This window comes from Pseudochrobactrum kiredjianiae (assembly GCF_030362795.1).
In the GTDB taxonomy this organism is placed as follows: domain Bacteria; phylum Pseudomonadota; class Alphaproteobacteria; order Rhizobiales; family Rhizobiaceae; genus Pseudochrobactrum; species Pseudochrobactrum kiredjianiae.
Window position 1 is genome coordinate 1 of sequence record NZ_JAUCBM010000003.1, and the last position, 57,671, is coordinate 57,671.

General features: G+C 51.0%; 48 protein-coding genes, 1 tRNA gene and 1 pseudogene (1 of these 50 running past the window's edge). 30 read left to right on the top strand and 20 right to left on the bottom strand.

Annotated features, from left to right (window positions below):
- Window positions 1-18: 18 nt before the first annotated feature.
- The 3 genes from QUF18_RS07790 to QUF18_RS07795 all read right to left on the bottom strand — a co-directional run bounded on the left by QUF18_RS07790 (window position 19) and on the right by QUF18_RS07795 (window position 2,937).
- A protein-coding gene (locus tag QUF18_RS07790) for an IS3 family transposase (RefSeq protein WP_289386482.1) occupies window positions 19-1,208 on the bottom strand; the annotation gives its coding sequence in 2 pieces (ribosomal slippage) (window positions 19-956 and window positions 956-1,208; 1,191 coding nt in all).
- Between the two features lie 26 nt (window positions 1,209-1,234).
- A complete protein-coding gene (locus QUF18_RS20375) occupies window positions 1,235-1,528 on the bottom strand; it encodes a nucleotidyltransferase domain-containing protein (RefSeq protein ID WP_353074501.1) in 294 nt (97 codons plus the stop codon).
- Window positions 1,529-1,629: 101 nt separating this feature from the next.
- On the bottom strand, window positions 1,630-2,937 hold the full coding sequence (locus tag QUF18_RS07795; RefSeq protein ID WP_289386502.1) for an MFS transporter: 1,308 nt from the start codon (window positions 2,935-2,937) through the stop codon (window positions 1,630-1,632).
- Window positions 2,938-3,185: 248 nt separating this feature from the next.
- Between QUF18_RS07795 and QUF18_RS07800 the strand changes: the two genes are divergently transcribed.
- Window positions 3,186-4,745: a D-aminopeptidase gene (locus QUF18_RS07800; RefSeq protein WP_289386503.1), complete on the top strand. Its 1,560-nt coding sequence runs from the start codon at window positions 3,186-3,188 to the stop codon at window positions 4,743-4,745.
- 92 nt (window positions 4,746-4,837) lie between these two features.
- Here the strand turns inward: QUF18_RS07800 and QUF18_RS07805 are convergent, their stop codons facing one another.
- Window positions 4,838-6,883: a TonB-dependent receptor domain-containing protein gene (locus tag QUF18_RS07805; RefSeq protein WP_289386504.1), complete on the bottom strand. Its 2,046-nt coding sequence runs from the start codon at window positions 6,881-6,883 to the stop codon at window positions 4,838-4,840.
- A 900-nt stretch (window positions 6,884-7,783) separates the two neighbouring features.
- Here QUF18_RS07805 and QUF18_RS07810 point away from each other — a divergent pair.
- Both QUF18_RS07810 and QUF18_RS07815 read left to right on the top strand, forming a co-directional pair.
- The gene (locus QUF18_RS07810) at window positions 7,784-9,112 is read left to right on the top strand and encodes an MFS transporter (protein ID WP_289386505.1); all 1,329 of its coding nucleotides are present in this window, start codon (window positions 7,784-7,786) and stop codon (window positions 9,110-9,112) included.
- Window positions 9,113-9,248: 136 nt separating this feature from the next.
- The gene (locus QUF18_RS07815) at window positions 9,249-9,794 is read left to right on the top strand and encodes a DUF924 family protein (protein WP_289386506.1); all 546 of its coding nucleotides are present in this window, start codon (window positions 9,249-9,251) and stop codon (window positions 9,792-9,794) included.
- Between the two features lie 6 nt (window positions 9,795-9,800).
- On the opposite strand, the gene QUF18_RS07820 is transcribed toward QUF18_RS07815, so the two are convergent.
- Entirely contained in the window at window positions 9,801-10,865 is a 1,065-nt protein-coding gene (locus QUF18_RS07820) for a bifunctional transcriptional activator/DNA repair enzyme AdaA (protein ID WP_289386508.1), read from the bottom strand.
- 101 nt (window positions 10,866-10,966) lie between these two features.
- Entirely contained in the window at window positions 10,967-11,716 is a 750-nt protein-coding gene (locus tag QUF18_RS07825) for an extensin-like domain-containing protein (protein ID WP_289386509.1), read from the bottom strand.
- A 150-nt stretch (window positions 11,717-11,866) separates the two neighbouring features.
- On the opposite strand from QUF18_RS07825, the gene QUF18_RS07830 reads away from it, so the two are divergent.
- On the top strand, window positions 11,867-12,532 hold the full coding sequence (locus QUF18_RS07830; protein ID WP_289386511.1) for a pseudouridine synthase: 666 nt from the start codon (window positions 11,867-11,869) through the stop codon (window positions 12,530-12,532).
- Window positions 12,533-12,540: 8 nt separating this feature from the next.
- Window positions 12,541-13,155, top strand: a complete 615-nt coding sequence (locus QUF18_RS07835) for a class I SAM-dependent methyltransferase (RefSeq protein ID WP_289386512.1) — start codon at window positions 12,541-12,543, stop codon at window positions 13,153-13,155.
- Here QUF18_RS07835 and QUF18_RS07840 read toward each other — a convergent pair.
- Window positions 13,152-14,381: a TIGR03862 family flavoprotein gene (locus QUF18_RS07840; protein WP_289386513.1), complete on the bottom strand. Its 1,230-nt coding sequence runs from the start codon at window positions 14,379-14,381 to the stop codon at window positions 13,152-13,154. The genes QUF18_RS07835 and QUF18_RS07840 overlap by 4 nt on opposite strands.
- Before the next feature lie 76 nt (window positions 14,382-14,457).
- On the opposite strand from QUF18_RS07840, the gene QUF18_RS07845 reads away from it, so the two are divergent.
- Both QUF18_RS07845 and QUF18_RS07850 read left to right on the top strand, forming a co-directional pair.
- Complete coding sequence (locus QUF18_RS07845) at window positions 14,458-14,793, top strand: DUF4377 domain-containing protein (protein WP_289386514.1); 336 nt, start codon at window positions 14,458-14,460, stop codon at window positions 14,791-14,793.
- 379 nt (window positions 14,794-15,172) lie between these two features.
- Window positions 15,173-15,886 (top strand): autoinducer binding domain-containing protein, encoded by a 714-nt coding sequence (locus QUF18_RS07850; RefSeq protein WP_289386515.1) that lies wholly within the window; start codon window positions 15,173-15,175, stop codon window positions 15,884-15,886.
- Window positions 15,887-15,938: 52 nt separating this feature from the next.
- On the opposite strand, the gene QUF18_RS07855 is transcribed toward QUF18_RS07850, so the two are convergent.
- Window positions 15,939-17,195, bottom strand: coding sequence for a D-amino acid dehydrogenase (locus QUF18_RS07855; protein ID WP_289386516.1), 1,257 nt, complete (start codon window positions 17,193-17,195; stop codon window positions 15,939-15,941).
- A 57-nt stretch (window positions 17,196-17,252) separates the two neighbouring features.
- On the bottom strand, window positions 17,253-18,479 hold the full coding sequence (gene alr, locus QUF18_RS07860; RefSeq protein WP_289386517.1) for an alanine racemase: 1,227 nt from the start codon (window positions 18,477-18,479) through the stop codon (window positions 17,253-17,255).
- A gap of 303 nt (window positions 18,480-18,782) precedes the next feature.
- Between alr and QUF18_RS07865 the strand changes: the two genes are divergently transcribed.
- Window positions 18,783-19,244 carry an Lrp/AsnC family transcriptional regulator gene (locus QUF18_RS07865; RefSeq protein ID WP_151159768.1) on the top strand — a complete coding sequence of 154 codons (462 nt, stop codon included), beginning with the start codon at window positions 18,783-18,785 and terminating at the stop codon, window positions 19,242-19,244.
- Window positions 19,245-19,271: 27 nt separating this feature from the next.
- Here the strand turns inward: QUF18_RS07865 and QUF18_RS07870 are convergent, their stop codons facing one another.
- Window positions 19,272-20,411: an alpha-hydroxy acid oxidase gene (locus QUF18_RS07870; protein WP_289386518.1), complete on the bottom strand. Its 1,140-nt coding sequence runs from the start codon at window positions 20,409-20,411 to the stop codon at window positions 19,272-19,274.
- A gap of 139 nt (window positions 20,412-20,550) precedes the next feature.
- On the opposite strand from QUF18_RS07870, the gene QUF18_RS07875 reads away from it, so the two are divergent.
- The 9 genes from QUF18_RS07875 to QUF18_RS07915 all read left to right on the top strand — a co-directional run bounded on the left by QUF18_RS07875 (window position 20,551) and on the right by QUF18_RS07915 (window position 31,534).
- Window positions 20,551-21,714 carry an efflux RND transporter periplasmic adaptor subunit gene (locus QUF18_RS07875; protein ID WP_289386519.1) on the top strand — a complete coding sequence of 388 codons (1,164 nt, stop codon included), beginning with the start codon at window positions 20,551-20,553 and terminating at the stop codon, window positions 21,712-21,714.
- Complete coding sequence (locus tag QUF18_RS07880; protein WP_374806498.1) at window positions 21,711-22,823, top strand: efflux RND transporter periplasmic adaptor subunit; 1,113 nt, start codon at window positions 21,711-21,713, stop codon at window positions 22,821-22,823. The genes QUF18_RS07875 and QUF18_RS07880 overlap by 4 nt, the downstream gene beginning before the upstream one ends.
- Window positions 22,823-25,921, top strand: a complete 3,099-nt coding sequence (locus QUF18_RS07885) for an efflux RND transporter permease subunit (RefSeq protein WP_289386520.1) — start codon at window positions 22,823-22,825, stop codon at window positions 25,919-25,921. Before QUF18_RS07880 ends, QUF18_RS07885 begins: the two co-directional genes overlap by 1 nt.
- Before the next feature lie 105 nt (window positions 25,922-26,026).
- Window positions 26,027-26,848 (top strand): GntR family transcriptional regulator, encoded by an 822-nt coding sequence (locus tag QUF18_RS07890; RefSeq protein WP_289386521.1) that lies wholly within the window; start codon window positions 26,027-26,029, stop codon window positions 26,846-26,848.
- Window positions 26,845-27,876 (top strand): SIS domain-containing protein, encoded by a 1,032-nt coding sequence (locus QUF18_RS07895; RefSeq protein WP_289386522.1) that lies wholly within the window; start codon window positions 26,845-26,847, stop codon window positions 27,874-27,876. The genes QUF18_RS07890 and QUF18_RS07895 overlap by 4 nt, the downstream gene beginning before the upstream one ends.
- Window positions 27,876-29,048: an N-acetylglucosamine-6-phosphate deacetylase gene (gene nagA, locus QUF18_RS07900; RefSeq protein WP_289386523.1), complete on the top strand. Its 1,173-nt coding sequence runs from the start codon at window positions 27,876-27,878 to the stop codon at window positions 29,046-29,048. Before QUF18_RS07895 ends, nagA begins: the two co-directional genes overlap by 1 nt.
- The gene (locus QUF18_RS07905) at window positions 29,045-29,773 is read left to right on the top strand and encodes an SIS domain-containing protein (RefSeq protein ID WP_289386524.1); all 729 of its coding nucleotides are present in this window, start codon (window positions 29,045-29,047) and stop codon (window positions 29,771-29,773) included. The genes nagA and QUF18_RS07905 overlap by 4 nt, the downstream gene beginning before the upstream one ends.
- A 205-nt stretch (window positions 29,774-29,978) precedes the next feature.
- Window positions 29,979-30,863 (top strand): formyltetrahydrofolate deformylase, encoded by an 885-nt coding sequence (gene purU, locus QUF18_RS07910; RefSeq protein WP_289386525.1) that lies wholly within the window; start codon window positions 29,979-29,981, stop codon window positions 30,861-30,863.
- 269 nt (window positions 30,864-31,132) lie between these two features.
- Window positions 31,133-31,534 (top strand): GFA family protein, encoded by a 402-nt coding sequence (locus tag QUF18_RS07915; protein ID WP_289386526.1) that lies wholly within the window; start codon window positions 31,133-31,135, stop codon window positions 31,532-31,534.
- Window positions 31,535-31,593: 59 nt separating this feature from the next.
- Here QUF18_RS07915 and QUF18_RS07920 read toward each other — a convergent pair whose 3' ends face one another.
- The 3 genes from QUF18_RS07920 to hglS form a co-directional block, all read right to left on the bottom strand.
- Window positions 31,594-31,914 (bottom strand): hypothetical protein, encoded by a 321-nt coding sequence (locus QUF18_RS07920; protein WP_289386527.1) that lies wholly within the window; start codon window positions 31,912-31,914, stop codon window positions 31,594-31,596.
- Window positions 31,915-32,045: 131 nt separating this feature from the next.
- The gene (gene amaB, locus QUF18_RS07925; RefSeq protein WP_289386528.1) at window positions 32,046-33,581 is read right to left on the bottom strand and encodes an L-piperidine-6-carboxylate dehydrogenase; all 1,536 of its coding nucleotides are present in this window, start codon (window positions 33,579-33,581) and stop codon (window positions 32,046-32,048) included.
- 178 nt (window positions 33,582-33,759) lie between these two features.
- Window positions 33,760-35,151: a 2-oxoadipate dioxygenase/decarboxylase HglS gene (gene hglS, locus QUF18_RS07930; RefSeq protein WP_289386529.1), complete on the bottom strand. Its 1,392-nt coding sequence runs from the start codon at window positions 35,149-35,151 to the stop codon at window positions 33,760-33,762.
- 46 nt (window positions 35,152-35,197) lie between these two features.
- On the opposite strand from hglS, the gene QUF18_RS07935 reads away from it, so the two are divergent.
- From QUF18_RS07935 to QUF18_RS07970, 8 genes are all read left to right on the top strand, one after another.
- Window positions 35,198-35,395: a hypothetical protein gene (locus QUF18_RS07935; RefSeq protein WP_289386530.1), complete on the top strand. Its 198-nt coding sequence runs from the start codon at window positions 35,198-35,200 to the stop codon at window positions 35,393-35,395.
- A 147-nt stretch (window positions 35,396-35,542) separates the two neighbouring features.
- Entirely contained in the window at window positions 35,543-36,475 is a 933-nt protein-coding gene (locus tag QUF18_RS07940) for a LysR family transcriptional regulator (protein ID WP_113944611.1), read from the top strand.
- 332 nt (window positions 36,476-36,807) lie between these two features.
- Window positions 36,808-38,091, top strand: coding sequence for an NAD(P)/FAD-dependent oxidoreductase (locus tag QUF18_RS07945; RefSeq protein WP_289386531.1), 1,284 nt, complete (start codon window positions 36,808-36,810; stop codon window positions 38,089-38,091).
- 300 nt (window positions 38,092-38,391) lie between these two features.
- On the top strand, window positions 38,392-39,324 hold the full coding sequence (locus QUF18_RS07950) for an ABC transporter substrate-binding protein (protein WP_289386793.1): 933 nt from the start codon (window positions 38,392-38,394) through the stop codon (window positions 39,322-39,324).
- A gap of 11 nt (window positions 39,325-39,335) precedes the next feature.
- Complete coding sequence (locus tag QUF18_RS07955; protein WP_289386532.1) at window positions 39,336-41,036, top strand: ABC transporter permease; 1,701 nt, start codon at window positions 39,336-39,338, stop codon at window positions 41,034-41,036.
- Complete coding sequence (locus QUF18_RS07960; RefSeq protein WP_289386533.1) at window positions 41,024-42,097, top strand: ABC transporter ATP-binding protein; 1,074 nt, start codon at window positions 41,024-41,026, stop codon at window positions 42,095-42,097. Before QUF18_RS07955 ends, QUF18_RS07960 begins: the two co-directional genes overlap by 13 nt.
- The gene (locus tag QUF18_RS07965; protein WP_289386534.1) at window positions 42,094-43,254 is read left to right on the top strand and encodes an MBL fold metallo-hydrolase; all 1,161 of its coding nucleotides are present in this window, start codon (window positions 42,094-42,096) and stop codon (window positions 43,252-43,254) included. The genes QUF18_RS07960 and QUF18_RS07965 overlap by 4 nt, the downstream gene beginning before the upstream one ends.
- Window positions 43,254-43,997 (top strand): 5'/3'-nucleotidase SurE, encoded by a 744-nt coding sequence (locus tag QUF18_RS07970; RefSeq protein ID WP_289386535.1) that lies wholly within the window; start codon window positions 43,254-43,256, stop codon window positions 43,995-43,997. The genes QUF18_RS07965 and QUF18_RS07970 overlap by 1 nt, the downstream gene beginning before the upstream one ends.
- A gap of 59 nt (window positions 43,998-44,056) precedes the next feature.
- Here QUF18_RS07970 and QUF18_RS07975 read toward each other — a convergent pair whose 3' ends face one another.
- From QUF18_RS07975 to QUF18_RS07985, 3 genes are all read right to left on the bottom strand, one after another.
- Window positions 44,057-46,366 carry a Tex family protein gene (locus QUF18_RS07975; RefSeq protein WP_289386536.1) on the bottom strand — a complete coding sequence of 770 codons (2,310 nt, stop codon included), beginning with the start codon at window positions 46,364-46,366 and terminating at the stop codon, window positions 44,057-44,059.
- 230 nt (window positions 46,367-46,596) lie between these two features.
- Complete coding sequence (locus QUF18_RS07980) at window positions 46,597-47,775, bottom strand: S1 family peptidase (protein ID WP_289386537.1); 1,179 nt, start codon at window positions 47,773-47,775, stop codon at window positions 46,597-46,599.
- Window positions 47,776-48,125: 350 nt separating this feature from the next.
- A tRNA-Met gene (locus QUF18_RS07985) sits at window positions 48,126-48,202 on the bottom strand.
- A gap of 172 nt (window positions 48,203-48,374) precedes the next feature.
- Between QUF18_RS07985 and QUF18_RS07990 the strand changes: the two genes are divergently transcribed.
- From QUF18_RS07990 to QUF18_RS08000, 3 genes are all read left to right on the top strand, one after another.
- Complete coding sequence (locus QUF18_RS07990; protein WP_289386538.1) at window positions 48,375-49,334, top strand: Gfo/Idh/MocA family protein; 960 nt, start codon at window positions 48,375-48,377, stop codon at window positions 49,332-49,334.
- Window positions 49,335-49,695: 361 nt separating this feature from the next.
- Complete coding sequence (locus tag QUF18_RS07995; protein ID WP_289386539.1) at window positions 49,696-50,814, top strand: DegT/DnrJ/EryC1/StrS family aminotransferase; 1,119 nt, start codon at window positions 49,696-49,698, stop codon at window positions 50,812-50,814.
- Between the two features lie 297 nt (window positions 50,815-51,111).
- The gene (locus QUF18_RS08000; RefSeq protein WP_289386540.1) at window positions 51,112-52,197 is read left to right on the top strand and encodes a siderophore-interacting protein; all 1,086 of its coding nucleotides are present in this window, start codon (window positions 51,112-51,114) and stop codon (window positions 52,195-52,197) included.
- A gap of 95 nt (window positions 52,198-52,292) precedes the next feature.
- Here the strand turns inward: QUF18_RS08000 and QUF18_RS08005 are convergent, their stop codons facing one another.
- Both QUF18_RS08005 and QUF18_RS08010 read right to left on the bottom strand, forming a co-directional pair.
- Window positions 52,293-53,219, bottom strand: coding sequence for a hypothetical protein (locus QUF18_RS08005; RefSeq protein WP_289386541.1), 927 nt, complete (start codon window positions 53,217-53,219; stop codon window positions 52,293-52,295).
- Window positions 53,220-53,336: 117 nt separating this feature from the next.
- A complete protein-coding gene (locus QUF18_RS08010; RefSeq protein WP_289386542.1) occupies window positions 53,337-53,921 on the bottom strand; it encodes a DUF1134 domain-containing protein in 585 nt (194 codons plus the stop codon).
- 509 nt (window positions 53,922-54,430) lie between these two features.
- Between QUF18_RS08010 and chpT the strand changes: the two are divergent.
- Window positions 54,431-55,057: pseudogene (chpT, locus tag QUF18_RS08015) on the top strand (histidine phosphotransferase ChpT); the annotation flags it as partial.
- Window positions 55,058-55,384: 327 nt separating this feature from the next.
- Here chpT and ctrA read toward each other — a convergent pair.
- Entirely contained in the window at window positions 55,385-56,086 is a 702-nt protein-coding gene (gene ctrA, locus QUF18_RS08020; protein WP_113944626.1) for a response regulator transcription factor CtrA, read from the bottom strand.
- A 447-nt stretch (window positions 56,087-56,533) separates the two neighbouring features.
- Here ctrA and QUF18_RS08025 point away from each other — a divergent pair, with 447 nt between their 5' ends.
- Window positions 56,534-56,920 carry a flagellar export protein FliJ gene (locus QUF18_RS08025; RefSeq protein WP_289386543.1) on the top strand — a complete coding sequence of 129 codons (387 nt, stop codon included), beginning with the start codon at window positions 56,534-56,536 and terminating at the stop codon, window positions 56,918-56,920.
- Between the two features lie 540 nt (window positions 56,921-57,460).
- Here the strand turns inward: QUF18_RS08025 and sciP are convergent.
- Window positions 57,461-57,671: the 3' portion of a CtrA inhibitor SciP gene (gene sciP / locus QUF18_RS08030; RefSeq protein WP_075655983.1), read on the bottom strand. The gene runs 65 nt beyond the window's last position; only the last 211 of its 276 coding nucleotides appear in the window; its start codon lies beyond the right edge, outside the window — the gene reads right to left on this strand; the stop codon is at window positions 57,461-57,463.

The following is a 57,671-nucleotide window of genomic DNA, read 5'->3' on the forward strand; positions in this document are numbered from 1 at the left end:
TGACCTGCCACTGAACTTTCATCCAACGGCGATTAGAGCCTCGGCGGTTTTGACTACGCCAATTGGCGTGTTGGTAGCAACCGGCGGAAACGCCAAGCTTTCATCTTGCGCAGCGTTGGAGCCGGTTGCGGCGATGGATCCAGCATAGTCTGCCGGGGTTTGGTATCCCAGCGACGAGTGTGGCCGGAAATTGTTGTAATCGTCGGCCCATTGGGCGATGGCGCTGCGGGCGTGATCGAGGCCAAAGAACAGGCTTTCGTTGAGCAATTCGTCGCGCATCCGACCGTTGAAGGATTCAACATAGCCGTTCTGCATAGGCTTTCCTGGCGCGATATAGTGCCACTCAACCTTGTGATCCTTCGACCAGGCCAGGATGGCATTCGAGGTGAGTTCCGTGCCGTTATCGGAGACAATCATTCCGGGCTTGCCGCGTCGTTCGATCAGCGTCGTCAGTTCTCGGGCGACACGGCGGCCGGAGATTGAGGTGTCCGGGATTGCTGCCAGGCATTCCCGTGTCACATCATCAACGATATTGAGGATCCGGAACCGTCTCCCGCATGCAAACTGGTCGTGCACGAAATCGAGAGACCAACGGGCATTTGCTTTCGCCTCGACCAGGATCGGCGCACGCGTGCCGACGGCCCTTCGTCGAGCCTTCCGCTTGCGAACCGAAAGCCCTTCCTCGCGATACAGCCGATAGATGCGGTTGACGCCGGATGGCTCTCCGTCCCGCCTGAGCAGGACGAACAGCCGTCGGTAGCCGAAGCGCCGTCGCTCGTTGGCGAGATCGCGCAACTTTGCTCGCAATTCGACCTCCGGCGGTCGGCAGGACCGATAGCGGATCATCTTGCGATCAGCCGAAACAATCTGGCAGGCCCGCCGCTCCGAAAGACCCATTATGTCCTTCAGATGTGCAACGGCGTCACGCTTGGCGGCAGGCCCTACCATTTTTTTGCGAGAAGCTCGCGGAGTGCGGCGGCATCGAGCATCTGCTCGGCCAACAGCTTCTTAAGCTTGGCGTTCTCTTCTTCGAGTGCCTTCAGGCGCTTCGCCTCGGACACCTCCATACCGCCGTATTTGGCTTTCCAGTTATAAAATGTTGCGTCCGAAATCCCATACTTGCGGCACAGGTCGGCCACCTTCATGCCTGCCTCCTGCTCCTTCAGCACCGCAATAATCTGCTCTTCCGTAAATCGCTGCTTCTTCATTCGTCCGTCCTTTATCGGGCCGGACTCTAATCCATTCTGGAGGAAATTCTCAGTGGCAGGTCAGTTGCTAATTCGGCCTGTATGAAGATCATAACTTCAAGACAGCGCTCATGAATGTCCTGTGCGGGATGACGACCGGAAAGTTGCATCAAGGCAGCTAATAGCTTTGTACGCTCTTCTGTATTTAAAGAGCTTTTGAGGACCGTTAGCAGATCAATATCACTCTGCGGTTTTAATGCGCCACCCAGAGCAGAGCCATGAATATAAATCCCGAGTAGTTTGTCCTGTAAGATTTTTTTAAAACTGACGAAGCTGCTAATGTTTGTGCTGTAATCTCAGGCTCAGTCTTCTGCATAGTAGAACATTCTCGGAATTAGTATCTATGGCGCAAGTATACGCCATAGATATGTGTGTCGTGTGATTAAATATACCGTTCTTCTTTGAACAGCGCATAGGCAATGAATGCAATAACCAGCATGACACCGAGATACCAGAATGGTGCCATCGGGTTTTTATTGGTTATCTCCAGTAGCCATGTAACAACGATTTGGGCTGTGCCGCCAAAGATGGTAACGCCGATTCCATAGGTCATAGCTGTTGCTGAAGCCCGCACGGATCGCGGGAATGCTTCCATAATAATCAGAAGACCGGTAGTGAGCAGCGCGCCCAGAGCTGCTATCGTCACTAGCAGACTGATGAAAAACGGCCAGAATTGTGCAACCAGTTGGAAAGACATCCATGAAGAGATCAGACTGATAGCAATGATCGTGAGTGCCAGTGGTTTACGTTTTGGCAGCCGGTCACAGGCAAGTCCTGCAAGTAAAGCAAAGATAATCATCACAATACTGGTTGCAGCACTGATCATATAGGACATAGTCGCGTCCATGGCGGTGATTTCTTTGAGATAGGTGGGCATATAGAAGACCATGATATACATCAGCAAAGTCATTGGCATCACCATGAAAATGGCGATGAAAAACTGACGGAAATGCGTCGTCACCAGTTCTTTAACCGGATTAGTTGCTCCAGTTGCATCATCATGTTCCGCGCCAACGAAGGTCTCATTGATGTGGGCACGGATATAGAGGCCGACCGGAATGATGAGTAGAGCGAAGATAAACGGCACGCGCCAGCCCCAGCTATGAAGTGCTTCATCTGACAGAAAATAGGTTAAACCGGCACCAAAAAGTGCGCCGCACATAGAACTTAACCCCTGACCGATAAACTGCCAGCTAACAAAAAAGCCGCGTTCATTTTTGCCAGCGGATTCCATAAGTAAAGTTGTGGCCGCACCGATTTCGCCACCCGCAGAGAAGCCCTGTAGCAAGCGCCCAAGTACAATCAACATAGGTGCAGCCCAACCGATCATTTCATAGGGCGGAGCAAAACCGATCAATGCACTACCAGCAGCCATCAACATAATGGTCAGCAACATTGCTGATTTACGCCCCTTACGGTCTGCATAGGCACCGATCAGAATACTGCCTAGTGGCCGCATGATAAAGCCGACCCCAAAGACGGAAACGGCGATTAGTAACGAAACAAGCGGATTATCTGATGGAAAAAATACTCTGCCGATGATTGCAGCAAAGAAACTATAAACGGTGAAATCAAAGATTTCGAGAAAGTTGCCGACACCGGCAGCGGCAATCAGTTTGGTTTTCTCAGCGCGGGTTTTTAACCCGATCTGTTCGGTTTCCTCACCAATCAAGGCATGACTGTTTGACATTATTCTCCCTCCTACAAGAGAAGCAGAGCCTAGCCAACAGTTCGGGTCATGCCAATGGCCAGATTTTATTAATTCAGCAATAAATGAAATATGGGATTTTATAAAAAGCAGCTTTGTTAGGTCTAATTTTCAATGTTTCAGGGAACTCTTTTACAGTTACGACAATGAAAGCTAAAAATCCCTCTTGAGCTGTGCAGATGTGTAGCTTATTCCTGATGTCAAAGAGCAAAAATGCGGGAATTATACTTATGCAAGCCGTTGATAAATCAGCCATTGATGCCGTTATGCGCAGTCTTTCAGACCAGTATAAAGGACCAGGTGGCGTTGCTGCTGTCATCAAAGATGGTGAGGTGATTTCAAAACGCATCTGGGGTTATGCTGATCTGGCGAAAAGAGTGCCTATGAGTGCGGCAACTCTGATGCCAATCTGTTCTGTCAGTAAGGAATTTACCTGCGCTGCACTGCTTGATGCGTTTGGTGACACCGCCGCTTTAGACGATGCTCTCGCTTCATATCTGCCTGATTTCGAAGGCGCGCGTCCTAAGGTTGTTGATCTGTGTAATAACCAGTCCGGCTTGCGGGATTACTGGGCGCTGACTGTGATCTGCGGGGCTGATCCAGAAGGATTATTTACACCTGATGATGCGCGTAAATTGTTGGGTAAACTTCGCACAACCCATTTTGAAAGTGGCACGCATTACTCTTATAATAATGGCAATTTCCGTTTGCTCTCTTTCCTGATTGAAGAGAAAACCGGTCGCTCGCTTGACGAGTTGTTACGTGAGCGCATTTTTCTGCCAGCTGGTATGAAAACAGCGGGTCTGTTCCCCGATACATCGGTTACACCTGGCGGCGCTGTCGGTTACGAAGGCAATATCGTGTCTGGCTTTACGCCAGCTGTGAATAATATTCATTGGAGCGGCGATGCAGGTATTTGTGCATCGCTCGATGATATGATTGCGTGGGATCAGTTTATTGATGCAACGCGGGATGATGAAAACGGGATATATAACCGCCTGTCCCGTCCGCAATTTTATAAAGACGGAAAACCGGCTTGTTATAGCTTCGGCCTGAATCATCTGAATTTTAACGGTGTGAAAATTACCGGGCATGGCGGCGCTTTGCGCGGCTGGCGTTGTCAGCGCTTGCATGCTGCCGAGCATCGCCTTTCGGTGATTACAATGTTCAACCATCAGGGCGGCGCTTCGGGTGCCGCAGAACAATTGATGCGGGCGGCTTTGGGGCTTCAAAAAGCAAAGACGCAAGCTCTCCCTGTAGATGCGGAGTGGTATGGCAATTATTTCGATCCGCAAACAAAGCTGAGCCTCAGTCTTGCTCCGGCAATGGACGGACAGGTGCATGCCCGTTTTGCTACGTCGCCGGAAATGATGACAATGCAGAGCGATGGAGGTTTGCGGTCAACTGGTATGGTCTTGCAGCGAAACGGCGATGCTGTTTCTTTGCGTAGAGAAGCTGAAAACCTGTCAGCGCAGATGCATCGTGTTTCCGGCGAGGGGCGGGCGGATATTGCCGGTTCTTACTATTGTGCGGAAATGGATGCGAGTTTTGTCTGTGAGATCGCCGGTGACGCAGCTTATGCGGCGTTTGATGGCTTTCTCGGTAAAGGGCCGATGCAGCCGCTTTATGCGATTGCCGAGGATATTTGGTTGCTGCCTTGCCAGCGTGGCATGGATGCTCCGGCTCCGGGTGACTGGACGGTGGTTGCCGAGCGTGATGCAAAAGGTGCGATTACAGGACTTACAATTGGCTGCTGGCTTGCCCGCGGACTGAGCTATAAAAAGGGCTGATATTAAAAAAACCGCCGGAAATTCCGGCGGTTTTTATTTGTTCTGAATTCATTTTCAATAGCGAAATTTATTCCCGTTGAAAATGACTGGCATCAGAATTTTGATGTCAGAGAGATGAAGTAGCTACGTCCGTTTTCAACAAAGTTTGATTCAGATTTTGGCTGCTTATCAAAGATGTTATTTACACCTGCACGGAAGGTGAAGTTCTCGGTCGGATCATATTTGAACGAAACATTGGCGATATTGTAAGCCGATACGTTCTGAGCGGTGAGTGTTTCAGGAGTGGAAACGTAATCCACCTGTTTGCCATAGAATGCCAAACCACCTGTCACACTGAAATCTTCACGAACCTGCCATGTCAGTTCAGTGTTGATGGAGTATTTCGGATCAGCTGAGAGCGGCATACCTGTTTCAAGGTTACGGCTTTCGATCAGATAAGTGAACGAGTTCGTCCATGTCCAGTCCGGATGCGGATTAACAGACAGGTTACCTTCAAAGCCTTGTGTACGTGCACGGTCAATATTGATCTGCTGTACGTATTTTGTGCCATCAGGCTGGATCAGTGATGCTTTACGGGCTGATGTGATCTTGTCATCAATTTCATTATAGAAATATGTCAGACCGGCTTCCCAGTTATCCTGAACATAAATACCGCCCAGCTCAAAACTATTGCTGGTTTCAGGCTTCAGATCAGGGTTACCAACCATTTCGCAAGGGCCGCCAACGGCGCCACAACCACGACCACGCGATGTCTGTACCCAGTTTGGATTGAGCTGGCGCATGTTCGGCGCTTTAAAGGCTTGAGCCCAGCCGGCTTTCAATGTCAGATTATCGTTGACATCATAATTTAAGTACAGGCGCGGGCTTGCATGAGTGCCAAATTTCTCATGGCGATCAATGCGCAGCCCCGCGGTGAGTTTCAAATCATCAGTTAGTTTGATCTGGTCTTCCGCGAAAATAGCAGCTGTCCAGATGCTTGTTTCGGTTGAGCCTGTGGTTCCGGTAACAGAGTTTGGTTTGCCGAGATTTTCTGGATCTTTCATTGCTTCGTGGCGATATTCAGCGCCTAAAGTTAGATTCTGCTCGAACAAAAAATCGAGCGGCATCGATACTTTACCGTCGAGCGTGTAACTACGTACGTTGATTGTCGTGTCGCCGGTGATATCACCTGCACGATTTGTGGTGTTATGATGGTTATCTGCATCTTCAAGAGAAGCTGTGATTGTAGATGTACCAAAATCCCACTCTCCGACATGGCGTAAAGATGCGGTCGTGCGGCGTATAGATGTTTTGCTGGTGTCAATTGCACCATCGGCGAGTGACGGTTTATATTTTTCTTTACCAGTGCCGACTTCTAGCTCAAACATCTGGTTATCGGTTGGTGTCCATGTCAGACGACCGGCAACGTCGTAATCATCACTTCCGCCCGGCGTTTGAATATCATTGTGACGGGAAGGATCGGACGCGTCTTTTCTGCTGATATTACCAAAGGCAGTGAATGTCAGTTCTTCAGGTACGATGGGCCCGCTCACATAAGCGCCAACCTTTTTGGTGACACCTGTTGCCTTGCTTTCAGGCTGAATCCATTCCGTTGTCAGCGAACCAGTCCATTTGTCACCAGATTTTTTGGTGATGATATTAACAACGCCACCCAGTGCATCTGAACCATAAAGGGTGGACATAGGGCCACGCACCACTTCAATACGATCAATTGCATCAACCGGCACCCAGTCGAGATCGCCGTTATAATGACGCATTGTTGTAAGGCCGGAGCCGACGCGCTTCCCGTCAATAAGGATGAGCGTATAACCGCTGCCCATGCCGCGCATGCTGATGCCGCGCGTACCATCACTGCCAAAGCCGACATTCAGGCCCGGAACTGTTCTGAGGGCTTCTGTAATATCAGGTGCGCCTTTTTGCTGTAACTGTTCCTGCCCAACAACTGAAATGCTGGCAGGGGCATCTTTTACATTTGTGGCGACAGAGGATGCTGTAACAACAATCTGTTCAAGAACAATGGCTCCGCCCGCAGGTTTTACATCATTTTCAGCAGTTTCTTGTGCTGAAACCGCAGCGCTGAAGGTTAGCAGACTTGTACTAACCAGCAGGATTGACTTCAAAACTTGTGTCGATCGCATTGTCATAATCACCCCTGACATTAATATGAGTTAATTACTCCTATTAATGTCAGGGAATAAATGGTCAAGCTAAAATGCTTATTAATACACGATAAACGATTTTAAAAATTCAGTGTGGGAAAAATACACTAGAACATAAATCCTTAAACCTGGATCAGTTTAAGGAAAAATTATGCTCTAATTTTAATGTGTTAGTGCGTGGCACGTTGCATGTGGTCAGTGTGCTCGCTCTAGATTTTTTTAACTGTCGCATGTTCGCGGCAGCTCAATGAGTTCATGCCCCTGCGATATGCTTTAGGGCACAGCTTATTCTTGCGAACTGAAATCAGCTGTTTGTTTCGTATCAAAAATGCTCTCTCAATGTCCTGCCTGATGCGTGGGTTAGCCAGCGCGGTGACCAGGCGGAAGATGAGCAGCTACCGCCGCAGTTGACCCGCTTTGCAGGTGGCTGGCTTCTGTAGGCTTTGTTTTTGGGTTGCAAGCGCATCAACGGAAACTCCGAATAGCTGGATCGCCTGTGCTATATTCGATTTTGGTGAAATACCGATGACCATTCTGCGACGGTATTATGATAAGTTCGGCAATGGTCGTTTGTTTCAGCTTGGCCGGATTGAACTGTCGTAATCAGAATATTTAGCAAACAGGCGCAGCTTCGTGCAATGTGCAAAATAAAGCTGCGTTTTGCGCAATTTTTCAAAGAAATATTTATAATTCGGATAGTTTTCTTGCTTTTAATCGGATAAATCATTGCGATCATAATATGCGAACATGCCGGATTCCGGCAAAGTTTCATATTTCTGAATAAGTATATTGTCTGAGACGTTGTTCTGCATTGATATCTCAGCAGGTTCCGCACTGTACCATTTTACAGGCAGAACCCTGTATAAACAGGATAAAAAGATGAGTGTTTCCGGTGCTTCCGGTAAAGCTGCCAGTAAAAATGACAAGGTAGCTCCGGTATTGAATTCGCCTGCGCGTGTGCTGTTTGCCAGCCTTGTAGGTACGACAATCGAATTCTTCGATTTTTATGTTTACGCCACTGCCGCCGTGCTGGTGTTTCCTGCCGTATTCTTTCCGGCAAGTGATCCGACGTCTGCAATGTTGCAATCCTTTGCAACATTCTCGATTGCGTTTTTTGCCCGCCCGTTTGGCGCTATGGTTTTCGGCCATTTTGGTGACAAGATCGGCCGCAAAGCAACATTGGTTGCTGCCTTGATGACCATGGGGCTGTCGACTGTCATTATCGGTTTGCTGCCAACTTATGCGCAGATCGGTGTCGCTGCACCGCTGTTGCTGGCGCTTTGCCGCTTCGGTCAGGGGCTTGGTCTTGGCGGTGAATGGGGCGGTGCCGTGTTGCTCGCCACAGAAAACGCCCCTGCCGGTAAGCGTACATGGTATGCGATGTTCCCGCAGCTTGGTGCGCCGATTGGCTTTATTCTTTCTGCCGGTACGTTCATCATTCTTGGTGCAACACTGACCAATGAACAGTTCCTCAGCTGGGGCTGGCGTATTCCTTTCGTGGGTTCGATCCTGCTGGTGGCTGTTGGTCTGTATGTTCGTCTCAAAATCACTGAGACCCCTGAATTCCAGAAAGCTATGGATAAGCAGGAGCGCGTACAGGTGCCGCTGGCAGCTGTGTTCAAAAACCACAAACGCGCACTGGTGCTCGGTACTTTCTCGGCACTGGCAACATTCGTATTGTTCTATCTGATGACAGTCTTCATGTTGTCCTGGGCAACGCGTCCGGTGGAGCAGGCTGGCCTTGGCTATTCGCGTGAGCAGTTCCTGTTTATCCAGATGGTTGGCGTTGCGTTCTTTGGTCTGTTGATTCCTGTTTCTGGTCTGCTGTCTGATCGTTTTGGCCGTCGCTTCATTATGATCCTCACAACCATTGGTATTGGTGTGTTTGGTCTGTTTATGGCGCCATTGCTGAGTGCAGGTCTTGTTGGCGCAGTCTTGTGCTCGATCATCGGCTTTGCTCTGATGGGTATGACCTATGGTCCGATTGGCGCAGCGCTGGCTTCGCCATTCCCGACATCTGTCCGTTATACAGGCGCGTCGATGACCTTTAATATGGCCAGTATTTTTGGTGCATCTCTGGCGCCATATATTGCGACATGGCTGGCAACGACCTACAGCCTTGCGCATGTTGGTCTGTATCTGCTGGTTGCAGCGGTCATTACCTTGCTGGCTATTCTTGGTCACAAGGACAAAGAATTCTCATCCTGATCTGACAGGCAGAGAGAAAAAGGAGCCGCTTGCGGCTCCTTTTTTGTTTGTCAGTCCATAAAAATATCGGGAACTGGTAAGTGGCAGAATTTGCTCTATGTATATCAGAGTACATAAGTAACAGGAGAGATAATCAATGGCGCAGGTGACACCGCAGGACATTCTGGATTTTTGGTTTTCAGAAGCCACTGAGGCACATTGGTTTGTGCGTTCTGATGATCTTGATCTGCAAATCCAGCAGCGTTTCGGAGCGGTTTATGAGCAGGCTGTTGCGGGCGAGCTTGCCGATTGGAAGAAGGATGCCAAAAGTGCTTTGGCGCTGACGCTTATTTTCGATCAGTTTCCGCGCAATATGTTCCGTGGCAGTCCAAAGGCATTTGCCAGTGATCCGTTAGCTTGTGCGCTGTCAAAATATGCGCTGGAGCATGATTATGATCAGGCTGTTGATGAAAAGGCGCGTCAATTCTTTTATCTGCCGCTGATGCATAGTGAAGTCGTGGAGGATCAGGAGCAATGTGTGAAGCTCTATAAGGCGCTGGGTAATGATTTTGCCTTGGGTTTTGCCAAAGAGCACCGCGATATTGTCGAGGAATTTGGTCGTTTCCCGCATCGCAATGCGGTTCTCGGGCGTAAAAACACGCCGGAAGAAACTGAATTCCTGAAAACCCATACAGGCTTTTAAGCAAGCTCAGGCGGCGGATTGTGCAGCCATACGCTTCTCATGCTCCAGCAGCCAGCGTTTGCGCCATAATCCGCCACCATATCCTGTCAGCGCGCCGTCAGAGCCGATGGTGCGGTGGCATGGGATGATGATGGAAAGCTGATTGGCACCATTGGCATTGGCCACGGCACGGATGGCATCGGGGCGTCCGGTGTTCTCTGCCAGTTCGGCATAGGAACAGGTCTGCCCCAGCGGTATCTCCTGTAGTGCATCCCAGACAGAGCGGGTAAAGGCCGGAGCATAGAGTGCGAGCGGTGTCTTAAAACCGGTAAAGCCACCAGTAAAATAGAGCTTCAACTCTGCTTCGATCTGATCAATCGGTGGTAGGCGACCAAAGCTGATCGAAGATTTGGTATATTGGCGCAGTTTTTTCAGCTCATTCGGCAGGCCTTTACGCTCAAAAAACTCCAGCAAATGCAGATGATGCTGGTCGGCAACGGCGAGCATGGAACCGATAGGCGTTTCCAGCCAGTCGGCTTTGAGCAGCTCACGGCCTTTGAGTTGTGCAGGTGTATCACCGATCAGCTGGGTGATTGCCTCGCGAAAGCCGCTACCGGAATCATAACCGGCATCAAGCTGTGCATCGATTATCGAATTGCCAGCTGCAATGCTTTCAAGTCCGCGTGCTTTGCGACGCAGGCGCGCCATATCCAGAAACGTCATGCCGATATGGCGCTTGAAGGCACGGCGTACGGTTGATGGATCAAGCTCCATGGCAATGATATCATCTTCGCACCAGAAATGATCAGGGCGTGCATCCAGACAATCCAGCAATTTGGCAACAACCGGCTCTTTACCACGGAAGAAATCCAGCGGACGGCAGCGCTGACAAGGGCGGAAACCCGCCTCCATACAGGTTGCCGGATGATCGAAGAAACGGCTGTTCTCGAATTTAGGCTTACGTGCCGGACAGGACAGGCGGCAGAAAATGCCGGTACTGGTGACGCCGACAAAAACATGGCCGTCATAGGACTGGTCACGGTCAAGAAGGGCCTGATAGAGGATTTTCGGATCTGGTAATGTGAATAGCATAACGAAACTCTATCATGGTTCGTGATCTGTGCCGCCGGAAATCGGGCGTCTATTTTTTTGTTTAGGGCAGTTCAAACGGTTCAGTCAAAATCTAATATGAATTACTGACAAATGCGATAGGTGCAGGATTTGCCATGACAACCCATATCAAGATGCAGATTGGTTTTATGGGCGTCGTCTGCTTCTGGCCCTAAGACTGTCATGAAAAGAGAGCAGCTTTTTGCATGTAATGCACGCCAGAATTGCTTTTGCTTGTCCTTGCCGTTCCAATCTTTTGCGAGTTCAGTTGTCTCACCATTGGTCAGTGTAAATGACATGATATCTAATGCATTGGCAAAAGCATGTTCTGAGACACGGCCATTCGCACCATTATTGACATTGCGGCATTGATAATGCGAACCGGAGCCAATGGTTTTAATATCGCTGCCAAGATGGGTTTTTGCGAGGCTATTGGCCTGCTGCACCCATTCATTGAGCGCAACAGCCATGGTGCAATTTGTCGTCACCGGTTGATCGAGTGCTATTGATATGGGTTTGTTAAATGCGGTGATCTCAAGCGGACTTCTGATCTCGCATTGGCCTTCTTTCACAGGGGGAAGGACTTTGCCGGTGATTTCGTTTTGCAACAGGGGCAGACAGGCCGCCTGATAAATTCGCTCAGGTTTTTGCATATTCTGTGGCTCAGGCGTGGGGCTTTGTTTCGGCTCTGGTTTTGGTAAAGGCGATGCGGGTTTAGGTTGCTCAATGGCAGGTTTCGTTGCCGGAACAGGGACAGGTTTTGCGATTGCCGGAGCGGTTGCAAAAATGGAGATGAGCATAAAAAGCGATAGAAAATGCCGAAAACTCTGCATCACAATCCTTTTCTGAAGGTGCAAAACCACGTGGGTTTTACATAAGTGTGTTTTTATAAACCGCCAAACTGCGCTTTGAGTTCCCGTTTTTCTTAATTTACCTTCAAACTCGCTCTTCTATGCAGCTGACAAATTATGTTAGAGGGGGCTATGAGCGCATACTCTTCTGTTCCCCCTGTTTATAATCCGCCGATGGATCCGGTTTCGGTGATCTATCAGGATACGGATATTCTGGTGCTGGATAAGCCAAGCGGATTGCTATCTGTGCCGGGGCGCGATCCTGCCTTGTCGGATAGTTTGGCAACAAGGGTACAGAAGCAGTTTCCAAAAGCTCTAATGATCCATCGTTTGGATAAGGACACATCCGGCGTTGTGCTGATGTCGCTGAACCGCAAAGCCCATGCGCAGATTGCCAGACAATTTGAAGAGCGCAGCACGGAAAAATCCTATGTCGCTGTCGTCTGGGGCAATGTGGCTGAGGATGAGGGGTTGATTGATCTGCCCTTGACGATTGATCCGGAGAATAAGCCGCGTCACCGTGTGGATTATGAACATGGCAAAGCTGCACAAAGCCGATGGCAGGTGCTGGAGCGGAATGAACAGACAACACGTGTGCGCTTGTTTCCGCTGACCGGGCGCACGCATCAGCTGCGTGTGCATATGAAAGCCATCGGTCATGTGATGCTCGGTGATGAGTTCTATGCGGAAGGCGCTGCATTGCAGGCGGCAGACCGGTTATTGCTGCATGCGGAAAGTCTGAGCTTCCGGCATCCTGATGGTCGTACTGTAACTTTTACTATTCCCTGTCCGTTTTGAGAGAAGATATGCAGCAAGCAGATGATACAGACCTGATTGTTGATTTTGTCGGCGGTGCCGTGGGGCATCGTTTCCGCTCCGGTGAGGGGCGCGGGCAGGCGCTTGCCAAAGCGGCAGGACTGGTGCGCGGTGTTACACCGGATATTGTGGATGCTACAGCCGGACTTGGCCGCGATGCATTTTTGCTGGCAGCCTTGGGGGCAAAAGTAACGCTGATTGAGCGTTCAGAGAAAATGCATGCTTTGCTGGCGGCAGGGCTGGAACGGGCAGCAGCCGAAGGCGGGCGCTTAGCGGAGACCGTGGCGCGTATGACACTGTTGCACGGGGATTCCTCAGAGCTGTTGCCAGCGTTGAACCCGCAAGTGGTGTTGGTTGACCCGATGCATCCGCCGCGCGGAAATACAGCGCTGGTCAAAAAAGAAATGCGTCAGATCCGTGAGATTGTCGGTACTGATCCTGATGCGGAAAGGTTGATGCAGGTGGCGCTGGACGTTGCGCTCAACCGTGTTGTGCTGAAGTGGCCGCTACGTGCCGAGCCGATGGCAGGTATTCGCAAGCCATCGCATCAGATTTTAGGAAAAAGTACGCGCTATGATGTGTTTGTCAAAGCGAAGATTGTTTAATATTTAAGCCAGCCCATAATGCCTTTAGCGGCCGCGCGGCCTGTGGCAAAGCAGGCGGTGAGCAGATAGCCGCCAGTCGGCGCTTCCCAATCCAGCATTTCACCGGCAACGAAAACGCCCGGTAATTTATGCAGCATGTAGTTTTCACTGACCTCATCCCAGACAATGCCGCCAGCAGAAGAAATCGCTTCCGCGATCGGACGCGGGCGAAGTAATGGCAATTGCAGATTTTTAATCTGCTGGGCGAGGCCTTCCTGTGTTCGTTGCTGAATATCTGGTACCAGCTCGCGCAATAAGGCGGCTTTGACGCCTTCCAATCCTGTGGCTTTGCGTAGGCGGTTGGAGAAGCTGCTTTTGTTGCCCTGTTTGGTGATGTCGCGGATCAGACGTTCCAGCGGGCGGGCGGGTGTGAGGTCAAGCGAGAGGCTGGCTGTGCCATTTGTCTCTAACTGATCGCGCAATGCGGCAGTATGTGCGTAGATCAGGCTGCCTTCGATGCCATGCTGTGAGATAACAAATTCGCCTTCGATCCGGCCTGCCGGTGAAGTGACAGCAACGGATTTCAGCGGTGCGCCTGCATAGCGCTCGCGGAAAAGCGCACTCCATTCAACATCAAATCCGCAATTGGCGGGGCGAAACGGCGCAATATCTATGCCTTTTTCTACAAGCCACGGCACCCATACCGCATCAGAACCAAGGCGCGGATAGCTTGCACCACCCAGAGCCAGCAAAACGGCATGATGGGTTTTCTTAATTTCACCTTCCGGCGTATCGAATAACAGGGCATCATCGCTGAAGCCTTTCCAGCGATGGCGTTTTAAAATCGTAACACCTTGTGCTTCCAGACGTGTAACCCAGTTGCGCAGGAGCGGTGAGGCTTTCATACGCTTTGGAAAAACACGTCCCGAACTGCCGGTAAAGACCTCAATATCCAGCTTTTCAGTCCATTCGCAGATATCGGCAGGTGTGAAGGCATCGAGTGCCGGAATTAATTGCAGTGTGGCGGAACCATAGCGGGTACGAAAACGTTCATAGGGCTCTGAATGGGTGATATTGAGCCCGGACTTTCCTGCCAACAGGAATTTGCGTGCAACTGTCGGCATGGCTTCATAAACCGTAACATCATGTCCGTTTGCGGATAAAATTTCGGCAGCAGCAAGCCCCGATGGGCCGCCGCCGATAATCGCAATGGTCGCGTTGTTTGTGGTTGTGGTTGTCAATGTCATCCGGTTCACCTGCAGTTCAGCTTGTTTTAGCTAAGTTCGAAGCTGACGCAAGTAAGAAGCAACCTTGGAGATGCTTATGAAAAAGACCTTTATCATTCCGGCCATTGCCGCTGCTCTTTTTAGCGCAGCTTTGTTGCCTGTAGTGGAGGCAAATGCTGCCGGTAAAACCGAGACGCTTTATGTGAATAATAAGCTGGTGGATTGTGTTGGTGTCGCCCCGCAAAAATGTATGCAGGTGCGGACCAGCCCGAAAGGTGAATGGACTTTATTCTATAGCGGCATTGACGGTTTCGACTATGAACCGGGCTATAAATACAAGCTGAAGGTGAATATAACTAAAGTTAAGAACCCTCCTGCAGATGCCTCTAGTTTGAATTATAAGCTCGTCAAGATTTTGAGCAAAAAGAAGTAAGCGTAATTTCTTGATTGCTAAAATAGTGAGCCTGCTCTTTGAGCAGGCTTTTCTGTTTTATGAGTGGAATCATGTCAATTAGGTCAGCTGTAGAGATGAAATATCTTGCCGAAATGCATGGTAAAAATGTCACGACCTGAAAAAACTACATATTTTATTTAATTTCTATTTAGAAATTTAGTTTAAATGATAATTGTTTTTCAATAATTATTCATAGCTATTCTTGAATAATTATACGTTTATTGAAATATAGTCGTTATTTTTGAAATTTATTCTAATTGATTGTCATTTTTTATTTGTTTTGTTATTCTGTTTTTGTCCTGATTTTTTATACTGATTTATTTTTATTGATATTTTGCAAAAATATAAGGTTTTCCCGATGAATATATCACGGCCAATACTTTATGGTGTCAATGTAGCAGATTTACAGGAAATTGAACTTGTCGATATTATCAGTAGTCACGCAATTCGACTGGGTTTTGAGTATTATAGCTTTGTAATCCGTATCCCCCAGTCATTAACGCGTCCTAAAATTAAGGGGTTCGACAATTACTCTGAGAGTTGGCGTCATTATTATACGCGCAATGAGTGTATCCTGACTGATGCGGCCATTCAGATGGCTATGCGTTCTTCCAAGCCTGTGGTGTGGACGGACAAGCTCTATCAGCAAAATAAGATTTTGTGGCAAGAGATGAAGCGCGACGGGCATTCGGTTGGGATTACCCAGTCATGCTGGGGGGCTCAGTCGATTGCGGGTTTTCTGTCTTTCAGTCGTCAGAGCGGAGCGATCAGTAAAGCTGAGCTGAAAGAACTTGAACCGGAATTGCATCAGATCAGCCTGTCTTTATTCAGTAAAGTCTATGATTTTTATCATCTGGATGAGACATATAATACGGAAGATCAGATTATTACTTTGCGTGAGCGGGAAATTCTTCGCTGGACGGGGGATGGTAAAACCGCAGAGGATATTTCCATCATTTTGAACATCACGCCGCGCACAGTGCATTTCCATATGAATAATGTGCTGAATAAGCTGATTGTTTCCAATAAAGTCCATGCGGTCATGAAAGCGCATTTGATCGGGCTTCTCTGAATAAAAAAGCCGCTGCAGTTTTGCAGCGGCTTTTTTACGAGGAATGGGCGCTTTATTTATAGCGCGACAGGCCGAGATCGGATGTGTCGATATCCGGGTTTTTGCCGGAGATCAGATCGGCCATCACACGGGCAGAGCCGGCGGACATTGTCCAGCCGAGTGTACCGTGACCGGCATTGATATACAGGTTGTCATATTTGGTAGCGCCAATAATTGGCGTTGAATCCGGTGTCATCGGACGCAATCCTGACCAGAAGGTAGCCTTGGACAGATCGCCGGCACCCCCAAACAGACCGCCAACGGAGAGTTCCAGTGTTTCACGACGTTCCGGCAGCAAACGGGTCACATAATCTGTGACTTCAGCCATGCCGCCGACGCGGATGCGGTCACCGAGGCGGGTGATGGCAATCTTGTAGGTTTCATCCAGAATGGTTGAAACCGGCGCGCGCGATTCATCAACAATCGGAATAGTGATGGAATAACCCTTCACCGGATAGATCGGCACATTAAGGCCTAGGCCTTTTACCAGATGCGGTGTGAAGCTACCGAGTGCTGCGACATAGCGGTCAGCAGTAAAGGTGCCTTTGTTGGTTTCAACTGCAACGATCTTACCGCTGTTGAGCTGGAAGCCTTTGATGTCCACATTGTAGTGGAATTTTACGCCAAGCTCTTCGGCCATTTTGGCCAGCTTATTGGTGAAGGTGAAGCAATCGCCAGTGCCGTCATCCGGCATACGCAGGCCGCCGGCGATCATATGCTTTACATTGGCAAGGGCAGGTTCTGCTTGGGTGCAACCTTCCGCATCAAGCACTTCAAATTTAATGCCGTCCTGACGCAGGCTTTCAATATCCTTGGTCATAACCGCGTCAAAATCTTTCTGACTGCGAAACAGCTGCAGGGTACCTTTCGAGCCATCATCATAGCTGATGCCGGTATCATTGCGCAGTTCGGTCAGGCATTCGCGGCTATAGTTGGAAATGCGCAGCATACGCGCTTTGTTGGTCGCATAGGCCGATGCAGTGCAATTAGCCAGCATGGACATCAGCCAGCTATACATTGCCGGATTGCAGGTCGGGCGGAAAATCAGCGGGGAATGTTTTTTGAACAGCCACATTGCCGCTTTCTGCGGGATGCCCGGAGCAGCCCATGGCGTGGAATAACCATAGGAAAGCTGACCGGCATTGGCGAAACTGGTTTCGAGCGCCGGGCCTTCCTGGCGGTCAATCACCGTCACTTCATGGCCGGCTTTCGCCAGATAATAGGCGGTTGTTACGCCGATAACACCGCTGCCGAGTATTGTAACTTTCATGGTCTGCCTCTGTCAGAGCTTGGCTTGAAATGCTGCCTATGCAGTCGCGATATATTTTCAAGCAAGAATGTCGTTGATATAAATGCGATGATATCTGTTCCCCAGAGATGTCAGCACCTCATAGGTAATTGTGCCTGCATCCTGAGCCACTTGTTCCAGCGTCTGATGCGAGCCGATCAGCTCAACCAGACTGCCGAGCTTCAATGTGCCTTCCGGCAATGCGCTGACATCCAGTGTAATCGAGTCCATGGAAACGCGGCCAATAATCGGCAGGCGCACATCACCATAATAGGCGCAGCCTTTATTGCTCAAATGCCGTGGCCAGCCATCCGCATAGCCGACTGCGATTGTTGCAATACGCGTCTCGGTCTGTGTTTCATAGCTGCCGCCATAACCGACCAGTGTTTTAGCCGGAACAGAACGGCACTGAATAACGCGCGCCTGCAATGACACGACCGGCTGCATCGGGTTCGGTGCGTTTTCTTGTGGTGCGCCGCCATAAAGAGCAATGCCCGGACGAGCCAGATCATAATGATAGCTGCGCTCCATAAAAGTACCGCCGGAATTGGAAAAGGCAACGGCATATTGCGGCAGCAGTTTCAGTACTGCCTGCATGCGTTCCAACTGCGCTTTATTCTGCGGGCTTTGCACATTATCACCGGAGGCCAGATGGCTGATGATGAATTTCACATCCACACAGTCCAGCAAAGACTGATCTGCAAGCAGTTCTTTCAGTTCCTGTTCGGAAAGGCCGAGACGGGACATGCCGGTGTCGAGTTGCAGAAGAGCAGGGAGAGAGCGGTTTTGGGCTTTGGCTAGCGCTGCCCAGTTCTGCAATTGCTCAAGAGAGTTGAGTACCGGCACAATATTATGGTCAGCGCAGAGTTTTTCTGTCTGCGGCTGTAAACCGTTCAGAATATAAATCGTGGCATCTTTGCCGATATGCGGTTGCAAGTTCAGAGCTTCGCTCAAATGCGCAACGAAAAAGTCGCGGCAACCGGCTGCATAAAATTGCGGGGCGACTTTATCTGCGCCCAAGCCATAGGCATCGGCTTTGACCACCGCGGCGGTGCGGGTCGGAGTGATTGCATCGGCGATAAGCTTATAATTGGCGCGGAGAGCGCCGAGATCTATAGTCAGAATGCCGCCTGCAGCCAGCGCTTGCGGGTTGTCAGAAGCGTTGGCCGCCGCTTGTTGGTTATCGGAGGCGTTGGCCGCCTCTTGTTGGTTATCAGAGGCGTTGGCCGCCTCAGGCACATGGCTATCAGAAAAGATTACAGACATAAGCACTTCCGCATTGTCGATGCCTGACCTTTCATGCGGCTTGCTTAAACCTCAGCCTACCGAAACAGCCTGCGCTTTTTCGTGACGGGTCTGAGGCAAATACCGCAGAACGGGCAAACAATTTTGTATAAGAGGCAGCATCGCTTCAGCGCCATTATCCCATGCGTGAAATGCCAAGCCGTATCTCTCTCCCTATTTCGAAGTTTAATCGAATAGTCTTCGAATGTTTTTGCTATTTTTCGCAAATTATGCGAATTATAAGTCAATAAGCACGATAAAATACTGAGAATTGGAATATTCTGCGTGTCTACCTTAGATGCTATTGATCGCAATATTATCCGCTGTCTGCGCCGTGACGGCCGCATGACCAATAGTCAGCTTGCCACAGAGGTGGGGCTATCTCAATCGGCCTGCCTGCGCAGGGTGCAGCTGCTGGAAACAAGCGGGGTTATCCGCGGTTATACGGCGATTGTTGCGGCACCCGATGCCGATGACCGGCTGGTGGCGTTGGTACGCATTACGCTGGAACGGCAAACGGAAGAATATCTCAACCGTTTTGAAGAGGCGGTGCGCCGCCATCCGGAAATTCAGGAATGTTATCTGATGACGGGCGATGCGGATTATATCTTGCGCGCGGAGGCAGAAAATACGGCGGCCTATGAGGTCATTCACAAAGAAATCTTGTCACGTCTGCCAGGTGTGGTGCGTATTCACTCCAGCTTCTCAATCCGCAGTGTGCTGTTGAGCAGAGCGCCGGTGAAATGAAGTGGCGCTCTGCTATAACAATAATGCTCAGTCTTTATGCAGAATTGAGCTGTCCACATCTGTGATCCGGCGCTTGCCGCACAGTGCCATCGTGATATCCGCTTCACGCGCAATGATTTCCAGTGCTTTGGTCACACCGGTTTTGCCCATTGCGCCAAGACCATAAAGAAACGGCCTGCCGATATAAGTCCCTTTGGCACCGAGGGCGATGGCTTTCAGCACATCCTGACCGGAGCGGATACCGCCGTCGAGATGAATTTCTACCTTGTCGCCAACCGTATCGACAATGCGCGGCAACATGGAGATGGATGATGGTGCGCCGTCCAGCTGGCGGCCGCCATGGTTGGAAACGATAATCGCATCGGCACCGGTTTTAGCCGCCATCAACGCATCTTCTTCATCGAGGATGCCTTTGAGGATCAGCGGGCCGCCCCAGAGGTTTTTGATCCATTCTACATCGTCCCAGTTCAGTTTCGGATCAAACTGTTCGGCAGTCCATGAGGACAGGGACGAGAGATCGCTGACACCTTTGGCATGTCCGTCAATATTGCGGAATGTGCGGCGTTGCGTGCCCATCATGCCGAGGCACCATTGCGGGCGTGTCATCATCTGCCAGATATGTTTCGGCGTAAATTTCGGTGGGGCAGAAAGACCATTGCGCAAGTCTTTATGGCGCTGGCCAAGAATTTGCAGATCAAGCGTCAAGACCAGTGCCGAACAACCGGCGACTTTGGCGCGCTCAATCAGATTGCGAACAAAGTCACGGTCTTTCATCACATAAAGCTGGAACCAGAAGGGCTTTTTAGTTGCCGCTGCCACATCTTCAATCGAACAAATACTCATCGTGGAAAGCGTGAAAGGCACACCGAATTCTGCTGCTGCCTGCGCTGCCAGAATTTCGCCATCGGCATGTTGCATACCGGCAAGACCGGTCGGGGAGAGCGCAACGGGCATTGTAACATTCTGGCCGATCATCGTGGTTGCCAGTGAGCGATCAGTCATATCCACCAGCACGCGCTGGCGTAATTTGATATTGGCGAAGTCGCTTTCATTCGCTCGATAGGTCGATTCTGTCCATGCGCCGGAATCTGCATAATCAAAAAACATCTTTGGCACGCGGCGCTGCGCCAGTTTTTTCAAATCTGCGATTTCAAGAACAGTACTCATAGTTGCGTGCTTTCTAAATTCTTAGTTTAATTCATTTATTAGCATCTGAAATATATAATGTCAGGATCAGACAGACTATTAAAAAAGGAATATTCAGCTATCTTTGTTGCAGATCGACAGGTGTTTAAAGGTTGTATTGATGATAACCGGTTCGCGCAGGCATATCTTACTCGCACTTTCTCCGGCTGTTCTGCTGGCCGTCTCGGCTTTTGCAGCATCAGCGCAGTCGCAACCGGATAAGGCACATGCTGCTTCCTTGTATAGCGCACATCGTGTGGCGGTCAGTGCAGAAACAGTAAAAGTCACGGAATATCGTCCGCAACTGGTTCTGACAGGCACAGTTGCTGCGCGAAATCTGATTAATCTCGCTTTTCGTGCCTCTGGTCAGGTGACAGAGCGGCATGCGGATGTCGGTCAAAAGGTTGAAGCCGGTGATTTGCTGGCGCGGATTGATGCTGTGGAACAACAGGCGGCCTTGCGTTCGGCGCAGGCCTCTTTGAATGCGGCGCAGGCACAATTGGTACAGGCGACTGCGAATTACGCACGCCAGCAGGCATTGCTGAAACAAGGTTTTACCACACGCAGCCAGTTTGGCACTGCGGAAGAAACCAAGCAGCTGGCAGAAGCCGCGCTGATCTCTGCGCAAACGCAGATGAAAAATGCACAGGATATGATGAGCTATACGGAATTGCGGGCGCCGCGTTCCGGCGTGGTAACTGCTCGCAATATTGAAACCGGACAATTGGTGCAGGCTGCGCAGACAGCGTTTATTATTGCTGCGGATGGCGAACGGGATGCCGTGTTTGATGTGCAGGAGGCTTTGGCTGCCCATGCCGAGACCATTGAAGGTAAAAGTGACGGGCAGGGCTTGCCGCCGGTGAGCTTGTCACTGGTGTCTGATCCCGCAATCACTGCAACTGGCCGTGTCCGTGAGATTGCACCGGTGGTCAATGCCACAACGGGTACGGTGCGGGTTAAAATCGGGCTTAATACGCCGCCAGCCGCCATGACACTGGCGGCGCCGGTGATTGGCAGCCTGTCGCTGCCAGCGGTTCGTGCAGTGGTTTTGCCGTGGAGTGCCATGACTGCACAGGACGGAAAACCTGCCGTCTGGGTGTTTGATCCCAAGACAAACAGCGTCTCATCCGCGCTGGTGCAAATTCTGGATTATGAGCGTGAGAAAATTATTATTTCTGACGGTTTAAAGGATGGTCAGATGGTTGTGACGCGCGGCGGACAGATGCTCGGTGAAGGCTCGGTTGTTGATTTGCTGATGGCTGATGAAAAGAGTGTGACGCAATGATTGGCGCAGAGACGGGCGTGAAAACCATGACAGTGAAACGCAAAATTCTCAGCGCGGCCATGGTCGCATCATTGCTGACACTCGCTGCCTGCGGTGAAAAACAGGACGAGGCAGCGGAAGTAATCCGGCCGGTCTTGTTCGTAACGGCACAGGCAGAACCATCCCAGCAAATTGGCTTTGCCGGTTCAGTCGAGCCGCAATATAGCACAGATCTTGCATTTCGTGTGCTTGGGCGGCTGATCCAGCGCAATGTCGATATCGGCGATATCGTCGAAAAAGGTCAGGTGGTGGCGATGATTGATCCTGCACAACTTGATCTGAATTTGCAGGCTGCCAAAGCGGATATGGCCAGTGCGGAAGCGCAATATGTGAATGCGCAGGCTACAGAAGACCGGCAATCGCGCTTGCTGGCGACACGCAGTATTTCTCAGGCAATCTATGACAATGCCAAACAAGCACGCGATACGACTGCCGCCGGACTGGAAAAAGCCAAAGCTGCATTGCGTAAAGCAGAAGATGAACGTGGGTTTGCACAATTACAGCCTGATTTCACCGGTGTGGTTTCTGCGGTGAATGCCGAGGTCGGGCAGGTTGTCTCCGCAGGGCAAAGCGTGGTGACCGTAGCGCGGCCTGATGTGCGTGAAGCGGTTGTTGACGTGCCGGATAGTATTGCGGAAGAGATCAATACCGGTGATGAATTTATGATCTTCTTGCAAGCTGATCCAACAGTGCAGGCACAAGGGCATGTGCGAGAAATTGCGCCGCAAGCCGATAGTGCAACCCGTCTTCGCCGCGTGAAAATTACGCTGGATGAGGCACCGGAAGCTTTTCGCTTAGGGACGACGATCACAGCACTGCGTAGCAATGGTAATCATCAGGAGCAGATCAGCTTGCCTCTTTCCGCTTTGCTGGAACAGGACGGGAAGACCTATGTCTGGATTGCCGATGCGCAAAGCCAGACAGTGCGCCGTCAGCCGGTTGAAGTGGTGCGCCGCACTGAGCAGAACTTTATTGTTGAGGGCTTGGAAGACGGTCAGCTTATTGTCAGTGCGGGCGTGAATAGTTTGCAGGATGGTCAAAAAGTTAAACTGCCGCAGGGAGAGAAATAATGAAGAAATTTAATCTCTCTGACTGGGCGCTCAATCACCGTTCGCTGGTCTGGTACTTCATGCTGGTGTTTTTGATTGCAGGTAGTGCTGCTTATATCAATCTCGGTCGTGAAGAAGATCCGCAATTCACCATTAAAACCATGCTGATACAGGCCAATTGGCCGGGTGCATCGGTGGATGAGACGATCAATCAGGTGACTGACCGGATTGAGAAGAAATTGCAGGAGCTGGACAGTCTCGATTTTACCAAATCGGTGACAACACCCGGTAAAGCGGTCATTTTTGTCAATCTGAAAGCAACGACCAAAGCGCGGGATGTGGAGAAAATCTGGCTCCAAACCCGCAATATGATCAATGATATCAAGGGTAATTTTCCTGAAGGCGTGTACGGACCCTATTACAACGACCGGTTCGGGGATGTCTTTGGTAATATTTATGCCTTCACCGCTGATGGTCTGAGCCACCGGCAATTGCGCGATTACGTGGAAACGGTACGCACGCAGGTTCTGCAACTGCCAAGTGCCGGTAAAGTCGATTTGATCGGTGCGCAGGACGAGGTGATTTTCCTTGAATTTTCCTCCCGACAGATTGCAGCTTTGGGGCTGGATCAGCAGGCGATTTTAAAGAGTTTGCAGGATCAGAATGCGATCACGCCATCCGGTGTGATTAATGCTGGCCCGGAACGGCTCTCGGTGCGGGTGAGCGGGCAGTTCACTTCCGAAGAAAGCCTGAAAGCGGTCAATCTGCGGGTTAATAACCGCTTCTTCCGTCTCAGCGATGTGGCAGAGATCAAGCGCGGTTATACTAACCCGCCGGAAAGTCTGTTTCGCGTCAATGGTGAACCGGCAATCGGTTTGGCAATTGGTATGAAGCCGAATGAAAATCTGCTGGATTTCGGCAATGCGCTCAATGCGCTGATGACGCATGTGGAAGGCGAATTGCCGATTGGCATCAAAGTGCATCAAGTGGCCGACCAGCCGGAAGTGGTGGATGATGCGGTTTCCGGTTTCACCAAAGCGCTGTTTGAGGCGGTGATTATCGTTCTTGCGGTGAGCTTCATCAGCCTCGGTGTGCGTGCCGGTTTAGTGGTGTCGCTGTCGATCCCGCTGGTTTTGGCGATCACTTTCCTCACGATGCAATATATGGATATATCCTTGCAACGTGTGTCACTTGGCGCGCTGATTATTGCGCTCGGCCTGCTGGTCGACGATGCTATGATTGCCGTTGAAATGATGGTTGCACGGCTTGAGGCGGGCGATCCGATCAATAAAGCGGCGACCTATGTTTATACGCATACGGCCTTTCCGATGCTGACGGGTACATTGGTGACGATTGCCGGTTTTATTCCGATCGGTCTCAATACCAGTCAGGCCGGTGAATATACTTATACTTTGTTCGTGGTGATTGGGGTTTCGCTGGTGGTGTCGTGGGTGGTGGCAGTATTGTTCGCGCCGCTACTCGGCGTAACAATCCTGCCGAAAACCATGAAGAAGCATGAGGAAAAGCCACGGCGTGTGACGGCTGCTTTTTCTGCAGCCTTGCTGTGGTGTATGCGCTATCGCTGGACAACGATTTTTGCAACGATCGCGCTGTTTTTGGTGTCGCTGGGTGGTATGACGCTGATTGAGCGCCAGTTCTTTCCACCATCGGATCGACCAGAGTTGGTCATTGACTGGAAGCTGCCGGAAAACAGCTCCATCGCCGAAACACAGGCGCAGATGCTGCGTTTTGAAGAAATCATGCTCAAAGGCAATGAGGATATTGACCATTGGAGCAGCTATATCGGACAGGGCGCAGTGCGTTTCGTGCTGACCTTCGATGTGCAGCCGGTCAATCCGTATTTCGGGCAGATGATTATTGTCGCCAAGGATGTTGAGGCGCGTGACCGTTTGAAGCAGAAATTCGATGCGGTTTTGCGCAAGGATTATATCGGCACTGATGCTTATGTGAAATTCCTTGAGCTTGGGCCACCGGTTGGTCGTCCGGTGCAGTATCGCGTCAGCGGGCCGGATATTCAGACGGTGCGTAATTATGCGCATCAGGTTGCCGATATAATGGGCAAAGACGAGCGTCTGGGTGTGGTCGCCTATGACTGGAACGAACCGGCACGAGTGGTGCGGGTTGATGTATTGCAGGATAAGGCACGTAAGCTCGGCGTTTCCTCTAAAGATATTTCGATGACGCTGAACAGTGTTGTCGGCGGTCTGGCGATTACGCAGGTGCGCGATGCTACATATCTCATCAATGTTGTGGTGCGGGCGCAGGCGCAGGAGCGTGACCGGATTGAAACACTCCGAAATCTGCAAATCGGCACTGGTAATGGCGATTCCATCCCACTCGCTTCGATTGCCAATTTCCGCTACGAGATTGAGCAGCCTGTAGTCTGGCGGCGTGACCGTATGCCGACAATCACAGTGTCGGCCGGTATTCTCGACAAGACGATGCCGGATACAGTCGTTGAGAAAATGAAGGGGCAGGTGGACGCCTTTACAGAAAAGCTGCCGCTTGGATACTCCGTGCATATTGCCGGTACGGTTGAAGAAAGTGCCAAAAGTCAGGGGCCGATTGCCGCTGTTGTGCCATTGATGCTGTTTGTGATGGCGACCATTCTGATGATCCAGTTGCAGAGTTTCCAGCGGTTGTTTCTGGTGGTTGCAGTCGCGCCGCTTGGCCTGATCGGGGTAGTTGCAGCCTTGCTGCCGAGTGGAAAACCGCTGGGTTTCGTGGCTATTCTCGGTGTGCTGGCGCTGATCGGTATTCTGATCCGTAACTCGGTGATCCTCATCGTGCAGGTGCAGGATCATATTAAAGAGGGTATGCATCCGTGGGATTCAGTCTATCACTCTGCCCAACATCGTATGCGGCCGATTGCATTGACCGCAGCGGCTGCCAGTCTGGCGCTGATCCCGATTTCCCGTGAGGTTTTCTGGGGGCCAATGGCCTATGCAATGATGGGCGGGATTATTGTCGGTACAGTGATTACACTGCTATTTTTGCCTGCGCTTTATGTGGCATGGTTCCGAGTCAAAGAGCCGGAACCGCAGCAGCCAGAAGGCGGCTCTGATGTTCCGCCAGCGGAACCGGTGGTGGTGCAATAATTTAAAATAAAAGGGCCGCTTTCTGAATTGGAGCTGCCCTTTTTATTTTCTTGGAACGGATAATTTCAATTGTAACTGGTCTTAAAAAGGTATTATATCTGCGCTATGGATAATACCAGATTGCTTCCTCTTCTTCAGCGCGGATTAGCAGCGCAAACGACCGGCGGGCCGCTCTATAAGCAGGTCGCCGTGGTTCTGACCAATTTGATAGAAGATGGCAGCCTTGCCGCTGGCAGTAGTTTGCCACCGGAGCGCGAGCTGGCGCAAGCGCTTGGGCTGGCGCGGGTCACCATCCGCTCTGCCTATCAGGCTCTGCTGGAAAATCGTTTGGTGGAGCGCCGACATGGCAGCGGCACCTATATTTGTGAACGCCCGAAAAAGATCAGCCAGCCGCTTTGGCAGCTCACCTCATTCTCGCAGGATATGATCGCCCGTGGTAAAGTGCCGGGCGTGCGTATTCTCTCCGGTGGTATCGGGCATCCGTCTCCGGAAGAGGCGTTTCAGCTTGGCATCTCCATGCAGGATCTGGTGGTGCGCGTTGAACGCTTGCGCCTCGCGGATGATATGCCGATGGCGATTGAACGTGCCGTGGTCCCGCAGCGCTTGCTCGGAACTGCAACACCTACGCAGGATGGTGCAGGGCAGAAAACTGAGCTGGCGCAGGCGGTGCTCAGCGGTGCACTATCACTTTATGCAGCATTAGAAGATCAAGGCTATAAGCCGGTGCGCGCTTTGCAGCGCCTGACGGCTGTGGTGCTGGATCCGGTGAATGCGCGTTTGCTTGGCGTGGCCGATAAAGCGGCGGCGCTGCAAATGGAGCGCGTATCGCGCACGCAGACCGACCGGATTGTGGAATATACTCGCTCGCTTTATCGCGGCGATGCTTATGATTTTATTGCGGAACTTAAAACGGGGGAGGTCCGATGACCGCATCACCAACACTCATGCTTCAGGAAACCGAACAGGCTGCGTCTGTTGTCGCTAAGATGCTGAAAGAGCAGAAGCCGGTATTTGAAGAAATTGCGGGGCTTTTTGCATCCCGCAAGCCTGCATTGATTTCGACCTGCGCGCGCGGCTCATCAGATCATGCAGCGACATTTTTCAAATATCTTGCTGAAATTCAATTGGGCTTGCCGGTTGCTGCTTTGGGGCCATCAGTAGCATCGGTTTATGATGCGCCGTTGCAGCTTGGCTCTGCCGTGCATTTTACTGTTTCACAGTCCGGTGCCAGCCCTGATATTGTGGCGATGCAACGCGCGGCTAAAAAAGGCGGTGCAGTCACCGTTGCTGTGGTCAATGTCACCGATAGCCCGCTCGGCAATGAGGCCGATATTGTGCTGGGAATCGGTGCAGGGCCTGAAAAAAGTGTTGCTGCGACTAAATCCTTTATTGCGTCTGCTGCGGCTCTGGCTGGTGTGATTGCTGCCGTCAGCAAAAATAATGAGATGCAGAACGGCCTAGATCATCTGGCTGATGCGCTGGCTGCTGTGCAGGTTGATGCAGGCAATGCGCTGGAAAATACGCTGGCTGAAAAACAGTCGCTGTTTATCGGTGGTCGGGGACCTTCGATGGCGATTGCGCTTGAAGCTGCATTGAAGGCGAAGGAAACCTCAGCCATTCATGCGGAGGCTTTCTCACTGGCAGAGCTGATGCATGGGCCGATGCGTTTGGTGGAAAAAGGCTTCCCGATTGTGGCCTTTGTTTCTCAGGATCAGGCCTATCAGCACAATTTGCAGGCGCTGAAACATCTTGAAAGCATTGGCGGCAATATCCTGACAATTTCGCCACTGGATTTGCCGTGGAGCCAGATTAAAACACCGGCGACCGGCTCGGCTCTGCTTGATCCGCTGGTGTCACTTGGCGCTTATTATCGTATTATCGAGGCGGTTACCCGCCGCCGTGGTTTCAATCCTGATAAGCCGCTCAATCTGAATAAGGTAACGGAGACTGTCTGATGCATTTTCAGCTGCTGCGTGGTGCGCGTATTTTTGACGGCAATCGTTTTCACGAGCGAACTGCCCTTCTGATCGGGGAGGGCAGGATTGTCCGCCTCGTACAGGATGGTGATGCACTGCCGGACAATGTGCAAATCATTGAACTGGAGGGCGGCATTCTCAGCCCCGGTTTCATTGATGCGCAGGTTAATGGCGGCGGCGGCGCAATGCTCAATGACGGACCGACACCGGAAATCATGTTCACCATCGCGGCAGGGCATCGTCCCTACGGCACAACCAGCCTGCTGCCGACCCTGATCACCGATACCGGTGATGTGACGGCACAGGCAATGGTTGCAGCGGTTGATGCGGTGATAGCAGATAAAGGCGTTGCCGGTCTGCATCTGGAAGGTCCGCATCTGGCACCAGCGAAAAAAGGTGCGCATCTGGCTGAATTGATGCGGCCTGTGCAATCGGCTGATATTCAGGCGATGATTGCAGCAGCACAGAAAATCGGCTGCTTGCTGGTGACAATGGCTGCGGAGCAGGTGACGCCGGAGCAGGTGCGTGAACTGGCCGAAGGCGGCGTGATTGTCAGCATCGGCCATAGCGACAGCACTTATGAAATGGCAATGGCGCGTTTTGATGCCGGTGCGCGTGGCGTGACGCATTTGTTCAATGCGATGAGCCAGTTCGGCCATCGTGCGCCTAATCTTGTGGGTGCGGCGCTGGATCATCCGTCTGTGTGGGGCGGGATTATTGCGGACGGCCATCATGTCGAGCCTGCGGCTCTGCGTGTGGCATTGCGGGCAAAACGCGGGCAAGGGCGCTTGTTCTTTGTCACTGATGCGATGTCGCTGGTCGGCTCAGGCCGCGATACATTCCAGCTCAATGGTCGTACAGTCTATCGTGTTGAGGGTGGCTATTGCCCGAAATTGGTGCTGGAAGACCGTGTGACATTGGCAGGTTCCGATCTCGATATGGCATCGGGTATCCGCTATGGTATGGCGATGCTGGATCTCTCCTGCGAGGAGGCTTTACGCATGGCAACCTCCTATCCGGCCACGTTTTTGCGACTCAATGGTCGTGGTGTGCTGGCTCCGCAAAAACGTGCCGATCTGGTCTGGCTGGATGACCAGTGCCATGTCCGCTCTACGTGGATTTCCGGTGAGCGACAGGATCAACAGGCATGAGCATTATCGATGATTATTTCGACAAGCTGACAGCCCATCTCACGCAACTGCGTGACAGTCAGGCCGAGGCGATGAAGCAGGCTGTTGCCATGATTGGCGAAGCTGCGCGCAATGATAAGCGCGTCTTTGTTTTTGGCACCGGTCATTCGCACATGCTGGCGGAAGAAGTGCATTATCGTGCCGGTGGTCTGGCGATTACCGTGCCTGTTCTTTCAGCCTTTACAATGCTGCATGAGGGCGCATCTTCCAGCACCAAATTCGAGCGCATCAGCGGCATGGTTCAGCCTTTGCTACAGCGCTATGATATTGGTGCGGGTGATATTCTGCTGATTGTTTCCAACTCCGGTGTGAACGCTGCGCCGGTTGATGCTGCCCGATATGGGCGCGAAGTCGGTGCAAAAGTGATTGCACTGACATCGGTTTCCTATTCTGCCAGCGCGGCCAATGGCCGTGTGCGCTTGTCTGAACTTGCTGATCTGGTGCTGGATAATGAAATTCCGGCAGGTGATGCGATAATGCAATTGCCGAACAGCGAGATGAAGGCCGGAGCTGTCTCGACTGCCGTTTGTGCAACCCTTCTCCATGCGATCTTTACTGCTGTTGCTGCCGAACTGGCGACAGAAGGCAGTGATGTGCCGGTCTATCGCAGTGCCAATATGCCAGGGGCAACAGAAATCAATGATCGGCTGATCGAAAAATACAAAGCGCGCAACCCGCATCTTTGATGCAAGCAGCGACCTATAATCTCAGAAAACAACGTCTATAGCCTGAGATTATAGGTTATGTATATTTGTCTGCAAATGGCAGAATTCCGTCAAACAAAAGCGTAATCGGGACTGTAAAGCGCTGAAATTCTGTGTAAGAGCTTCATATGGAACCGGATTTTCGGGACTGTATTCATTTGAACGCTGAAGCTTAAGGGATATCCCCATGCAGAATTATGTGTTGACCGTCAGTTGCCAGTCACGCCTCGGTATAGTTGCCGCTATTTCCGGATATCTTGCTGGCATGGGGTGTAACATTGTTGACAGCGCCCAGTTCGATGATCTCGGTGCCGACAAATTCTTTATGCGCGTCAGCTTTATCACGGAGCAGGGCAAAAGCTTCGAAGAGATCGCCGGTGGTTTTCAGGAGACTGCTGATAAATTCGGCATGGTCTATGATTTTCACGACACCCGCAAACCGGTGAAAACCCTGCTGATGGTTTCGCGCTTTGGTCATTGCCTGAATGATCTGCTCTATCGTTGGAAAATCGGCGGTCTGCCGATTGATATTGTCGGTGTTGTTTCCAATCATTTTGATTATCAGAAGGTCGTTGTGAACCACGATATTCCTTTCCATCACATTGCGGTGACGAAGGAAAATAAGGCTGAAGCCGAAGCCAAGATGATGAATATCGTCAATGAAACCGGCACCGAGCTTGTGGTTCTGGCACGCTATATGCAGGTGCTGTCTGATGAGTTGAGCAAGAAAATGTCCGGCAAGATCATCAATATTCACCACTCTTTTCTGCCATCATTCAAAGGCGCGAATCCTTATAAGCAGGCCTATGAGCGCGGCGTGAAGCTGATTGGTGCCACAGCGCATTATGTGACCGCCGATCTCGATGAAGGCCCGATCATCGAGCAAGACGTTGCCCGTATTACCCATGCGCAGTCGGCTGCCGATTATGTTTCCATCGGGCGTGATGTTGAAGCGCAGGTTTTGGCACGCGCCATTCACGCGCATATCCATCACCGCGTGTTCCTCAATGGTAATCGGACAGTCGTATTTCCGGCGAGCCCGGGGTCGTACGCTTCTGAACGTATGGGCTAACCGACCGTCGATATTTACGCACTTACGGTCTGCAAATGGGGACTGCCTGCGCTTCCGGTACTCATGTACCTTAAAGTACATTCCGCTCCGGTTCTCGGCAGCCCCCATTTTCGCCTCGTCATTGCGAAAATCTCAATCGTTCGGTACGTCATGCCATGTGCAAAAAAATGACTTAGCCTTCAAGTTGATTCAATTTACCTGTGAAATGCTCCGATAATTTCCTCAGCGTTAGCATGCGTGCTTACACATGTTGAATAAGGAGTTTGCTTATGAAAAAATATTACGCAGCCTGTAGTTGCGGAAAGCTGAAAATCATTTGTGAGGGGGAACCGCTGCGGGTGTCGATGTGTCACTGTCTTGAATGTCAGCGTCGAACCGGAGCCGTTTTTGGTAATCAGGCGTGGTTCAAACAACAGCAAGTGACAATTTTGGGTCAATCAACACAATTCACCCGACAGTCTGATGCCGGTCGTTCAGTATCATTTCAGTTTTGCCCATCATGTGGGTCAACCGTTTATTGGGAGGCAGAAGCACTCCCAGATCATGTTGCTGTTGCCGTTGGAGCCTTTGCTGATCCTGCTTTTGCAGCACCTTCAATTTCAGCTTGGGAGGCGAGGCAGCATCACTGGCTAAAGTCACTTCATACTATGGTGATTCAGCATATAGATTGAGACATGGCGAAGCGCGTATTGCGTTTAATTGCATTCATGGCGCACGCTTTAGTTTCTTTTTATTTGGTCAAAGATGATTGGCATTTTTCTTCAACATCATTGCGAAAATCAGACATATTCCTGACCCATGCATTATCACCATCAACCAGAGGTCTTGCATAAGCCTCTCTGATGATGGTTTGAAAAACTTCCCTGACCGCCGGATCAAATTTGACCTTGAGAAGATCCGTCAGAGGTTTTCCCTCTAAGCGTGCCGCCATAGAGCGCCCCGCAAGTTCACCGAGCTTTGTGCAAAACGTAGTATTGTTCTCGCTTGCATGAACAATCGGGCTATGCACCATATAAATGATAGCTATTAGCACTGCTAAAGTTAAACGCATGCGAGCCTCCGTGGTGGAGAGTTCTGATGAGATATGCGTGAATACTGTATGTAATAGAGACCCCTTGTGTGATTTTAGTCAATAAAAAAGCCCCGCTATGCGGGGCTTTTCTTTGTCATCAAGAATGATGATTAGTCGATATCGAAGGATACGCCCTGTGCGAGCGGCAGTGCCTTGGAGTAGTTTACGGTGTTGGTTGCACGGCGCATGTAAGCTTTCCATGCATCCGAACCGGATTCACGACCGCCACCGGTTTCCTTTTCACCGCCGAATGCGCCGCCGATTTCAGCACCGGATGTACCGATATTGACGTTGGCGATACCGCAATCCGAACCGGATGCGGAAAGGAAACGCTCAGCTTCCTGCAGGTTCAGTGTGAAGATCGAGGACGACAGACCGGCACCAACTGCGTTGTGCAGTTCGAGTACATTGTCGAAGTCGCTGTATTTCATCACATAGAGGATCGGTGCGAAGGTTTCTTCGAGAACCGGACCTGCCTGTTCTGGCATTTCAACGATTGCTGGCTGTACGTAGTAACCTGTGTCCGGACCAACGGATACGCGGTCACCACCAACAACTTTACCGCCGTGTGCTTTGGCATCGCTAAGCGCTTTCTGCATACCATCGAAAGAAGCTTTGTCGATCAGCGGGCCGATCAGTGCAGGGGTTTCCAGCGGGTTGCCAATGGAAACAGTCTGATAGGCTTTGGTCAGGCGTGGTACGAGTGTGTCGTAAACGCTTTCATGCACGAACAGGCGACGCATGGTTGTGCAACGCTGACCAGCAGTGCCCATGGCACCAAAAGCAATCGCGCGCAGAGCCATGTCGAGATCGGCTGACGGGCAGACGATACCGGCATTGTTGCCGCCGAGTTCGAGAATGGCGCGTGCAAAACGCTTGGCCAGACGCGGGCCTACATCGCGACCCATGCGGGTTGAGCCGGTTGCGGAAACCAGCGGAACCTTCGGATGGTCAACCAGAACTTCACCGATTGCACGGTCGCCGATGATAACTGCGGACAGACCTTTAGGTGCATCTGCACCAAAACGGGCAACGGCACGGTTGAAGATCGCTTCACAAGCAAGCGCTGTGAGCGGGGTCTTTTCGGATGGCTTCCAGACAACCGCATCACCGGCAACCAGTGCCAATGTTGCGTTCCATGCCCAAACAGCAACCGGGAAGTTGAAGGCAGAGATAACGCCGACAACGCCAAGCGGATGCCATGTTTCCATCATGCGGTGACCCGGACGTTCAGTCGCAATGGTCAAACCATAAAGCTGACGGGACAGACCAACTGCGAAATCGCAGATGTCGATCATTTCCTGAACTTCGCCGAGACCCTCAGAAATGATCTTACCAGCTTCGATCGAAACGAGACGGCCGAGATCAGTTTTGGTTGCGCGCAGTTCTTCACCGAGCAGGCGGATCAGTTCACCGCGGCGAGGTGCCGGAACATCGCGCCATGTGCGGAATGCGCTATCTGCTTCTTCGATCATGCGGGCAGTGTCTGCAGCCGAATGAGTCTTGAGGGCGCCGATCTGTTCGCCGGTAACCGGGCTGAACGAGGCAAGATCACCGCCTGTATAGGCAGCGCTGTCAACGCCAAGCTTGGCGAGAATGTCAGCAGCTTCTTGTTTGACGTTCACTTTTTTATTTTCGGTGCTCATAAATCGCATTCCCTATCGTTTATCGTTCAGAATATCAGGCGTTTGTTCGGGTAAGGGAACAAACTCAATACTCTATCTGATGCAATGGAGCAGTTCCTGTCTCTAAGACTGCGCCGGTATAAACAACTGAACGGCAATCTGCTTTGAGGGCAGATTGCCGTTTTCACATGTTATGTAGTTATTCTGCAGCGACTTTAAAGGCGAGAGCCTTCAACGCGCCCTCAACAGATTCGCGCTCGATGCGGGCATAGTGTTCAAATTCATTGAGCACAGTTGCGCCGAGATCCGTTTCGAAACGCTTCTGGTTCGGGCTTTCAGTAAATTCCTGCGTATCGTCGTCGCCGAGATTGGACTGGAAGATACCTGCGGCGCTGACCGGCAGGAAGTCTTCATAGACAATCGGGTCAAACTGGACCGCACCTTCAGCAATCAGGCTGTCGAGATTGGCGGCAGTCAGTTCGCTCTTGGCTTTGTAACGATCGCTTACGCTGTAAGCGAAATAGCCGAGACCCTGTTCACGGATTTCTGCCCATGTGTCCGGGAATTCTTCAAAAACTTCACTAAGAATACGCACATATTCAGCAGCGTTCGAGCCATCCGGTGCAGGGCGGATACGTGCACGGGTTTTGTCAAGCAGCGCGTCGTAAAGGCCGCGGCCTTTTGGGGTCAGTGCAACGCCGCGCTGTTCAATTTCACCAAAACGGGCGGTATGCGTACCGGCTTTCCATTCGCCCGCAGCATCGGTGAAAGAAACAGCTTCTTCGAGCGCTTTAAACGAGGTCTGACGCAGCAGAACTGCACATTTGCGGGTTGGAGGGCCTTCAACAACAGCTTTAGGCGAAATATTGCGCGCTGGCATCTGTGTCTGCACAGCATCAATATCGAGCGTGCGTGGTGTCAGATGGTTGATGTGCGGGCCTTTGAAGGACACAACGTCAGCAATCAGACGATGGGCATCATGCAGGCGGTGATAAAGTTCTGCACTCACATTGGCCTTATCGTGCCAGCGGAAAGTCTCCAGAACTTCAGCCACAAACTTATCAGCCTGTTCTTGTGTAAGACCACCCTGTTTTTCAGCAATCTCGATCAGCTCAACCGCACCGGCAGTGAAGATATTGCGCTTGGCAAGGGTTTCTTCCGCTTCTTTGCGCAGCTTTTCGTCCGCGATCAGGTCGAGACGCAGCAGCGAGGTGAAAACGCGGAACGGATTGATCTTCAGCGAAGCGTCTGCAACAGGACGGAAAGCTGTGGAATGCACAGGCACACCGGCAGCGGACAGGTCGTAGTACCCGACAGGGAACATGCCCATAACAGCAAAAGCGCGGCGCATCATGGAAAGTTCAGCGGCGGTGCCGAGACGGATCGCGCCGTGACGTTCTTCAGAAATACGATCCAGAGAATCGGTATCTTCGAGACGCGCGAGCATTTCAGGCTGGGCTTTCAGTGTCGCAGCATTCACATCTGCAACCAGTTCCATCAAAGTGCCGTAAGCAGGCACTTCTGTACGGTACATTGCGGACATAGAGGCCGAGAATGCAGCGCGAATATTGTCGGCTGATACGAAGTTCATGGTTTGCCTCCTTGGGGGCTTTCCGTCTTGAGAGCTGTTATCTGTCTTGGGAGAAGATAAAGCCCTGTCTGTTTTGCTCTTGGTGCAGTTCCGTCAAGAAAAGCGGATGCCGTTTTTCCTGAAACTGCTTTGCTTGGTTGATTTGTGCTCTTTGGGAGCAGCACAAAACCATCCTGATGCTGTTATAAAGGCCTATCTGATCCGAAAAATGTCAGTCAGTTTTCGGGATATGCTTTTAATTTGATGCGTAATTTCTTTTTAAATCGATTTTCGGCAGTCTGAAAATCGCTGAAACACGTATCAGATGTTGATATCATGACTAAAATTGATCATATCAGCTGGTGTGGCCGCATGATTGCGACGAAACCGACTATGTTTATGCGAGGCAGGAATGAAGCTCAGCCGACGACTGATACCGGATATCGCCATTTTGCAGGCTTTTGAATGCGCTGCACGTCATGGAAGTTTTACACAGGCAGCGCATGAGCTGAACCTGACGCAGAGCGCTGTGAGTCGTCAGATCAAGGATCTTGAAGGCCAGCTCGGCGTTTTGCTGTTTGAGCGAATCCGTCAGCGCATCCTGCTTTCCGATGCGGGACGCAAGTTTTTACCGGAAGTGCGCCGTCTGTTGAACCAGACTGAAGACACGATGTTGCGGGCAATGGCCTCGGCACAGTCGTCTTCGGCTTTCAGCGTGGCGACACTACCGACATTTGGCGCACGCTGGCTGATGCCGCGTATTCCGAATTTCATCGAAGAAAATCCGGGCGTGGCGTTTAATGTCGGTTCACGTACAGGTGTGTTCGACTTTGAAGAATATCCGTTTGATATGGCTATTCATTATGGTCAGCCGGTTTGGGCACATGCCACCTGTAACTATCTGTGCAGTGAGATGGTTGTGCCGGTCGCAAGCAGCGCTTTGATTGAAAGTCATCGTATTGTTGAGCCGGAAGATTTGCAAAAAGAGCCTCTGCTGCATCTGACGACGCGTCCGAAAATGTGGACTCAATGGTTTGAGCAATGCGAGGTTGATGCCCGCACCACTTATAGCGGCCATCGTTTTGATCAGTTTTCTATGGTGATCGAGGCAGCGGCTGCCGGGCTTGGAATCGGCCTGCTGCCGGTTTATCTGATTGAGCAGGAGTTGCAGGAAGGTCGTCTGCGTATTCTGTTTGATAAGCCTATGCGTACCGAGAATGACTATTATCTGGTGGTGCCGGAAGGCAAACATGAGAACCCGCTGATACAGACCTTTTCCGGTTGGATTCGCGGGCAGGTCGGTCAACATGACTATATGGCGCTGGTGCATCTGAACGCAGAATAAAGTATATACTACAACTAAAGTGGAACAGGTCATTCCGTGAATGAATGATCTGTTGCGCATAAATTGCTACTGTTGCCAAAACCGAAAGGTGTATGGCTGAATCTAACGTCAGAAAAAAAGACTTTAAGATCACTGACAAATAACAAACCGGACGAATTTCCGTGTTGTGCTTCAAATTTCAAACACTCAGAGTGTTGTGTGTGTATCCGCATTATATATACGGCGCTCTTTATCCATTTTGATCGTTGACCTTTTGTTTCAGCGCTATTGCGTGATGTGCCGGTTTTCAGGCACGCGATATTGGCAACGTTGTTTTTGAGAAATGAACTGACATGCTGAATAATCCCCGTTCTCACGGTCTCTGGGAAAAATCCGCTCCTGCCGCTCCGGTTACATCAGCGCTTAAAGGCGAGCTGACCGTTGATGTGGTTGTTGTCGGCGGTGGTTTTACGGGACTTTCAACCGCACTGAATTTGAGCGAGCGCGGCAGCAAGGTTGCCGTGCTGGAAGGCGTTGAAATCGGTTTTGGTGGTTCCGGCCGCAATGTCGGTCTGGTCAATGCCGGTATGTGGGTTATGCCGGATGATCTTCCAGGCGTTCTCGGCCAGAAATATGGCGACCGTTTGCTGGAAGAACTCGGCAACGGCCCGAAAATGGTTTTCGAGCGCATTGAAAAACATAATATTGCCTGTGAAGCGACCCGCACCGGCACCTTGCATTGCGCCGTCGGCCAGAAAGGTTTGCGCGAATTGCAGGATCGTGCGGAACAGTGGCAGCGTCGTGGTGCGCCGGTCACGCTGCTGAGTGCTGAAGAAACCGCAAAGAAGGTTGGTACCAAGGCCTATAGTGGTTCGCTGCTGGATATGCGTGCCGGTACAATTCAACCGCTGGCCTATGTGCGCGGTCTTGCCCATGCAGCACTTGCTGCCGGTGCACAGATTTTCACCGGTTCTCCGGTGACATCTACTGAACGCGTGGGAAATGACTGGGTTGTTCGCACCGCGCAAGGCTCGGTGCGCGCGCAGTGGATCGTTGTGGCTACCAATGCCTATACGCAGGCACCGTGGCCGCAGGTGCGTGCAGAAATTATGCATCTGCCTTACTTCAACCTTGCGACCAAGCCGCTAACAGCAGAACAGCAGGCGCAGATTCTGCCGGAACGTCAGGGCGTATGGGATACTAAAACAGTTTTGTCGTCCTATCGCTATGATCAGGCCGGTCGTTTGGTATTTGGTAGTGTGGGTGCGTTGCGCAATACCGGTACAGGTATTCATACGGCATGGGCAAAGCGTGAAATGAAGCGTCTGTTCCCGCAGCTTGGCAAAGTCGAGTTTGATTATGAATGGTACGGCCTGATCGGTATGACCAATGACAGCCTGCCGAAGTTCCATCGCTTTGATAAGAATGTGATTGGCTTCAGCGGTTATAACGGTCGCGGCATTGCCACCGGCACTGTGTTCGGCAATGTACTGGCACGCCATATCAGCGGTGAAATCAGTGAAGCTGAGCTGCCATTGCCGGTAACTGAACCGGAAACACAGTCCTTCCTCGGTATCCGCGAGGCCTATTATGAAACCGGCGCACAGATTGCACATTTTACCGGCGCTCGCTTCTGAGCGCCTAAATCAAAGAGCACGCTCGTTTTTGAGCGCTGCAATTTAAATTGCGCACGGTTCTAAGATAGATAAAGCGATATAATTTGAATTTTAACAGGGCATTGCTGGTTCAGTGCCCTGTTTCTTTTTGATTTCTGTGGTGAGTTTATTCTTTGTCATATACTTGTAGTGTTCATTTAATAAATGAGCGGCGAGTAACCGGCTCGCTCCGGTATCGGATGAATGATTTCAGGGATAAGAATCATGTTGCAGAAACGCACGTCACGTAAAACAGTTCTGGCTACTGCTCTGGCGGTCTTTATGGGCGCAACGGCGGTCAATGCAGAAACGCTCAATCTTTATACGTCGCAGCCGGAAGCTGATGCGACCAAGACTGTTGAAGCCTTCCGCAAAGCCAATCCTGATATTGATGTGCAGGTGTTCCGTTCGGGCACCAGCGATATCCTCAGCAAGCTGGCTGCTGAATTTGCTGCCGGTGCACCGCAGCCGGATGTGCTGCTGATTGCTGATGCTGTTTCGATGGAGCTTTTGAAAAAAGACAATCGTCTGAAAGCCTATGAAGGCGCGAAGACTGAAGGTCTGACAGAAGGTTCTTTCGATAAAGACAAAACCTATTTTGGTTCGAAGCTGATCACCACCGGTATTGCCTATAATACACAGGCGAAGAGCAAGCCTGAAAGCTGGGCTGATCTTGGCAAAGAAGAATACAAAGGCCAGATCGTGATGCCGAGCCCGCTCTATTCCGGTGCGGCTGCCTATATGCTCTCCGGCTTTGCGCTGAATTCAGAACTTGGCTGGGACTATTTCGAAAAGCTGAAAGCCAATGAGCTGATCAGCGTGCGTGGCAATGGTGCTGTGCTGAAATCCGTTGCCAGCGGCGAAAAGCCTTACGGTATCCTCGTGGATTTCATGGCGCTGAATGCCAAGGCGAAAGGCTCGCCGGTTGAATTCGTGTTCCCGAAAGAAGGCGTGCCAGCGGTGACCGAGCCTGTTGCAATTATGGCCACAGCCAAGAATGTTGCCGGCGCAGAGAAATTCGTTGATTTCATCCTCTCGGATGATGGACAGAAACTGGCGCTGGAGCAGGGCTATCTGCCTGCCAAAGAATCTGTTGGTCGCCCGAGCTGGCTGCCGGAAGGCACCAAAATCAACATCATGCCGATTGATACGCTCAAAGTTCTGGGTGTAACAGAAGCCGATAAGAAGCGTTTTTCTGAGCTGTTCGGCGGTTAAGGCATTCTTTGATGTCAGATAAAATATTTGGTCAGAGCCGGGATACGGCTCTGATCTTCCTTGTGGCGGCAGTAGTGTTCACGCTGTCTTTGTGGCCGATGCTGCGACTGGCGAGCGAGATTATCGCGCCGAATGGCCAGTTCTCAGACAGTGCTTTACGTTCTGCACTTTCTTCGACCTCGACATGGGTTGCCACCCGTAATTCTTTAATCACCGGCTTTGGCGGCACCTTTGCGGCTGTCATTTTGGGCAGTGCTGTGGCGCTGCTGGTGAGTCTTACGAATATTCGCGGGCGCGGCGTTTTCGTGCTGATGTTTGTGGTGCCATTGCTGATTGCGCCGCAGGTGACAGCGCTGGCATGGCTGCAACTCTTTGGCCCTGCGAGCCCTTTTCTTAAAATGATCGGCATGGCGCCGGAGCTGGGCAGCCGTAACCCGCTTTATTCCACCACCGGCATTATTGTTCTGCTCGGCATTCAATATGCGCCGCTGGTATTTCTGATTGTACGCGCCGGTTTGCGCAAATTGCCACGTGAACTGGTTGAAGCAGCGTTGAGCAGCGGTGCCAGCAAGTGGCGGGTAACGCGGACAATCATTGTGCCGCTGATGACACCATCGGTAATCGGTGCCTCTGCACTGGCTTTTGTTTCCTGTGTCGGCAATTTCGGTATTCCTGCATTCTTGGGCATTCCGGCCAATGTGCTGGTACTGCCGACCTTGATTTATCAGAAGCTTGCCGGTGGAGGACCATCGGTACTGTCGGAAGTCGCCGTGCTTTCGCTGCTGATCGGTGTGATCGCTATGGCGGGTATTCTTTGTCAGGACTATATGGCGCGCCGCCGCGACTACCGTATCGCATCAACCTCGCTGCCTGCTGCGCCTTTTGAACTTGGCTCATGGCGGCTGATTGTCGAGATTGCCTGCTGGTTGCTGATTGCCGTGGTGCTGGTGCTGCCTATGTTCGGCCTGTTGCTGACCGCATTGGTGCCTGCTTTCGGTATTCCGCTGAGCTGGCAGACGGCCACGCTGGATAATCTGAAATTCGTGATGCTGGATCATGCTGGCGCACGCCGTGCGCTGGTCAATTCATTTACATTGTCACTTGCCGCAGCCGGTTTTGCGGTGCTTGTAGCAGTGCCGCTCGGCTATCTCATCACATGGCGGTCGCGCTGGTGGACACGCTTGCTCAATCTTGCCGCCGAGCTGCCCTATGCTCTGCCGGGTGTAGTGCTGTCGATTGCTGCATTGCTGATGTTCCTCAAACCTTTGCCGGTTGTCGGACTGCATCTCTATAATACGATCTGGATCATTCTCTACGCCTATCTGGCTCGGTTTTTGGTGCTGGCCTTGCGCCCGACCATTACCGGTCTGCATCAGATTGACCGTGCTCTGGAAGAGGCGGCACAGGTCGCCGGTGCAGGGCTGATGACACGGCTGCGCACCATTGTGTTTCCACTGGTGGCACCGGCAACTTTGGCCGGTGGTGTGCTGATTTTCATGACGGCTTTTTCAGAACTGACAGTTTCTGCGCTACTATGGTCATCAGGGTCGGAAACGCTGGGCGTGGTGATTTTCTCTTTCGAGCAGGGTGGCGATTCACCCTATGCGTCGGCTGTTTCTGTGCTGGTCGTGCTGATTACATTCTTACTGATGCTGGTGACCAATATGTTCGCCAGATATCTGCCTGACGGAGTTCTGCCATGGCGGGATTGACTATCTCTCAGCTTTCCAAAAGCTTTAATGACACAAAAGTTTTGACCGATGTGTCTCTTGATATTGCCAATGGTGAGTTTATCGCGGTGCTGGGGCCTTCCGGCTGCGGCAAGACGACATTGCTGCGCATGATTGCCGGATTTGAACAGGCCAATGATGGCGTGATCTATGTCGGTGACAAGCTGGTGACCGGCAAAGGTCAGTTCGTGCCGCCGGAAAAGCGTCGTGTCGGTATCGTGTTCCAGAATTATGCTCTCTGGCCGCATATGACTGTTTCCGAGAATGTCGGCTATAGTCTGAAAATCGCCAAGGTGGAAAAAGCCGAGCGCGAACGCCGAGTGCAAGAGGCGCTGAAACTGGTTGATCTGCAAGGCTATGGGGATCGCCGTCCGGCCAATCTGTCCGGCGGGCAACGCCAACGCGTGGCACTGGCACGTTGTCTGGTGGCCGCACCGTCGCTGGTGCTGTTTGACGAACCGCTGGCCAATCTGGATGTGCATCTGCGTGCTTCGATGGAAGATGAATTTGCCCGCTTTCATAAACGCACCGGCACAACAATTGTTTATATCACCCACGATCAGGCCGAGGCCATGGCGCTGGCCGACCGTATTGCGGTGATGGACAAGGGCAGGCTGATGCAGTTTGCTTCACCGAAAACGCTCTATAATGAACCGGCGAATGCGATGGTCGCATCCTTTATCGCGCAGGGCATGGTGTTGCCTGCAGAGATTTTGAGCGTCAATGGCAGCGGTGCCTGTGAGGCCTTGGTTCTGGGGCAGCAGGTGCGCTTGCGCTGCCGCGCCGATGAAGTGGTGCGTAAAGATGCACAAATTTGTATCCGTGAAGACGATCTGGAACTGGTGAAACAGGACGGATTTGCCGTGCGGGTTAAACGCTCGGTCTATCAGGGTGGTGCATCACGGATTGAGGCCGTTGCCGAACAGGCACCGGAACTGAACCTGCATTTCAATCTGCCGGATCCGCTACATCTCAAAGCGGATGATGCGGCGCAATTACGTATCCGGTCAGGCTGGGTAATACCGGAAGCAGGTGCAGTATGAAGATCAATCTCTATGGCGGTTTCGGTGAAAAGGGGCGTTTAGGCGTTGGCATTAGCACGGCTGAAACCAAGCTGCTGTTTGATATCGGTATTAAAGTAGGCGCTACAGGGCGCGATTATTATCCGCTGATTGAGGTGGATGCGATCGCCGCGCTGGATGTTGTGCTGATTTCCCATGCCCATGAGGATCATGTCGGCGGGTTGTTGTGGTTGCTGGATCAGGGTTTTCAGGGGCGTATCCTGATGACCGCAGAGACTTTGGCTGAAACAGCTCAAACCTTGAAGAATTATGCCGAACAACAGCATCTGGAGAATATTGCATTTCCGCATGAGCGTATTGAACTGTTCAAAGCAGGCGATGTGTTGACGCTGGGTGATGCAGAAATCACCACCGGTCGTTCCGGCCATGTGGCAGGCGGCGTGTGGTTCTGCATTGAGGCCGAAGGACGTAAAGTTCTCTATAGCGGCGACGTCGTGCCGGATAGTCCTGTGCTGGAAATGGATGCATTTCCGCATTGTGATCTGTTGCTGCTGGATGCCTCTTATGGTGCGGATGCTATTTCAGGAGACACACGGGTACAGCAAATCCGCGAATGGATTTTGCAAAATCGTGATGGTTGCCTGCTGCCGACACCACTCTCCGGCCGATCATTGGAACTGATGGCGCTGATGCCGGTTAATTTTGCCATTCATGCGGATATGCGTGCTGCATTGGCTGAGCAGATTGCAGCGTCTGGTGCCTTGCGGGATGGTGTGGCCGGACGGTTGAAACAATTGCTGCATAATGCACAGGACTGGCGTGAAGATCAGGCGCTGCCGCGCTGTCCGCTGCTGACATTCGATGCAATGGGACGGGCAGGGCCTTCTGCCTATGCAATGACCCGTGCATTACGCACCGGCTGGCCGGTTCTGCTGACCGGTCACGTGCCGGAAGATACACCGGCCTTTGATATGTTGCGGGATGAGCTGGCAGACTGGATCAGACTGCCGACCCATCCGACTTTGAGCGGTATGGTCGCGCTTTGGGAGCACGCAGGTAAGCCTGATATGCTCGGCCATTCCTGTTCCGCTGCATTGCTTAGCGAATTGGCAGCGCATATTCCGTCGCTGCGTCAGGATGTGAAGAGCGGTGATGTGATAGAATTAGGAGCAGCCTGATGCGTATTTTGCTTTGCAATGATGACGGTATTGATGCTGAAGGTCTGGCTTTTCTGGAACGTGCTGCACGGGCATTGAGTGATGATGTGTGGGTGGTGGCACCGGATGGTAAGCGCACAGCTGCGGGTGCATCCATCACCATCGGCAAACCACTAACCATGGTGAAGCGTGCGGAACAACGTTATTCATGTTCCGGCACGCCAGCCGATTGTGTTGTGTCGGCGATGAGCTGGTTGTTCAAAGATCAGACCAAGCCTGATCTGGTGCTGGCAGGGATTAATGACGGGCGCAATGTGGCGGAAGATCTGGCCTATTCCGGCACACTCGGCATTGCCCGAGAGGCAACATTCTGGGGCATTCCCGCCATTGGTTTTTCACAGGTCAAACAGCCGCGCCGTGGTGAAAGCGATCTGGCCGCACTGGTGCAATTATTGCGCAACCTGTTAGCGCAGCGCACAGACTGGCAGAGAGAAGGGCACTGGCTGAGCATTAATCTGCCGCATAGTCTGCCTGCGCCAATTGCCCAGCCGCGCATCGGTCGGGACAAGATTGCATCATCGTCGGAGGTAGTCAGCACAGATGGTGATGAGACAGTGCTGATGGTGCCGCGCGGACGCCCGCATTCATCTTCTGACGGCGATGATAATGATCTGGTTGATCGCGGATTTATCTGCATTAACCGGCTCAACTGGTTTGGTGAGACGGAGCTAAGTGAGAATCTTATCAAAGCCTTAGACAGATAAGTTAGTCTTTCGATTCAGATATGAAAAAGCCGCTCAATTGAGCGACTTTTTCATTTTTATTACTTGCGTTTCATGGCTTCAAGCAGGGCTGCACCAAAACCACCCTGAACTTCAGCAGGCTTTTCCTGTGGCTTGGCTGTGAAATGCTTCTGTGCCGGACGTTGTCCGCGCTCACCCATAGGCTTAGGAGCAGCTTCACCACCGCCGTCTTTACGCATGGTCAAGCCGATACGTTTACGCGGCACATCAACCTCCGTCACGCGTACTTTGACCACATCACCGGCTTTCACCACTTCATGCGGGTCCTTGACGAATTTATCGGCGAGCTGGGACACATGAACGAGGCCGTCCTGATGCACGCCGATATCCACAAATGCACCAAAGGCGGCAACATTAGTCACAGTGCCTTCCAGCAACATGCCGGGTTTGAGATCTTTAATATCGTCAATGCCATCGGCAAAGGTCGCGGTTTTGAATTCTGGGCGCGGGTCGCGGCCTGGCTTCTCCAGCTCCGACAGAATGTCTTTGACGGTTGGCAGACCAAAACGCTCATCGACAAACACTTTCGGATCAAGCGCACGCAAAGCATTGGCATCGCCCATCAGCGAGCGCACATCACGACCGCAGGCGGCCACGATTTTGGCGGCCACGCCATAGGCTTCAGGATGCACGGATGAGGCATCAAGCGGCTCGGCGCCATTCGGAATACGCAGGAAGCCAGCAGCCTGTTCAAATGTGCGGTTGCCGAGACGGGCAACTTTGAGCAGGTCTTTGCGCTTCTTGAACGGGCCGTTTTCGTTGCGATGCGCAACAACGGCTTCGGCAAGCGATGTGCCAAGACCGGATACGCGAGCCAGCAATGATGCTGAAGCGGTGTTGAGATCAACGCCTACGGCATTCACGGCATCTTCAACAACCGCATTCAGCATATGGGCAAGACGGCTCTGATCCACGTCGTGTTGATACTGACCAACGCCGATGGATTTAGGCTCAATTTTCACCAGCTCTGCCAACGGGTCTTGCAGGCGGCGAGCGATAGAAACCGCTCCGCGCAGGGATACATCAAGCTGCGGGAATTCTGCTGCCGCTGTTTCCGAGGCTGAGTAAACCGATGCACCGGCTTCTGAAACGATTACTTTAAGCGGTTTTGGCGCAGGCATATCGCTCAATAAGTCCGCAACCAAGCGTTCGGTCTCACGGCTTGCAGTGCCGTTACCAATGGCGATCAGTTCCACTTTATGCTTGCGGATGAGAGCTGCGATTTCAATCTGTGCGCCGCGCAAATCATTGCGAGGCTGGAACGGATAAACCGTTGCTGTGTCCAGCAGCTTGCCGGTGCCGTCAACAATCGCCACTTTCACGCCGGTGCGAATGCCCGGATCAAGACCCATGGTAGCGCGGGACCCGGCAGGGGCGGCCAACAGCAGATCTTTGAGATTGCGCGCAAAAACATTGATCGCTTCTTCTTCCGCACGTTCGCGCAGATCGCGCATCAGATCAAGAGAGAGTGACAGCGAAAGTTTCACACGCCATGTCCAGCCGATCACTTCCATCAGCCATTTATCACCGGTGAGTGTGCCGCCCACCTGATAGCTATGGGCAATCATCCGCTCAACTGGTTTAACCGGTGAAGTATCCTGCTGGTCGACAGCAATATCCAGTGTCAGAAAATCTTCATTGCGGCCACGCAACATGGCAAGGGCGCGGTGGCCTGCCACTTTGTTCCACTGTTCACTATGGTCGAAATAATCAGAGAATTTCGCGCCTTCGGCATCTTTGCCTGCAACGACACGGGACTGTAGAGTCGTATTATCTTTCATATGATTGCGCAGGCGACCAAGCAGATCGGCATTTTCGGTAATGCCTTCGGCGATAATATCGCGTGCACCTTCAAGAGCGGCTTTTACATCAGCCACATCCGGCGTGATATAGGCGTTAGCCAGTTCCGCAGGCACCGCAGCGCGATTATCCAGAATAGCTTGCGCCAGAGGGGCAAGACCGCGCTCACGGGCGATCTCGGCACGTGTACGGCGTTTTGGCTTATAAGGGAGGTAAATATCTTCCAGCTCAGCTTTGGTGTTGACCTTGGCAATCTTCAGCTCCAGCTCGGGTGTGAGCTTTTCCTGTGTGCGGATGGATTCCAGAATAGAACTACGGCGCGCTTCCAGCTCACGCAAATAGGTCAGACGTTCGGACAGGTTACGCAATTGCGTATCATCAAGACCGCCGGTGACTTCTTTACGGTAGCGCGAGATAAACGGCACAGTCGAGCCTTCATCAAGCAGGCCTATCGCCGCTATGGCTTGCTCCGGTCTCGCATTGATTTCACCGGCAATGATCGCGGCAATCCGTCTGGTAATGTCTGTCATAAGAATCTCATGCTGATAATATCTCGAACATCATAGGGCTTTGATGCGGCGCATTGAAGGCCGGAATTGCTCCGTGCCTGAATATTCCAATGCTTAGCAATTGTTGAGACAGGATAAATTGACTGTGTAATAAATCGCGGTCAGGCCGTTTGAAGCTAGATCAAATTACATTGGAGGGTGGCTTGATCGTCATTTGTCAGATGGCGCTGTACACGAGCCCAAAACAGCCTCTATTTGCGGGCTTTGCCACCTTCAGCAACGATTTTTCCGCCCGTTTGCATATCCACGACATAGTAAAAAGAGGCGGTTCCACTCGCCTTTTTCTTCCTTTGCGGGCTGCTTACAAACCAATCATATTCGCCTGTGACCGCGCATAGATTATTCTCACACTGGACGCGAATTGAGTTCTCATTCACATAACTGCTTCTGACCGGCCAACGATCAAAATATTTTCTTTTGTCTTGAAGAACTTCGTAATGTGATAGTCGTTTGCCAAAAAAATCAACATAATCGGCATAGAGCCTATCAGCGACACGCAGAGCCGTGGTTGCATCATTATTGCTGTTGATCATCAGTTTCACAAATTCTGCCACTCTATCATTTGCGTCCTGATCTTCAGTGGCTTGTACCTTTGGCAGAGGCGGCAGTTTTCTAATATGTTGATCAGTGTTCTCAATAGGGGCTGCAGCGATTTTTGCCGGTCTGTCCGCATAGCAGACGATCTGAAATACGGAATTGGATACTTTTTCTGTAAGATCAACAGATGAGAGTTGCGGGCTGTTCGCATCTCCGTCTTTCTCAAAAGCGATATTTCTTGATTGGAGAAACAGTTCCAAAATATTGCTTTTAATCGCAAAATTGACATTCTGAGGAATGCTACCGCTCTGTTTAATCGCATAACTGTCATTAAGACGGGCAGAGTTTATTCCTAGAAGATAACCACTGCGATCGACGAGCGGGCCACCGGAGTTTCCTGGCTGAATTGGGGTGGATATTTGCAGATAGCGTGTATCGTTCTCAAGGCCGATAAGGGAATTAATGTTTCCCATCGTGATTTTGATGCCGTCTGACAAGATTTGCGCCAAGGGATATCCTAGTGCTGCCACATCTTCACCCAGACGAGGGGAGGTGTTTCGCAGTTTCAGAGGTTGTATCTCAGGCTTTAACGAGGTGAGTTGCAAAATTGCAAGATCGTTTTGTTTATCAATCTGAATGTTTTTTGCTTTGCCTAAAGAGGCGACTTCAACATAGCTGCAGTCTTCTACAACATGCGCATTCGTAACGATCCAGTTGTCTTTAGAAATTAAAAAACCAGTGCCTGTTCCGGCAGGCTGGGCGGCAAGTGCCGGTTGATTAATGGCGGCTGTTCCTACAGCTACAACCATAACAAATGCACTGAACGAACGCATATATTGCCACCCCTAGAGCATTTCACAGTCAAATTAGATCAATTTGGACAGTCTGTGACAATGCGATCAAACATAGAATGAGAGCGAGCGCTATGATCCAATCTGGATATAAACCGCTCTTGTCAATCTTTCCGATTTATAAGCACGTGCGTGAAGTGGAGTCCATGCGGCTTCGGTATTGTTTCGTTGTAAGAATGTTAGTTTTAAATTTTGCGTCGCATGCTTATCACATGAATTCGCCGCTATTATCTGCAACTGATTGAAAATAAACGAATCTCTTTGATGAGATAATATGATGAAAAGCTCATCTTATCTGTTTTATCAAAAGGAGATTTTACTGGAAGATTTGTTGGTAGCGGAGGACGGATTCGAACCGCCGACACAAGGATTATGATTCCTCTGCTCTAACCTACTGAGCTACTCCGCCCCACCGATGCTGCGAAGCATTAAACTGTTTCGCGAAGCACTTGTTCTCGTTGGGAACGGGGGTCGTATAAGTCGGTATGTGCATAGCTGTCAAGCGCTGTTATGCATTAATCGGTATTGTAATCCATCTTTTGCAAAGTTATTGAGTTTTCAACAAGCAAAGGCAGAAAAATATGGCACCGCGTATCGCAGTTCTCGGTTGTGGCTATTGGGGCAACAACCATACCCGTACTCTAAAAGGTCTCGGCGTGCTGGCTGCAGTCAGCGATATTGATCCGGCACGATCAGCAAAATTTGCTGCAGACTATGATGTGGCGCAAATCAGCATTGATGATCTTTTCGCCTCGAAAGACATTGATGCGATTGTTATGGCGCTTCCGGCGCAGTTTCATGCGCAATATGCCATCCGCGCTGTGGAAAGCGGCAAGGATGTTCTGGTTGAAAAGCCGATTGCTCTGACTGTTGCCGATGGTGAGGCAGAAATCGCCGCCGCCAAACAGCATGGCCGCATCTTTATGGTTGGCCATATTCTGCGCTTCCATCCGGCATTTGAAAAATTGCTGGAACTAACACAGAGCGGTGAGCTCGGCAAAATCGGCTATATTCAGGCACATCGTATCGGCCTTGGTAAATTCCACGGCCAGAATGATGCTTTGTGGGATCTGGCACCGCATGATTTGTCGATGATTCTGGCGCTGACTGGTTGTGAGCCGACTGCTGTCCGTGGTGAAGGTGCGGCAATGGTCGATCATTTGAGCGATTTTGCTCATCTGCACATGGAATTTCCAAACGGTATCCGTAGTCATCTTTTCGCATCGCGCCTGAATCCGATCATGGATCGTCGCCTTGCCGTTGTTGGTGACAAGGCTATGGCTGTTTTTGATGATGCTGAGCCGTGGGAGCGTAAACTGACCCTGTTCCGTCATAAAGTCTGGCAGGAAAACGGCCAGATTGCATTCACCAAAGCTGATCCGGAATATGTGCCGGTGCAGGAAAGCATGCCGCTAACCCGCGAGCTGGAACATTTTATTCATTGCATTGAAACACGGGAAACCCCGCGTACCAATGGTGAAGAAGCTGTGAGCGTGCTGCGTATTCTGACCAAAGGCACGGTGAGCCATCCGGCAGGCTGAGCGGAATCACAAATATTTGAGATATCCGGCTCTGTGCTACGCTGACGTGTCGGTTAGATTGGCACATAATATGGCGCATAGAGAGGGGCATTTGCCCTGATCTATGTGGACAGACGGCGGGAATATAAAAAACAAAGAGATAGAGCGGCTTTTCTGGTGTAAGAACCTGTCAGGCCGCTTATAGCGACTGCAGAGCGGGATGACGGGAGACGCGACATTCCGCAATTGCTTCAAGCTGTGTTACATTATTTGCTAAACCGTGAATGATCCGACATGGCGAAGTCTCTTTTGAGAGACTAAATACTACTCGATTCGCTGGTGCGCGCGTGCATGGTGCGGATCAATTGATATTGGAGCCGACATGCAATTCATCGATCTTGTGAGCCAGCGCGCTCGCATTGAAGACCGTCTTAACGCTGCTGTACTGAAAGTTATCGCAGAAGGTAAGTATATTCTCGGACCTGAAGTTGCTGAGTTTGAGAAGCAACTTGCTGATTACGTAGGCGTCAAGCATGTTCTGGCCTGCGCCAATGGTACAGACGCTTTGCAGATGCCGCTGATGGCAATGGGCGTTGGTCCCGGCGATGCTGTTTTCTGCCCGAGCTTTACCTTTGCTGCAACCGCTGAAGTGGTGGCGCTGGTTGGTGCGGAAGCGGTTTTCGTAGATGTTGAAGAAGACACCTACAACATGAACGTCGAACAGTTGCAGGCAGCCATTGATGCCGTGCGCAAAGAAGGCCGCCTGATGCCAAAAGCGATCATTCCGGTTGATCTGTTCGGTCTGCCTGCTGATTATCGTGCAATCATGACGATTGCGGATAAAGAAGGCCTCAAAGTGATTTCCGATGCTGCCCAGTCGATCGGCGGCAAGCGCGATAACGCAATGTGCGGTTCTTTCGGCCATGTTGGTGCAACCAGCTTCTACCCTGCCAAGCCGCTCGGCTGCTATGGCGACGGTGGTGCGATCTTCACCAATGATGACGAGCTGAACGATGTTCTGCGCTCTATCCATTTCCACGGTAAGGGTGAAACCCAGTACGACAATGTGCGTATTGGCTTGAACTCGCGTCTGGACACTATTCAGGCAGCTGTTTTGCTTGAAAAAATGGCTATTCTGGAAGACGAAATGGAAACCCGTCAAAAGGTTGCCAATCGTTATGCCGAAGGTCTGGGTGACATTGTTAAAGTTACCCGTCCTGCTGCTGGTATCCGTTCCGCATGGGCACAATATTCGATCGAAACCGAACGCCGCGATGAGCTGAAAGCCCATCTGCAGGCTCAGGGTATTCCGTCGGTTATTTATTATGTGAAGCCGCTGCATTTGCAGACTGCTTACAAGCATTACATGGTTGCGCCAGGCGGTTTGCCGGTATCGGAAGCTTTGCCTTCACGCATCCTCAGCCTGCCAATGCATGCTTATCTCTCGGATGAAGATCAGGAACGCATCATTTCCGCGATTCGTGAGTTCCACGGTAAATAAGCAACGCAATCAGCGTGATGAAATGAATAATGAGGCCGGATGGAAACATCCGGCCTTTTTGCTTTTTCAAAGGGGCAGTGAAAAACAGACGGGATGCCTGAAAATGCAAAGATGAGTTGAAAATTCATATTATTGAATGCTAGAGCGGTTTGCGTTCATGTTGGATCGCAGTGCTCGCTCTAGTTTCTTTAGTTTGTCGCATTATCCCGACGTCAAGTTGATCCAACTTGACTGTGAAATGCTCTAGCTGAAGCAAACTGATTGGTTTCTGATCAGACAGAAGCAACAGGAGAGATTATGAATAAGCCTGTCTTTATTGCGCAGACGGACATTTCCTCAGCGCAGCCTGAGAAAATATTTGAAAACCTGTTGTCCGGTTACGCTGAGCATTATCCGGTGGAACGTAATGACAATAAGGCCACGATTGCCTTGCAGATGGGCATTGCAAAGCTGACGCTGGAGCAAGGGCATCTGGCTGTTGTGACAGAGGCCAAGAATGAGAGCGATCTGTCTTATCTGAAATTCGCTGTCGCTGAAGGTATTATCCACCATGCAGCCGGAGAGGCGTTGAATTTCCGCTGGGAAGGTGATGGTGCCGGTGAGGGCAGTCTGCCGCCGTTTTTCCGGGAGATGACAGTGATTGGCGTGCGGAATGTAACGCCGCATATGCGCCGTATACGCCTGCGTGGTGATGATCTGGCACGCTATGCGACCGGTGGTTTGCATGTGCGTCTGGTCTTGCCGCCAAAGCCGCCGTTAAAACCGCAATGGCCGCATCTGGGCGCGGACGGACGACCTGTCTGGCCGGACGGCGAGCAGAAGCTGACCAACCGTGTTTACACGATCCGCACGATCAATGTGGAAGAGAACTGGGTTGATATTGATATGGTCGTGCATCCGAGCACGGACACGGCCCCCGGTACGGAATGGGCGATGCAGGCGCAGATCGGTGATATTATTGGCATGACCGGCCCCGGTGGCGGCGATGCCGGTGAGGCGGATGTCTATATACTGATTGGCGATGAGACGGCATTACCGGCAATTTCCCGCATTTTAGAGCGGTTACCTGCTACAGCCATGGCGACAGTTCGTATTGAAGTAGCCGATGAGGATGAAGAACAGGTGCTTGAAACAGCGGCCATGCTGGATCTGGAATGGCTGCATCGCAATGGTGCTGAAGCCGGAACGACCTCGCTGTTGATAGATGCGGTGCAGGATGCTGCACCGATGCCGATTGATGGCCAGCGTATCTTTGCATGGGCAGGCTGTGAGTTTGATGCTTTTAAGGCCATTCGTGCCTTCTGGCGCAAAGAATGTGGCTTAAACCGTGATGATCATATGGCCGTTGCCTATTGGCGCCGTGGCGTTGCAGGGCGGGATTAACCGCTTATCGCAAAGCGGTAAAACAGAGGCGGCGTGCTCTGAGAGTATGAAACAGCGCAATGTGGGCAATAACACATTGCACTGTCCTGATCCGATCAGACGGATTTATCTTTTATCCGCTTGGCCAGACTTTTGGATTTTTTCTTTTTACTGGCAGAGGGCGGCGCGGATGGCTCGGCTTTTTCTTGCAGAAGAGCAGGAATAGGTGAAGCCTCTCCTTCCTGCACTGCCGTTTTTACGACCATTTCGGCTGCAAGTTCGCTGATGGTTTCTCGCAACTTGTAATCTTGATCGCTTAAGCCTCGGCTGTTCGTGCCGGCAATTTTGCTCTGGTGATCCAGTTTTTCCTGTACATCAGAAAGCTCGGTAATCAGCCTGTGTAGTTTTTCTTCAAGCGCCTGATTGCGGTGTTTCTCACTCTCTAGAGATGTTTTCAATGCGGTCACCTGAGAAGCCAGTTCTGAATTAATGCTGTTGAGTTGTTTTTTGTCCTGCCGCAAATCGCTTGCCTCGCGGCGCAGGCGATCTGCCTCAGTGTTTTTTTGCGCAACTTCTTTACGCAGGGTTTCGCTGAGTTGGTTCAGAGCTTCATTCTGGCGCTGTAAGCGACCATGCTCTGCTGTTGCAGCTTCCTGTTTGGCGTGAAGCTGTTTCAGATTGTTTTGCAATGCTGTTAGCTGCTGTTTGTCATCCTGCAGCTGTATTTTTAAGACTTCCAGCTCTTGCTGCAAAGGCTTAATTTTTTCCAGCTCACTACGATCTGTGCTGATTTTCAACAAAGCCTGTGTGTGCTTTTCACGGATTTCCAATGCCTGCATTTCAGCTTTACGCAGGCTGAGTGCATGCGCTGCCCGCAGCAAATCCCTGTCAGCTTCAATGGCTGTGAGAGACATTGGCAATTGTACAGCCATCTGCTTTTGCCACAGATAATGCGCACGTCGCCAGAATAGCGGTGCGGCCAGCAAAATCAGAAAGGCTGCGCATAAAAAGCCCAGCAGAAAAACCAGTACGGATTGTATCACGATCTGCCGATCTCCGGTGCTTTCAGACGATCATGTGAACGCGCGAAAATGCTGTTCGTCAGAACCTGTGCAAGTCTTAGAGACAGGCACAGGTACAAATATAAATGTTCTAAAGGTTCAGAACGGGTTCCATGTGGCTGATGGTGTCAGCTTGAGATAGCCGATATTAACGCCGAGGCGGGCACCAACGCCGGTACGAACCGGAACCAGCAGAATATTGCCGCGCTTCAGGACATTGAAACCGGCACCAGCAATGACATAAGCCGAACCGGAAACGCCAGCATAACGGCCATAAAGCATGTTCACATCATCCAGATTGTAAACCAGCATCATAACGCGCGAACCCTGACCACCAAAATCCCAGCCGAGGGATGGTCCCTGCCAGAATGTTTTGTGGTCACCGGCATTCTTTGTATAGAGGGTGCCTTCGCCAAATGTCAGGCCGCCTACAAACGCGCCCGAGCCTTCTTCGCCCAGAATATAACCGTTTGGCAGGCCGTAGCTCTGGAATACTTTTTCAATTGCAGATGCAACGCCGCCCGAGGTCGAGCCGAAAAAACGATGACCGGAGGCAACAATTTCCTCCATACTGAAGCCTTCATTGGCTTTGGCCTGTTGCGGCAAAACGCTAATCAGAGCCATTAATCCTATTATGACCGATGCAACACGCATGCGGAAAGAGGACAGGTTTAAGGTAGCCATTAAAAATTCCTTTTGGCTGCTTGGCTCGCTCTGTCTGACACGGACAATCACTAATCCTGACGGAAATGACTGGTCCTGCTCCTTAAACATGCGCAACCTGTTGCGCATATGCTTAAAACCCTGTCCGGATTTGCAATTCTGATGACTGCATTCTCCGGTTCGCATCCGTTTTAAGTATGGGATGCTTCATGTGCGAAAACGTTTTTTACTATTTTCTGCACGGACATGACGCTCATTGTGCGTCAAAAACCTTGTTGAATTGTTTATATGAAAAATTGTCCTTTCAATGACTTAATGAAACGGCATTTAAATTGTTTTTGTCGTGTTATTTGGTAATCATTAAGCCTATTCGCGCATAATCGCGGCACAGGGATGCCATAGCATCCTGTTAGCAGTTTGTGTTCCGGTGATTCGTTTTGCGATGTGACAAATTTTTGCCCGCAAGCATGAGACGGAATTTTTGAATTAAGCCTGCTTGCAGGCAGAGATAATATTTGGAGACGCAATCAATGGCCTTGCCTGTTGTTCTTTCTGCGGTTGATTTGGGTGCATTGCTGTGCAGCCGCATTTGCCACGACATTATTTCACCGGTGGGTGCGATTAATAATGGTTTGGAACTGCTGGAAGAGGGCGGTGCTGATGAAGATGCGATGGCTCTGATTGCTGCCAGCGCGCGCAATGCTTCTGCCCGTCTGCAGTTTGCCCGTATTGCTTTTGGTGCTGCCGGTTCTGCCGGTGTACAGATTGATACTGGTGATGCGCAAAATGTTGCCACCGCTTATATGGCGAATGAAAAGCCGGAATTTACCTGGACCGGTACCCGTGCATTCCTGCCTAAAAATCAGGTTAAACTGCTGCTGAATATGATCCTGATCGGTATTTCATCCATTCCGCGTGGCGGCAATCTGGATGTGGTGATGGAGGATATGGAAACAGATCCGAAAATCAGTGTTAAAACCCGTGGCCGTATGCTGCGCGTACCACCGAAGTTCAAAGAACTGCATGAGGGTATTGTACCGGAAGAAGCGATTGATGCTCATGCTGTGCAGCCATATTACACGCTGCTGCTGGCTGAAGAAGCTGGTATGGAAATCGTGATTGATGTGAGCGAAGAAGAAATCATTTTCCGCGCGCAGATGCAGGAAGTCGAACCTGCATTTCAGGGCGATGTTCCTGAAAGTGACGATGGCACAGTCGCTGCAGATGCCGGTACGCTCGCTGACGATTGATGAATCATCATCTTGTATGACTTATTGAATAGCCGCGCAGTTTTTACACTGCGCGGCTTTTTCGTGCCTGTCACTTAGAGCGCATGCGCGCTCTTGGGCGCACAAAGGTCGATCTAACACTTTATATTTACAGAGTAATTTAACGTTAAACTGATCCAAGTTTAAGGAATTATGCTGTAGGTAATAAAAAACCCCGCTAAAGCGGGGCTTTTGGATATCGCTTATGCATAAAACTTATGCGATTTCGCGATGTTCGATACCATCCTGATCGCGCAGCACATAACCACGACCCCAGACTGTTTCGATATAGTTCTGGCTACCGGAAACAGCATCGAGCTTCTTGCGCAGTTTGCAGATGAAAACGTCGATGATTTTTAGTTCCGGTTCGTCCATGCCGCCATAAAGATGGTTGAGGAACATTTCCTTGGTCAGGGTTGTGCCCTTACGTAAGGAAAGCAATTCCAGCATCTGATATTCTTTGCCGGTGAGGTGAACGCGCTGGCCGCCGACTTCTACAGTCTTGGCATCCAGATTAACGATCAGATCGCCGGTGGTGATTACAGACTGTGCATGGCCTTTCGAACGACGAACGATTGCATGAATACGGGCAATCAATTCATCTTTATGGAAAGGTTTTGTCATATAGTCGTCAGCTCCGAAGCCGAGGCCGCGAACCTTATCTTCAATACCAGCCATACCGGACAGGATGAGAATAGGGGTCTTTACCTTGGACAGGCGCAGTGTGCGCAGCACTTCGTAACCTGACATATCCGGCAAGTTCAGATCGAGCAGGATAATATCATAATCGTAGAGCTTACCCAGATCGATGCCTTCTTCGCCCAGATCTGTCGTGTAAACATTGAAGCTCTCTGACTTGAGCATCAACTCGATGCTTTGTGCAATTGCACTATCGTCTTCAATCAAAAGAACGCGCATCTCAGAATCCCTTTTTTCCGCCGCTTAACCTGATCCAGCAGTTAACTGCTTAACAGCACTCGCTTTGAACCAAGTCTGCCACCGAATGGTTAACAAAATATGATTCTCATTGGCAATAGTAAATATCAGTCTTGTAGCATTTTCATCTAACTATTTGAATTCACAATACAATCACTTGAAAAATTTCTTAATAAATTAGTTTAAGAAATCGTTATAAGTGATTCAGCAGATTCATTTTTTCATTGTTGCTGAAAAAACACAGCGAATTTACCTAGCCTTAAGTCCTAACCGCTATGATTAACGCTGTACGTAAAGGAATGGTTACCAAAAGCCCGAAATCTTAATTTTTTGTTTCAAAATTAAGAAGTTTCTTTGCGTGATGGGGTGGTCGCAGGCGGAAAATCGTCAAAAGCTGCCTGTGAAGTTGGTGTTCAAGGAGTAATGCGTATGAAGCCACGTGAAAGTCTTGTCCGGCTGAAACTGTTTCAGGTTAAAGAAAAGCGCCGGCAAATTGGTCAGCTTGATCTGATGATGGGTGAGTTCGAGCGTATGGCCGGTGAGCTTGATGCGCAGATCCAGTCAGAAGAGCGCAAAGCAGGTATTACGGATATAACCCATTTTGCTTATCCGACCTTTGCCAAAGCCGCGCGTCAGCGTCGCGATAATCTTTTTGATTCGATCCGCGATCTGATGTCTCAGAAAGATGCTGCCGAAGCAGACCTGCTGGAAGCCGAAGCTAATCTCGCCCGCGCCGAAGCTCTCGAAACCCGGGACGGCAAGATCAAAGAGATTGAAGAGGCTCCTGTCTATGATCGTCGCGTCATGATCGGCTAAAGATTTCGGCTCTGATGGCCTGCAAATGGCGACTTTTTGCGCTTCCGGTGCTCATGTACACACGGCACCGCACGTCCAATAGGACGTGCAAAGGTTGCCGTGATCTCAAGACTGCATAATCTTATCTTTCATCAGCAGATGAAAGGATTATGCAGGGTACATTCCGCTCCGGTTCTCAAAACTCACCATTTTCGTCTCATCATAACCAAAATCTAACCAGTTCTGCCTCGCTTGGTATGAACAGGCACAGTTTACAATGCATAATTCCTTAAACCCGATGGTCTAAGGAATTATGCATTTTTTGTTCTGTAGGTTTGGATATGGCTCAATGAGGTTGGAATTTGGTTAAACCTTTGTGGCGATTGAACCTTTTCAAAGTGTGATGCGTTAGCATCTTGAGCTGCCTTGGGCTTAGAGCGTGCTTTAAAAACAACAAAGCCGGAGAGCATGGCTCTCCGGCTTTTTGTGTTTAGAACCTGCCGCAGCGCGGCAAATTCAGTTTTCTGATCACGCCGTCCCTCAAACCCAAGAGGGGGAAGCTTAGTGTCTGTATTGTTGTATGCGGGTTGTCCGCAAACCGGCGAGACCATGCTCGTCGATGGACAACTGCCAAGACAGAAACTCTTCGACTGTCAGCGTATAACGCTGACAGGCTTCCTCTAGGCTGAGGAGGCCGCCGCGAACAGCAGCAACAACTTCAGCCTTGCGGCGGATAACCCAGCGCCGTGTATTTGACGGCGGGAGGTCTGCA

Coding starts and splice junctions, on each gene's coding strand:
- QUF18_RS07795 (WP_289386502.1), bottom strand. CDS start 2,937: ATGTCAAACAGTCATGCCTTGATTGGTGAGGAAACCGAACAGATCGGG.
- QUF18_RS07800 (WP_289386503.1), top strand. CDS start 3,186: ATGCAAGCCGTTGATAAATCAGCCATTGATGCCGTTATGCGCAGTCTT.
- QUF18_RS07805 (WP_289386504.1), bottom strand. CDS start 6,883: ATGCGATCGACACAAGTTTTGAAGTCAATCCTGCTGGTTAGTACAAGT.
- QUF18_RS07810 (WP_289386505.1), top strand. CDS start 7,784: ATGAGTGTTTCCGGTGCTTCCGGTAAAGCTGCCAGTAAAAATGACAAG.
- QUF18_RS07815 (WP_289386506.1), top strand. CDS start 9,249: ATGGCGCAGGTGACACCGCAGGACATTCTGGATTTTTGGTTTTCAGAA.
- QUF18_RS07820 (WP_289386508.1), bottom strand. CDS start 10,865: ATGCTATTCACATTACCAGATCCGAAAATCCTCTATCAGGCCCTTCTT.
- QUF18_RS07825 (WP_289386509.1), bottom strand. CDS start 11,716: ATGCAGAGTTTTCGGCATTTTCTATCGCTTTTTATGCTCATCTCCATT.
- QUF18_RS07830 (WP_289386511.1), top strand. CDS start 11,867: ATGAGCGCATACTCTTCTGTTCCCCCTGTTTATAATCCGCCGATGGAT.
- QUF18_RS07835 (WP_289386512.1), top strand. CDS start 12,541: ATGCAGCAAGCAGATGATACAGACCTGATTGTTGATTTTGTCGGCGGT.
- QUF18_RS07840 (WP_289386513.1), bottom strand. CDS start 14,381: ATGACATTGACAACCACAACCACAAACAACGCGACCATTGCGATTATC.
- QUF18_RS07845 (WP_289386514.1), top strand. CDS start 14,458: ATGAAAAAGACCTTTATCATTCCGGCCATTGCCGCTGCTCTTTTTAGC.
- QUF18_RS07850 (WP_289386515.1), top strand. CDS start 15,173: ATGAATATATCACGGCCAATACTTTATGGTGTCAATGTAGCAGATTTA.
- QUF18_RS07855 (WP_289386516.1), bottom strand. CDS start 17,195: ATGAAAGTTACAATACTCGGCAGCGGTGTTATCGGCGTAACAACCGCC.
- alr (WP_289386517.1), bottom strand. CDS start 18,479: ATGTCTGTAATCTTTTCTGATAGCCATGTGCCTGAGGCGGCCAACGCC.
- QUF18_RS07870 (WP_289386518.1), bottom strand. CDS start 20,411: ATGAGTACTGTTCTTGAAATCGCAGATTTGAAAAAACTGGCGCAGCGC.
- QUF18_RS07875 (WP_289386519.1), top strand. CDS start 20,551: ATGATAACCGGTTCGCGCAGGCATATCTTACTCGCACTTTCTCCGGCT.
- QUF18_RS07880 (WP_374806498.1), top strand. CDS start 21,711: ATGATTGGCGCAGAGACGGGCGTGAAAACCATGACAGTGAAACGCAAA.
- QUF18_RS07885 (WP_289386520.1), top strand. CDS start 22,823: ATGAAGAAATTTAATCTCTCTGACTGGGCGCTCAATCACCGTTCGCTG.
- QUF18_RS07890 (WP_289386521.1), top strand. CDS start 26,027: ATGGATAATACCAGATTGCTTCCTCTTCTTCAGCGCGGATTAGCAGCG.
- QUF18_RS07895 (WP_289386522.1), top strand. CDS start 26,845: ATGACCGCATCACCAACACTCATGCTTCAGGAAACCGAACAGGCTGCG.
- nagA (WP_289386523.1), top strand. CDS start 27,876: ATGCATTTTCAGCTGCTGCGTGGTGCGCGTATTTTTGACGGCAATCGT.
- QUF18_RS07905 (WP_289386524.1), top strand. CDS start 29,045: ATGAGCATTATCGATGATTATTTCGACAAGCTGACAGCCCATCTCACG.
- purU (WP_289386525.1), top strand. CDS start 29,979: ATGCAGAATTATGTGTTGACCGTCAGTTGCCAGTCACGCCTCGGTATA.
- QUF18_RS07915 (WP_289386526.1), top strand. CDS start 31,133: ATGAAAAAATATTACGCAGCCTGTAGTTGCGGAAAGCTGAAAATCATT.
- QUF18_RS07920 (WP_289386527.1), bottom strand. CDS start 31,914: ATGCGTTTAACTTTAGCAGTGCTAATAGCTATCATTTATATGGTGCAT.
- amaB (WP_289386528.1), bottom strand. CDS start 33,581: ATGAGCACCGAAAATAAAAAAGTGAACGTCAAACAAGAAGCTGCTGAC.
- hglS (WP_289386529.1), bottom strand. CDS start 35,151: ATGAACTTCGTATCAGCCGACAATATTCGCGCTGCATTCTCGGCCTCT.
- QUF18_RS07940 (WP_113944611.1), top strand. CDS start 35,543: ATGAAGCTCAGCCGACGACTGATACCGGATATCGCCATTTTGCAGGCT.
- QUF18_RS07945 (WP_289386531.1), top strand. CDS start 36,808: ATGCTGAATAATCCCCGTTCTCACGGTCTCTGGGAAAAATCCGCTCCT.
- QUF18_RS07950 (WP_289386793.1), top strand. CDS start 38,392: ATGGGCGCAACGGCGGTCAATGCAGAAACGCTCAATCTTTATACGTCG.
- QUF18_RS07955 (WP_289386532.1), top strand. CDS start 39,336: ATGTCAGATAAAATATTTGGTCAGAGCCGGGATACGGCTCTGATCTTC.
- QUF18_RS07960 (WP_289386533.1), top strand. CDS start 41,024: ATGGCGGGATTGACTATCTCTCAGCTTTCCAAAAGCTTTAATGACACA.
- QUF18_RS07965 (WP_289386534.1), top strand. CDS start 42,094: ATGAAGATCAATCTCTATGGCGGTTTCGGTGAAAAGGGGCGTTTAGGC.
- QUF18_RS07970 (WP_289386535.1), top strand. CDS start 43,254: ATGCGTATTTTGCTTTGCAATGATGACGGTATTGATGCTGAAGGTCTG.
- QUF18_RS07975 (WP_289386536.1), bottom strand. CDS start 46,366: ATGACAGACATTACCAGACGGATTGCCGCGATCATTGCCGGTGAAATC.
- QUF18_RS07980 (WP_289386537.1), bottom strand. CDS start 47,775: ATGCGTTCGTTCAGTGCATTTGTTATGGTTGTAGCTGTAGGAACAGCC.
- QUF18_RS07990 (WP_289386538.1), top strand. CDS start 48,375: ATGGCACCGCGTATCGCAGTTCTCGGTTGTGGCTATTGGGGCAACAAC.
- QUF18_RS07995 (WP_289386539.1), top strand. CDS start 49,696: ATGCAATTCATCGATCTTGTGAGCCAGCGCGCTCGCATTGAAGACCGT.
- QUF18_RS08000 (WP_289386540.1), top strand. CDS start 51,112: ATGAATAAGCCTGTCTTTATTGCGCAGACGGACATTTCCTCAGCGCAG.
- QUF18_RS08010 (WP_289386542.1), bottom strand. CDS start 53,921: ATGGCTACCTTAAACCTGTCCTCTTTCCGCATGCGTGTTGCATCGGTC.
- ctrA (WP_113944626.1), bottom strand. CDS start 56,086: ATGCGCGTTCTTTTGATTGAAGACGATAGTGCAATTGCACAAAGCATC.
- QUF18_RS08025 (WP_289386543.1), top strand. CDS start 56,534: ATGAAGCCACGTGAAAGTCTTGTCCGGCTGAAACTGTTTCAGGTTAAA.